This is a genomic window from Bacteroides sp. MSK.20.82 (assembly GCF_019052485.1).
Lineage (GTDB): Bacteria > Bacteroidota > Bacteroidia > Bacteroidales > Bacteroidaceae > Bacteroides > Bacteroides thetaiotaomicron.
In genome coordinates, this window is the sequence record NZ_JAHQUN010000002.1 from 173015 (window position 1) to 229643 (window position 56629).

Annotated in this window: 62 protein-coding genes (2 of these 62 cut by a window edge); 17 read left to right on the forward strand and 45 right to left on the reverse strand. The window is 46.8% G+C overall.

All coding sequences use genetic code 11. The features are described from left to right. The 4 genes in view from KTR07_RS02750 to KTR07_RS02765 are tightly spaced (at most 12 nt apart) and all read left to right on the forward strand, a layout consistent with a single transcriptional unit that may run on beyond the window. Positions 1-2575 carry the 3' portion of a TonB-dependent receptor gene (locus KTR07_RS02750; protein ID WP_117981145.1) on the forward strand. 746 nt of this gene lie to the left of the window's left edge, so only the last 2575 of its 3321 coding nucleotides appear in the window; its start codon lies off the left edge, out of view; the stop codon is at positions 2573-2575. Between the two features lie 7 nt (positions 2576-2582). Next, entirely contained in the window at positions 2583-4211 is a 1629-nt protein-coding gene (locus tag KTR07_RS02755) for a SusD/RagB family nutrient-binding outer membrane lipoprotein (protein WP_113748718.1), read from the forward strand. Between the two features lie 12 nt (positions 4212-4223). Continuing rightward, positions 4224-5381: a glycoside hydrolase family 18 gene (locus tag KTR07_RS02760; protein WP_181590421.1), complete on the forward strand. Its 1158-nt coding sequence runs from the start codon at positions 4224-4226 to the stop codon at positions 5379-5381. Then, on the forward strand, positions 5378-6553 hold the full coding sequence (locus KTR07_RS02765; RefSeq protein WP_011109247.1) for a DUF1735 and LamG domain-containing protein: 1176 nt from the start codon (positions 5378-5380) through the stop codon (positions 6551-6553). Before KTR07_RS02760 ends, KTR07_RS02765 begins: the two co-directional genes overlap by 4 nt. Positions 6554-6688: 135 nt before the next feature. On the opposite strand, the gene KTR07_RS02770 is transcribed toward KTR07_RS02765, so the two are convergent. After that, entirely contained in the window at positions 6689-8080 is a 1392-nt protein-coding gene (locus tag KTR07_RS02770; protein WP_011109248.1) for a DUF4419 domain-containing protein, read from the reverse strand. 212 nt (positions 8081-8292) lie between these two features. Here KTR07_RS02770 and dinB point away from each other — a divergent pair, with 212 nt between their 5' ends. The 3 genes from dinB (at position 8293) to KTR07_RS02785 (ending at position 12465) form a co-directional block, all read left to right on the forward strand. Beyond that, positions 8293-9384 carry a DNA polymerase IV gene (dinB, locus tag KTR07_RS02775; RefSeq protein ID WP_008760075.1) on the forward strand — a complete coding sequence of 364 codons (1092 nt, stop codon included), beginning with the start codon at positions 8293-8295 and terminating at the stop codon, positions 9382-9384. 386 nt (positions 9385-9770) lie between these two features. Next, positions 9771-11705 carry a heparinase II/III family protein gene (locus KTR07_RS02780; protein WP_113748716.1) on the forward strand — a complete coding sequence of 645 codons (1935 nt, stop codon included), beginning with the start codon at positions 9771-9773 and terminating at the stop codon, positions 11703-11705. A 58-nt stretch (positions 11706-11763) separates the two neighbouring features. After that, positions 11764-12465 (forward strand): DUF4627 domain-containing protein, encoded by a 702-nt coding sequence (locus tag KTR07_RS02785; RefSeq protein ID WP_008764566.1) that lies wholly within the window; start codon positions 11764-11766, stop codon positions 12463-12465. Positions 12466-12530: 65 nt separating this feature from the next. Here the strand turns inward: KTR07_RS02785 and KTR07_RS02790 are convergent, their stop codons facing one another. Then, entirely contained in the window at positions 12531-12668 is a 138-nt protein-coding gene (locus tag KTR07_RS02790) for a hypothetical protein (RefSeq protein ID WP_008764567.1), read from the reverse strand. A gap of 326 nt (positions 12669-12994) precedes the next feature. Here KTR07_RS02790 and KTR07_RS02795 point away from each other — a divergent pair, with 326 nt between their 5' ends. The 4 genes from KTR07_RS02795 to KTR07_RS02810 all read left to right on the forward strand — a co-directional run bounded on the left by KTR07_RS02795 (position 12995) and on the right by KTR07_RS02810 (position 18240). Then, positions 12995-15712: a transglutaminase domain-containing protein gene (locus tag KTR07_RS02795; RefSeq protein WP_008764568.1), complete on the forward strand. Its 2718-nt coding sequence runs from the start codon at positions 12995-12997 to the stop codon at positions 15710-15712. A gap of 83 nt (positions 15713-15795) precedes the next feature. Continuing rightward, positions 15796-16233, forward strand: coding sequence for a hypothetical protein (locus tag KTR07_RS02800; protein ID WP_008764569.1), 438 nt, complete (start codon positions 15796-15798; stop codon positions 16231-16233). A gap of 346 nt (positions 16234-16579) precedes the next feature. Continuing rightward, a complete protein-coding gene (locus tag KTR07_RS02805) occupies positions 16580-17011 on the forward strand; it encodes a hypothetical protein (protein ID WP_062695555.1) in 432 nt (143 codons plus the stop codon). A gap of 14 nt (positions 17012-17025) precedes the next feature. Next, a complete protein-coding gene (locus tag KTR07_RS02810; RefSeq protein WP_008760081.1) occupies positions 17026-18240 on the forward strand; it encodes a sodium ion-translocating decarboxylase subunit beta in 1215 nt (404 codons plus the stop codon). Positions 18241-18286: 46 nt separating this feature from the next. Here the strand turns inward: KTR07_RS02810 and KTR07_RS02815 are convergent, their stop codons facing one another. The 4 genes from KTR07_RS02815 to KTR07_RS02830 all read right to left on the reverse strand — a co-directional run bounded on the left by KTR07_RS02815 (position 18287) and on the right by KTR07_RS02830 (position 21408). After that, positions 18287-19036, reverse strand: coding sequence for a copper homeostasis protein CutC (locus KTR07_RS02815; RefSeq protein WP_008764571.1), 750 nt, complete (start codon positions 19034-19036; stop codon positions 18287-18289). Positions 19037-19158: 122 nt separating this feature from the next. Continuing rightward, positions 19159-20694 (reverse strand): ribonuclease Y, encoded by a 1536-nt coding sequence (rny, locus tag KTR07_RS02820; protein ID WP_008760083.1) that lies wholly within the window; start codon positions 20692-20694, stop codon positions 19159-19161. A gap of 116 nt (positions 20695-20810) precedes the next feature. Further along, a complete protein-coding gene (locus KTR07_RS02825; RefSeq protein WP_008760084.1) occupies positions 20811-21101 on the reverse strand; it encodes a cell division protein ZapA in 291 nt (96 codons plus the stop codon). Between the two features lie 13 nt (positions 21102-21114). Further along, a complete protein-coding gene (locus KTR07_RS02830; RefSeq protein WP_011109256.1) occupies positions 21115-21408 on the reverse strand; it encodes a hypothetical protein in 294 nt (97 codons plus the stop codon). A gap of 1034 nt (positions 21409-22442) precedes the next feature. On the opposite strand from KTR07_RS02830, the gene KTR07_RS02835 reads away from it, so the two are divergent. Next, positions 22443-23678 carry a site-specific integrase gene (locus KTR07_RS02835; RefSeq protein WP_117981146.1) on the forward strand — a complete coding sequence of 412 codons (1236 nt, stop codon included), beginning with the start codon at positions 22443-22445 and terminating at the stop codon, positions 23676-23678. An 18-nt stretch (positions 23679-23696) separates the two neighbouring features. Then, complete coding sequence (locus KTR07_RS02840) at positions 23697-24059, forward strand: hypothetical protein (protein ID WP_217315034.1); 363 nt, start codon at positions 23697-23699, stop codon at positions 24057-24059. A 63-nt stretch (positions 24060-24122) separates the two neighbouring features. Here KTR07_RS02840 and KTR07_RS02845 read toward each other — a convergent pair whose 3' ends face one another. Beyond that, positions 24123-24422, reverse strand: coding sequence for a helix-turn-helix domain-containing protein (locus tag KTR07_RS02845; protein ID WP_028898378.1), 300 nt, complete (start codon positions 24420-24422; stop codon positions 24123-24125). Positions 24423-24460: 38 nt separating this feature from the next. After that, positions 24461-24739: a helix-turn-helix domain-containing protein gene (locus KTR07_RS02850; RefSeq protein WP_004364380.1), complete on the reverse strand. Its 279-nt coding sequence runs from the start codon at positions 24737-24739 to the stop codon at positions 24461-24463. Positions 24740-24962: 223 nt separating this feature from the next. Between KTR07_RS02850 and KTR07_RS02855 the strand changes: the two genes are divergently transcribed. The 4 genes from KTR07_RS02855 (at position 24963) to KTR07_RS02870 (ending at position 27903) form a co-directional block, all read left to right on the forward strand. Then, positions 24963-25301 (forward strand): helix-turn-helix domain-containing protein, encoded by a 339-nt coding sequence (locus tag KTR07_RS02855; protein WP_028898380.1) that lies wholly within the window; start codon positions 24963-24965, stop codon positions 25299-25301. A 3-nt stretch (positions 25302-25304) separates the two neighbouring features. Further along, positions 25305-25616 carry a helix-turn-helix domain-containing protein gene (locus tag KTR07_RS02860; RefSeq protein WP_028898381.1) on the forward strand — a complete coding sequence of 104 codons (312 nt, stop codon included), beginning with the start codon at positions 25305-25307 and terminating at the stop codon, positions 25614-25616. Positions 25617-25783: 167 nt separating this feature from the next. Further along, complete coding sequence (locus tag KTR07_RS02865) at positions 25784-25987, forward strand: helix-turn-helix transcriptional regulator (RefSeq protein WP_028898382.1); 204 nt, start codon at positions 25784-25786, stop codon at positions 25985-25987. Between the two features lie 5 nt (positions 25988-25992). Next, entirely contained in the window at positions 25993-27903 is a 1911-nt protein-coding gene (locus KTR07_RS02870; protein ID WP_117981147.1) for an ATP-binding protein, read from the forward strand. 55 nt (positions 27904-27958) lie between these two features. On the opposite strand, the gene KTR07_RS02875 is transcribed toward KTR07_RS02870, so the two are convergent. From KTR07_RS02875 to KTR07_RS03050, 37 genes are all read right to left on the reverse strand, one after another. Beyond that, a complete protein-coding gene (locus KTR07_RS02875; protein ID WP_117981148.1) occupies positions 27959-33451 on the reverse strand; it encodes a helicase-related protein in 5493 nt (1830 codons plus the stop codon). Further along, positions 33438-33869: a DUF1896 family protein gene (locus KTR07_RS02880; protein ID WP_117981149.1), complete on the reverse strand. Its 432-nt coding sequence runs from the start codon at positions 33867-33869 to the stop codon at positions 33438-33440. Before KTR07_RS02880 ends, KTR07_RS02875 begins: the two co-directional genes overlap by 14 nt. 139 nt (positions 33870-34008) lie before the next feature. Further along, positions 34009-36138 (reverse strand): type IA DNA topoisomerase, encoded by a 2130-nt coding sequence (locus KTR07_RS02885; protein WP_117981150.1) that lies wholly within the window; start codon positions 36136-36138, stop codon positions 34009-34011. A 34-nt stretch (positions 36139-36172) separates the two neighbouring features. Then, entirely contained in the window at positions 36173-37567 is a 1395-nt protein-coding gene (locus KTR07_RS02890) for a DUF3945 domain-containing protein (RefSeq protein WP_117981151.1), read from the reverse strand. Positions 37568-38067: 500 nt separating this feature from the next. Beyond that, positions 38068-38271, reverse strand: a complete 204-nt coding sequence (locus KTR07_RS02895) for a hypothetical protein (protein ID WP_048698103.1) — start codon at positions 38269-38271, stop codon at positions 38068-38070. Between the two features lie 7 nt (positions 38272-38278). Further along, positions 38279-38677 carry a ribonuclease H gene (locus KTR07_RS02900; RefSeq protein WP_048698100.1) on the reverse strand — a complete coding sequence of 133 codons (399 nt, stop codon included), beginning with the start codon at positions 38675-38677 and terminating at the stop codon, positions 38279-38281. Further along, complete coding sequence (locus KTR07_RS02905) at positions 38674-39204, reverse strand: hypothetical protein (RefSeq protein WP_048698098.1); 531 nt, start codon at positions 39202-39204, stop codon at positions 38674-38676. The genes KTR07_RS02900 and KTR07_RS02905 overlap by 4 nt, the downstream gene beginning before the upstream one ends. A gap of 160 nt (positions 39205-39364) precedes the next feature. Continuing rightward, positions 39365-40021 carry a hypothetical protein gene (locus KTR07_RS02910; RefSeq protein WP_121972029.1) on the reverse strand — a complete coding sequence of 219 codons (657 nt, stop codon included), beginning with the start codon at positions 40019-40021 and terminating at the stop codon, positions 39365-39367. Then, the gene (locus KTR07_RS02915; protein WP_121972133.1) at positions 40018-40317 is read right to left on the reverse strand and encodes a hypothetical protein; all 300 of its coding nucleotides are present in this window, start codon (positions 40315-40317) and stop codon (positions 40018-40020) included. Before KTR07_RS02915 ends, KTR07_RS02910 begins: the two co-directional genes overlap by 4 nt. A gap of 153 nt (positions 40318-40470) precedes the next feature. Next, the gene (locus tag KTR07_RS02920) at positions 40471-40881 is read right to left on the reverse strand and encodes a hypothetical protein (RefSeq protein ID WP_048696743.1); all 411 of its coding nucleotides are present in this window, start codon (positions 40879-40881) and stop codon (positions 40471-40473) included. A 42-nt stretch (positions 40882-40923) separates the two neighbouring features. Continuing rightward, positions 40924-41196: an LPD28 domain-containing protein gene (locus tag KTR07_RS02925; RefSeq protein ID WP_254306526.1), complete on the reverse strand. Its 273-nt coding sequence runs from the start codon at positions 41194-41196 to the stop codon at positions 40924-40926. 20 nt (positions 41197-41216) lie between these two features. Beyond that, positions 41217-41873 carry a hypothetical protein gene (locus KTR07_RS02930; protein ID WP_217315036.1) on the reverse strand — a complete coding sequence of 219 codons (657 nt, stop codon included), beginning with the start codon at positions 41871-41873 and terminating at the stop codon, positions 41217-41219. Further along, a complete protein-coding gene (locus KTR07_RS02935) occupies positions 41870-42211 on the reverse strand; it encodes a hypothetical protein (RefSeq protein WP_121972032.1) in 342 nt (113 codons plus the stop codon). The genes KTR07_RS02930 and KTR07_RS02935 overlap by 4 nt, the downstream gene beginning before the upstream one ends. 59 nt (positions 42212-42270) lie before the next feature. After that, complete coding sequence (locus KTR07_RS02940) at positions 42271-42627, reverse strand: hypothetical protein (RefSeq protein ID WP_146352278.1); 357 nt, start codon at positions 42625-42627, stop codon at positions 42271-42273. 19 nt (positions 42628-42646) lie between these two features. Continuing rightward, positions 42647-42949, reverse strand: a complete 303-nt coding sequence (locus KTR07_RS02945) for a hypothetical protein (protein ID WP_217315038.1) — start codon at positions 42947-42949, stop codon at positions 42647-42649. 147 nt (positions 42950-43096) lie between these two features. After that, on the reverse strand, positions 43097-43321 hold the full coding sequence (locus KTR07_RS02950) for a sulfate transporter (RefSeq protein ID WP_121972035.1): 225 nt from the start codon (positions 43319-43321) through the stop codon (positions 43097-43099). 21 nt (positions 43322-43342) lie between these two features. Further along, on the reverse strand, positions 43343-43696 hold the full coding sequence (locus KTR07_RS02955) for a hypothetical protein (protein ID WP_217315040.1): 354 nt from the start codon (positions 43694-43696) through the stop codon (positions 43343-43345). Next, positions 43697-44047, reverse strand: coding sequence for a thrombopoietin receptor (locus KTR07_RS02960; RefSeq protein WP_121972036.1), 351 nt, complete (start codon positions 44045-44047; stop codon positions 43697-43699). Then, entirely contained in the window at positions 44044-44715 is a 672-nt protein-coding gene (locus KTR07_RS02965) for a tyrosine protein kinase (protein WP_121972037.1), read from the reverse strand. The genes KTR07_RS02960 and KTR07_RS02965 overlap by 4 nt, the downstream gene beginning before the upstream one ends. Before the next feature lie 140 nt (positions 44716-44855). Beyond that, positions 44856-45728: a DpnD/PcfM family protein gene (locus KTR07_RS02970; protein WP_217315042.1), complete on the reverse strand. Its 873-nt coding sequence runs from the start codon at positions 45726-45728 to the stop codon at positions 44856-44858. Continuing rightward, on the reverse strand, positions 45725-47629 hold the full coding sequence (locus KTR07_RS02975; protein WP_217315044.1) for a hypothetical protein: 1905 nt from the start codon (positions 47627-47629) through the stop codon (positions 45725-45727). The genes KTR07_RS02970 and KTR07_RS02975 overlap by 4 nt, the downstream gene beginning before the upstream one ends. Then, entirely contained in the window at positions 47616-48206 is a 591-nt protein-coding gene (locus tag KTR07_RS02980) for a hypothetical protein (RefSeq protein WP_032534407.1), read from the reverse strand. Before KTR07_RS02980 ends, KTR07_RS02975 begins: the two co-directional genes overlap by 14 nt. Positions 48207-48336: 130 nt before the next feature. Next, entirely contained in the window at positions 48337-49005 is a 669-nt protein-coding gene (locus tag KTR07_RS02985; protein ID WP_217315046.1) for a hypothetical protein, read from the reverse strand. 88 nt (positions 49006-49093) lie between these two features. Further along, positions 49094-49684: a tyrosine-type recombinase/integrase gene (locus KTR07_RS02990; protein ID WP_217315048.1), complete on the reverse strand. Its 591-nt coding sequence runs from the start codon at positions 49682-49684 to the stop codon at positions 49094-49096. Between the two features lie 11 nt (positions 49685-49695). Continuing rightward, positions 49696-50595 (reverse strand): DUF932 domain-containing protein, encoded by a 900-nt coding sequence (locus KTR07_RS02995; protein ID WP_217315050.1) that lies wholly within the window; start codon positions 50593-50595, stop codon positions 49696-49698. Positions 50596-50663: 68 nt separating this feature from the next. Continuing rightward, the gene (locus KTR07_RS03000; protein ID WP_217315052.1) at positions 50664-51449 is read right to left on the reverse strand and encodes a hypothetical protein; all 786 of its coding nucleotides are present in this window, start codon (positions 51447-51449) and stop codon (positions 50664-50666) included. Then, positions 51428-52240: a hypothetical protein gene (locus KTR07_RS03005; protein WP_217315054.1), complete on the reverse strand. Its 813-nt coding sequence runs from the start codon at positions 52238-52240 to the stop codon at positions 51428-51430. Before KTR07_RS03005 ends, KTR07_RS03000 begins: the two co-directional genes overlap by 22 nt. A 21-nt stretch (positions 52241-52261) precedes the next feature. Then, positions 52262-52477, reverse strand: a complete 216-nt coding sequence (locus tag KTR07_RS03010; protein WP_196045882.1) for a hypothetical protein — start codon at positions 52475-52477, stop codon at positions 52262-52264. A 15-nt stretch (positions 52478-52492) separates the two neighbouring features. Then, on the reverse strand, positions 52493-52981 hold the full coding sequence (locus tag KTR07_RS03015) for a hypothetical protein (RefSeq protein WP_217315056.1): 489 nt from the start codon (positions 52979-52981) through the stop codon (positions 52493-52495). Between the two features lie 2 nt (positions 52982-52983). Continuing rightward, positions 52984-54003, reverse strand: a complete 1020-nt coding sequence (locus KTR07_RS03020) for a hypothetical protein (RefSeq protein ID WP_217315058.1) — start codon at positions 54001-54003, stop codon at positions 52984-52986. A gap of 58 nt (positions 54004-54061) precedes the next feature. Then, positions 54062-54271 carry a hypothetical protein gene (locus KTR07_RS03025; RefSeq protein ID WP_217315060.1) on the reverse strand — a complete coding sequence of 70 codons (210 nt, stop codon included), beginning with the start codon at positions 54269-54271 and terminating at the stop codon, positions 54062-54064. Next, positions 54268-54582 carry a hypothetical protein gene (locus KTR07_RS03030; protein WP_217315062.1) on the reverse strand — a complete coding sequence of 105 codons (315 nt, stop codon included), beginning with the start codon at positions 54580-54582 and terminating at the stop codon, positions 54268-54270. The genes KTR07_RS03025 and KTR07_RS03030 overlap by 4 nt, the downstream gene beginning before the upstream one ends. A gap of 8 nt (positions 54583-54590) precedes the next feature. Beyond that, a complete protein-coding gene (locus KTR07_RS03035) occupies positions 54591-54812 on the reverse strand; it encodes a hypothetical protein (RefSeq protein ID WP_057279717.1) in 222 nt (73 codons plus the stop codon). Positions 54813-54823: 11 nt separating this feature from the next. Continuing rightward, on the reverse strand, positions 54824-55087 hold the full coding sequence (locus tag KTR07_RS03040; protein WP_057279718.1) for a hypothetical protein: 264 nt from the start codon (positions 55085-55087) through the stop codon (positions 54824-54826). A gap of 8 nt (positions 55088-55095) precedes the next feature. After that, positions 55096-55803: a hypothetical protein gene (locus tag KTR07_RS03045; protein WP_234097324.1), complete on the reverse strand. Its 708-nt coding sequence runs from the start codon at positions 55801-55803 to the stop codon at positions 55096-55098. An 82-nt stretch (positions 55804-55885) separates the two neighbouring features. After that, positions 55886-56038 carry a hypothetical protein gene (locus KTR07_RS28345; RefSeq protein ID WP_254306527.1) on the reverse strand — a complete coding sequence of 51 codons (153 nt, stop codon included), beginning with the start codon at positions 56036-56038 and terminating at the stop codon, positions 55886-55888. After that, positions 56035-56629: the 3' portion of a DUF4313 domain-containing protein gene (locus KTR07_RS03050; RefSeq protein WP_217315063.1), read on the reverse strand. Its footprint extends 251 nt past the window's final position; the window shows 595 of its 846 coding nt (coding positions 252-846); the start codon falls outside the window, past its right edge — the gene reads right to left on this strand; it ends in the stop codon at positions 56035-56037. The genes KTR07_RS28345 and KTR07_RS03050 overlap by 4 nt, the downstream gene beginning before the upstream one ends.

The following is a 56629-nucleotide window of genomic DNA, read 5'->3' on the forward strand; positions in this document are numbered from 1 at the left end:
CAAGAGTGGTAGTGGTGTCGGTGGTGCGACGCGTGTCGTTATGCGTGGCGCTAAATCTATCGAAGGCGACAACAATGCACTGTATGTAGTAGACGGTATCCCTTTGTTTAATACTAATATGGGAAACACAGATAGTGGTATCATGGGTGAAGGCAAAGCCGGAACGGAAGGTATTGCTGATTTCAATCCGGAAGATATCGAGAGTATCTCTATTCTGAGCGGACCTTCGGCGGCTGCTTTGTATGGTAGTAGTGCGGCAAATGGTGTCGTTCTGATTACTACTAAGAAAGGGCAGGAAGGTAAATTACAGATATCATTTTCTTCTTCATCCGAATTCAGCAAAGCGTACATGATGCCCGAATTCCAGAACACGTATGGAAATAAAGAAGGTATGTTCGAAAGCTGGGGTGACAAACTGGCCCGTCCGAATTCGTATGATCCCAAGAGTGATTTCTTCAACACCGGAACCAACTTTATCAACTCGTTGACCTTGTCTACCGGTACAAAGCAGAATCAAACTTTTGCTTCGGTTTCATCCACCAATTCAAAAGGTATTGTTCCCAACAATTCTTATGACCGTCTGAACTTCACCATTCGCAATACAGCCACTTTTCTGGACGATAAATTGCAGTTGGATTTAGGAGCGTCCTATGTGAAACAGGAAGATAAAAACATGGTATCGCAGGGACAATACTGGAATCCGGTGATTTCTGCCTACCTTTTCCCCCGTGGAGAAGACTTCGACGATATCAAGACTTTCGAGCGTTATGACCAGAGCCGCAATATTCCGATACAGTATTGGCCGATTGCCGATGCAACCTATGGTTCGCAGAATCCGTACTGGACTGCTTATCGCAACATCGCAACGAACGAGAAGAGTCGTTATATGTTTAATGTCGGTCTGAGCTATAAGATCACCGACTGGATGAATCTTGCCGGACGTTATCGTATGGACGATACTCATGTTCAGTTTGAACGTAAGGTTTATGCTACTTCCGATCAGAAATTTGCCGAAGGAAAGAAAGGTCTGTATGATTACAGCAATTACAAAGACCGCCAGGAGTATGCCGACTTTATGTTGAACATCAACAAGCAGCTCAACGATTTTAATATTTCTGCCAACTTGGGTTATAGCTACTCTAACTACTGGTCGCTGGCAAGAGGCTACAAAGGAACCTTGCTCGGAGTAACAAACCTGTTTGCCGCCAGCAACATCGACCCTTCCAACGGTCGTATCTCGGAAGACGGAGGTGACAGCCGCGTACGTAACCACGCTATCTTTGCCAACGTCGAACTAGGGTGGAGAAGTATGCTTTATCTTACGTTGACAGGTCGTAATGACTGGAACTCCCGGTTGGTAAACACCAGCGAAGAATCCTTCTTCTATCCCTCGGTAGGTTTGTCCGGCATTATCTCTGAAATGGTGAAACTGCCCGAGTTCATTTCCTATTTAAAGGTACGCGGATCATATACGGAAGTCGGTTCTCCGGTATCCCAGTCGGGACTTACTCCGGGAACTGTGACTACTCCGATTGTCGGTGGTGCACTGGCTCCCACAGGCATCTATCCTTTTACTGACTTCAAGGCGGAACGTACCCGTTCTTATGAATTGGGATTGAGCGTACGTTTGTGGAATAAGCTGAGTGCCGAAGTTACTTACTATAAATCGAATACATACAATCAGACCTTTATTGGCGATTTACCGGAATTTTCGGGTTACAAACAAATCTATTTGCAGGCTGGTAATGTGCAAAATCACGGTTGGGAAGCATCGTTGGGATACAGAGACAGTTTCGGAGACTTTAGCTTCTCCTCCAATCTGACCTTCTCGCGCAATGTCAATGAAATCAAAGAAATGGTGGAAAACTATCGTACTGACATGAGCCCCGAGCCCATCAACGTACCCGAAGTAAGGAAAGACAACGGACGCGTTATATTAAAAGTAGGCGGCAGCATCAACGATATATATGCCAATACTTTCCTGAAGAAAGACAGTCAGGGGTATGTTGAAATCAAGCAAGACGGCTCGTACGGACTCGAACAAGGTGAACCGGTTTTCTTGGGCAAGACGTCACCGGACTTTAACCTGGGATGGAGCAACTCGCTGTCATACAAAGGATTCGGACTCAGCTTCCTGATTAACGGACGTTTCGGCGGTGTGGTAACTTCTTCTACTCAGGCTATTCTCGACCGCTTCGGAGTATCCAAAGCGTCTGCCGAAGCACGCGATGCAGGCGGTGTCTTACTGCCCGGACAAGGGAGAGTGGATGCACAATCGTATTATCAGCTGATAGGTACGGGTGACTATACCACTTCCGGATATTATGTATATAGTGCAACCAATATCCGTCTGCAAGAACTGACTTTGAGTTACAGGTTCCCCGACCTTTGGTTTAAGAATGTACTGAAAGATGTTACTTTGTCATTCATTGCCAATAACCCCTGGATGCTCTATAGCAAAGCTCCGCACGATCCGGAACTGACTCCGTCCGTAGGAACTTACGGTCAAGGTAATGACTATTTTATGCAGCCGAGTGTGAGAAGTTTCGGTTTCGGTATTAAATTTAAATTATAACTGACCCATGAAAAAGATAAATCAATATAAACTATTAGCAGGAATTTGCGCTTTGTCGCTCTTTACTGCTTGTGACTTCGAAGAGTTAAACACCAATCCGTTCGAGATGACCGACGAAATGGGTATAAGAGATGGTGTTGCTGTCGGAGGTGCTGTAACAGCGATGCAAAGAGCTGTAGTCACCGTAGGAACTCAGGCTGACGATACGGAGGCCATCAACCAGTATCAGGTTGCATATAATCTGTCAGCCGATTCGTGGAGCGGATTTTTCGGACAGAACAATAACTGGTATAGCGGCAGTAATAATACTACCTATTACTTGCAGGACAATTGGGTGGCGGCTACTTATACCAATTCATATACGACACTGCTGTCTTCCTGGAAAAAGATAAAACAAGAATCCGAAAAGACCGAAACACCGGAAATCTTTGCTTTGGCTCAGATTCTGAAGATATCTGCATGGCATAAAACGCTTGAATCTTTCGGTCCTATTCCTTACACCCATGCAGGAGAACCTGCACTGGTGATACCTTTCGACAGCGAGCAAGTTGCATTCAATGCCATGTTTACCGATCTGACAGCTGCTATCGACATTTTGACTGTGAGAGCGGAACAAGGGGCAACCATTGTTGCCGATTATGATGCCGTATATGCCGGTGATACGAGAAAATGGGTGAAATACGCCAATTCACTGATGTTGCGTCTGGCAATGCGTATCAGTTATGCGGACGAAACGACAGCACAGAAATATGCCCGCCAGGCTTTGAATCATACATTTGGAGTGATGACTTCGAAATCAGACGAAGCCCAGATGAGTACCGGAGCCGGAATGGTCTTTCGTAACAACATCGAGTGGCTGGCCAATCAGTATAATGAGTGTCGCATGGGCTCTTCCATGTTTTCTTATTTGTTGGGTTATCAGGACCCGCGTCTGAGTGCTTATTTTGAAGCTTCTCCCAGTGCGTATGCGGTAGCGGCTTTTGACGGGAAAAACTATCAGGCGGTGCCTCCCGGCAATGCCAATCAGCAAAATACGATTTATACCGATTTCTCCAAGCCCAATATTACCTCGAACACTCCGACTTACTGGATGCGTGCTTCCGAAGTTTATTTCCTGAGAGCTGAGGCTGCGTTGAGATGGGGAAGCGAATTTGGTGATGCGGAAGCACTGTACGAACAAGGAGTTGCCACGTCCTTTGATGAAAATGGTATCAGTTCGTCTGTAGACGACTATCTGGCTTCCGGATTGACTCCGATTGCCCATAATATGAGAGCCTCCTATTACAGTTACAATGCTGCGGCTCCTACTACTGCGACACCTGCCTTCAGCGGTGGAACGGAAGAGAAACTGGAGAAGATCATGATTCAGAAGTGGATTGCATTGTATCCGAACGGTCACGAAGCATGGACTGAGTGGAGAAGAACCGGTTATCCGAAACTGAATCAGGTGCAGACCAACCGCGGACAGGGCGTTACTCGTGAAGGTGGTATTCGTCGTATGGTGTATCCTGTAAGTTTCTATCAGTCGGCAGAGGATAGAGCTAATTATGAAGAAGCATTGAAGCTCTTGGGCGGTCTTGATAAAGACAAAGCAACAACTCAGTTGTGGTGGGATTGTAAAAATCAAATCTATTAAACTATGATTCATATGAAAATGTTAAGACGAATATTATATATACTTCCTGTTATAGGGATAATGATTGCGTCGTGTGTCGATATAGAGAGCAAGGATTTTGAACATATCGGCGGTTACAACACGATGGACAATGAAGAAAGTGCACAGTATTATGCCGATCTTCGTGCATGGAAGGCAACCAGTCAGGGTTACGGACGTCCTATTTTCTTCGGATGGTTCAGCAACTGGTCTCCCGAAGGGCCTATTCGTAAAGGATATCTGGCTTCTTTGCCAGACAGCATCGACATGGTATCGATGTGGAGTGGTCCATTCGGCTTGAATGAAGCGAAACTGGCTGATAAGGAGATTTTCCAAAAGAAGAAAGGCGGTAAGATCACGGTTTGTTACATTTTGCATAATATTGGAACTGGTATTACGCCTGCTTCCGTTTCAGAAAAAGTACAGGCGGAAAACCCGAATGCTTCCAGTGAGGAAATCACGGAACTGGTCAATAAGGCAACAGAAGCTTATTGGGGATTTACCAGTGGAGAGAAAGGTGCTGAAGACCATATCGCAGCCATTCAACGCTATGCCAAAGCATTGGTAGACACGATTGTTGCGACTGATTATGATGGTCTGGACATTGACTGGGAACCCGATAATGGTGGTGACGGCGGAAGATATGTAGGCAGTCTGAAAGACCGCAGAGGTGGTCCGCGTGGTGAGTTTCTGCATTATCTGGTAGAAGAGATAGGAAAATACTTTGGTCCGATGGCAACCGAGCGTCCGAATGGTAAGTACTACTATTTTATGATTGACGGTGAAATATGGAACTCTAACAAAGAATCTGCTCCTTATTTTGACTATTTCATCACTCAGGCATATGGTGACTCCAATCTCGATCGAAGAGTGAGTACCTTGCAAAGCTGGTGTGGAGAATATTACGACTATCGTAAGCACATCTTTACAGAGAACTTTGAGTCATCCTGGACTACCGGTGGTGTACTTTTGACTCAGGCTGCTTATAACCATGCCAATGGTCCGAAAGGTGGCGTCGGTGCTTTCCGACTTGATAATGACTATGATAATGCCCGTGATTACAATTTTGTGCGTCATGCTATACAGATCAATCTGCAGGCTTATCAGGAATATATGGACAATCAATCTAATGAAAATACAGAACAGCAATGAAACGTATCAAAATCTTATATGCAGGTGCACTAGTTGCATTGTCTTTCTCTAGTGTGGGTTGCAACGACAGCGAAAGCGATCTGTTGGAACCGAAACTTTACTTTGAAAGTAATGTGATAAGAGTGGAAGTTGAAGCGGATACCTACGAGTGCGAATTGGTGTCGCGGCTTTCAACGATGGTGAAGAGTAATGTAAATGTGAACTATCAGGTAGGAGGGCAGGACCTTGTGGATGACTACAATCATAAACACGGGACGACCGGACAGCTTCTGGCGACTGATAACTATGAAATGACAGGAACTTCTTCGACCATTAAAGCAGGCGAACTGTATGCTGATCCCTGCGGATTGTCGGTAAAGAACATTACCAAGGGGGAAGACGGGGTAACGTATATTCTGCCTGTAATAGTGAACAGTACGGACATTGAAAAGATAAGCAGTTCGAGCGTTACTTATATTGTAGTAAGGAAACCAATTATTATTGATAAGGTATACCGTATCAATCCGGGCTGGCTTGATGTACGTCTGCCGACTGCTTATAAAACAATGGGTTCTGTCACCTACGAAGCATTGGTTTATGCCGAACGTTGGAAGAATCTGGGCACCATTATGGGCAATGAAGGTACTTTGATTATGCGTACCGGTGACTTGAATCATCCTGATAACGAGCTTCAAATGGCCGGAAGTGTTGCACTTCAGATGCCCGATGTATCTATATTCCTGTTGAATCAGTGGTATCATGTAGCGTTCACTTACGATGCTTCTGCGGGAATGGCTACTCTTTATCTCAATGGAGAGAAAATAGCAGAAAAGACGGTAGGCTCACTGACATTCGACTTGAACGAACGTTTCTGCATCGGTTATGCTTATGACTATGACCGGAATCGTAAATGGAACGGATTTATGAGTGAGGTTCGTTTATGGTCGGTAGCCCGTACTGCGAATCAGATTCGTGAAAATATGATGTTTGTCGATTCAGGTTCAGATGGTCTGGTCGGTTATTGGAAACTGAATGGAGAAGATATCGAACAACGGGACGGAGTGTGGTATGTGCTCGACCAGTCACCGAATCATAATGACGCAACTTCCAATAATGGTTTGCGTGGTGAAACCGGTGGTAGTCAGTCTTTTGTAGAGCCGACGGTAGTAGATATGAGGGTTCGGCTTGAATAAATATAGGTTTGTTTTCTAGGTAGATTAAATAGCGGGGGCTGAATTCTCAATGCAGAATTCAGCCCCTATTTTTTATTTATATGAAATCCTGATTATTTCTTTTATGTTTCTGTGAATTACTCGGTAATATTTTTGTTATATTCTACTTCCGTTTATCTTAATGTCGGTATTGGGAAATAAAGTTTTGATACGTTGCATCTCTTCTTTAGTAATTCTGCCGGATAGCTTCAACCTTTCGATTTTCACTTTTGACAGTTCGTCCGGTATATCAATTTCATTAATAAAGGTAAGCTCCAACTGTTTTATTTCTTCAAGTTTCAGCAGGACGGAAGGGAACTCTTTCACTCTAAGGTTGATACCCCTGCCTTTGGCATCGGCTTTCAATCTGTTTATGAGTCCGGTGTTGTCTGTGTTTTTCTTTTTGACCATCCAGCCAATTTGTGGTCTCAGTGCAAAATTCTCATTGTTTTGTTTGAGTCCGATGAAACCGGACCACAACTCCAGTGGTGTTTCAATTACGGTGTCATTGTATGCTTCAATATACTTTAAATCAACTTTTACTATCTCGCTCGGAAGCTTTTTACGACCCACAATCTGTTTTAGATTATTTCTTTTCCCCTCATTGTCGTAAGGAAAGAATTTAATGATCCATCCATCAAAAGTCTCGGGAGCTCCGCATGACTTTGGCGAATGACATTTAAACATATTGCGCCAAAACTCTTGGTTTATTGTTCCTTTTGATGCCTTCACAAACTCCTCCAAAAGAGGTTCAAGTTGTGAAATCCACCATTCGAGTTTATATTCTTTTAGTCCTCTGGCTTTATTTAAAACTTTTTCCCAGTCTTGTGGTGTCCCTTCAAGCGTGATTTCCGGAATACCGCAAACAATCATTATGGTGATAAACTCGAAGTATGATTTTACCGTTTCCATTATTGTTATTTCAGAAACAGTCTTTTCCAAAGAGGTCGTTGTAGAGAAATTACAAGTGAGTGTTTCAACCAAATGGCCTCCTACCTCTTTTCTTATCTGTTCCGTAAACTGCGGGAAAATTTCTTCCCATAAAAGACTCGGGTCTTTCAGTTTCTTATGGGATTGTACAATTAAAGATTCCTTTCCGGAGAAATTTACAAAATATTTTCTCAAAGACTCATGGTTGGCATTCACATGTTGGGCAAAACCTTGATTAATCAGTAGCCAAATCATATCCGGAGATAAAACGAACGGCCTATGATCTGCATAAGCCTGATACATACCGCAGAAAAAAGAATTATACCCGAAGTATAATAAACTGTCAGGAGATTCACTCTTGGCTATTACATTAAATGGAGGTTTCCAGATGTCTTTTTCTGTAATTCGAATGGTTGATTCATTGTCAAATAGCATCAGATATCTGTAGATTTCATCAGGGGAAGTCACGGGATATAATTTTTCGGGCTTGGAGAGTTGTTCAACTTCAAAAGTAATTCCATTTTGAGCAACTATGGAAGTGCTGCATAGAATGAATAAATAGAATAGTAGTTTTTTCATAATACTAAATTTACTTTATGGTTTGTATTTCAAATATTTTCCTGTTGATAGATTATAGATAACAATATACAAATATAGTATTATTAGAAATGGAATCGCTATGATATCGAATCTTTTTTATGTCCTGTGCTTCTAAAAAAATAGGCGCGTATTATTTTAGAGGCTGTTTATTCGGAAAATTATAGTAAGTTTGCTATGGAATTTGAATACAAGTGTTTCAGCGTAAGATAATACATATCGATATGGACGCCTTCTACGCTTCTGTAGAACAGCGTGATCATCCGGAACTTCGTGGCAAACCCTTGGCGGTGGGACATGCCGAGGAGCGGGGAGTTGTGGCAGCAGCCAGTTATGAAGCCCGTCGTTACGGGGTCCGTTCCGCCATGTCTTCTCAGAAGGCGAAACGTTTATGTCCCCAGCTTATTTTTGTATCCGGAAGAATGGATGTTTATAAGTCCGTCTCCCGTCAGATACACGAAATCTTTCATGAGTATACCGATATAATTGAGCCTCTGTCTTTGGATGAGGCCTTTTTGGATGTTACGGAGAATAAGAAAGGAATCTCTCTGGCAGTTGATATTGCAAAGGAGATAAAACTTCGTATCCGGGAACAGTTGAACTTGGTTGCATCTGCCGGAGTCTCCTATAATAAATTTCTTGCAAAGATTGCATCGGACTATCGGAAACCGGATGGACTATGTACCATACATCCTGACCAGGCGCTGGACTTCATCGCCGGACTTCCGATTGAATCTTTTTGGGGAGTAGGACCTGTGACAGCAAAGAAGATGCATTTGCTTGGTATTCACAATGGTCTTCAATTACGTAAATGCTCGCTCGAAATGCTGACGGCCCACTTTGGAAAGGTGGGGGCGCTCTATTATGAATGTTCGCGGGGGATTGACGAGCGTCCGGTTGAGGCAGTTCGTATTCGGAAGTCTATCGGTTGTGAACGAACGCTGGAAAGAGATATATCGGTTCACTCTTCCGTTATCATCGAATTGTATCATGTAGCGGTAGAATTAATAGAACGTCTTCAACGTAAAGAGTTTAAAGGAAATACATTAACTCTGAAGATTAAGTTTCATGATTTTAGTCAGATTACCCGAAGTATTACGCAGTCGCAGGAGTTGTACACATTAGACCGCATCCTTCCACTCGCTAAAGAGTTATTGAAAAGTGTGGAGTACGAACAGCATCCTATCCGCTTGATCGGGCTTTCTGTTTCCAATCCGAAAGAGGAGGCGGATGAACAACATGGAGTTTGGGAGCAGCTCAGTTTTGAGTTTAGCGATTGGGAATAAAGTTCAGGTTTTACCATCGGTGGAAATTTTATAGAAGCTCAAATGAAGTTTCTGTTTATAATAAACGACCGCTCCTTTGGGGCAAACCGAGCAGTTGTTTGAGTCAAATTAAGCGGTCGTTTGATATGAAATGACCGCTTGATTGTATCCAATCAACAGGATGTTTTTCAAACGGAGCGTCTGTTTACTCTGAATGAAGGCTCTGTTTGCCCTAAATAGAAGGTCTGTTTGCTTTGAACAGAGCGTCTGTTTCACGAGAGGGCTGAGAGCTTCTGAATGTACTTTTTTTGAAGTCTGTACTTTTTTGTCATGAGGTTCGTATGATTTGCTCACCTTACTTTTTGAGAGATGCGTTATCTTTGCCATGCTTAAATGAATAAAATACCATGAATCGAATGAAGCATTTAATTTGTGTTTTTCTGTTAGCTGCCTTTGGAAGTTTCTCTTTCAAAGCCAATGCCTATACGGAACGCGACCTGCTGCAAAAAGCGGCAGATGAAACTACGTTGAAAAATGTGCTGGTAATGAAACAGGCATGGGTACCTTATCCGGCCTATACTGATCGTGCTGCTTGGGACTCATTGATGGGGCCCAACAAGCAGCGCCTTATCGCGGCAGGCGAGAAGCTCCTCGATTACAAATGGCAACTGATCCCTGCTACCGCCTATCTTGAATATGAGCGGACCGGTAATCGTAAAATCATGGAAGTTCCCTATGACGCCAACCGTCAGGCATTGAATACGCTGATGCTGGCAGAACTGGCGGAAGGCAAAGGACGCTTCATCGATCAGCTGCTCAACGGAGCTTATATGAGTTGCGAAATGAATTCATGGGTACTGTCTGCTCACCTGCCCCGGCAAAGCAGCAAACGTTCTCTTCCTGATTTCCGCGAACAGATCATTGATCTTGGTTCCGGCGGATATGGTGCATTGATGGCTTGGGTGCACTATTTCTTCCGTAAGCCTTTCGACAAAATCAATCCGGTGGTTTCTCTGCAAATGCGCAAAGCTATTAAGGAACGTATCCTCGACCCTTATATGAACGATGACGATATGTGGTGGATGGCGTTCAACTGGCAACCGGGTGAGATTATCAATAACTGGAATCCTTGGTGCAACTCCAATGCTTTGCAGTGTTTCCTTTTGATGGAGAACAATAAAGACCGTTTGGCAAAAGCTGTATACCGTTCGATGAAATCGGTAGATAAGTTTATCAACTTTGTGAAGTCTGACGGCGCTTGCGAAGAAGGGACTTCTTATTGGGGACACGCGGCAGGTAAACTTTATGATTATTTGCAAATACTTTCTGATGGTACAGGTGGTAAAATATCCCTGTTGAATGAACCGATGATCCGGCGTATGGGAGAGTATATGTCCCGTTCTTATGTCGGTAATGGTTGGGTGGTGAACTTTGCCGATGCTTCCGCGCAAGGTGGTGGCGATCCTCTACTGATCTATCGTTTTGGTAAAGCGGTAAACAGCAATGAAATGATGCATTTTGCCGCTTATCTGCTGAATGGTAGAAAACCGTATGCGACCATGGGAAACGATGCATTCCGCTCGCTCCAGTCTCTGCTTTGCTGCAATGATCTTGCCAAAGAGACTCCAAAGCATGATATGCCGGACGTGACTTGGTATCCCGAGACGGAGTTCTGTTACATGAAGAATAAGAATGGAATGTTCGTGGCTGCCAAAGGCGGATTCAACAACGAAAGTCATAATCATAATGATGTGGGAACGTTTTCCTTATATGTGAATACAATTCCCGTAATCCTTGATGCAGGGGTAGGTACATATACCAAGCAGACATTTGGTAAAGACCGTTACACCATTTGGACAATGCAGAGTAATTATCATAATTTGCCGATGATTAATGGTATACCGCAGAAATACGGACAGGAATACAAAGCGACAAATACCATTTGCAATGAAAAGAAACGCATGTTCTCTACTGATATTGCTGCCGCCTATCCGTCGGAAGCAAAAGTGAAAAGCTGGATTCGGTCGTATACACTGGATGACCGGAAACTGACGATTACCGACAGCTACACGCTGGATGAGGCCGTAGCTCCCAATCAGGTGAATTTCATGACTTGGGGCAATGTCACTTTCCCGTCCTTGGGCAAAATTCAGATTGAAGTAAAGGGGCAGAAAGTGGAACTGGACTATCCGACTCAGTTCAAAGCCGAACTGGAAACAATCCAATTGGACGATCCGCGCCTCTCTAATGTATGGGGTAAGGAGATTTATCGCATCACACTAAAATCAAACGAAAAGAAAGAATCTGGAAATTATAAGTTTGTTATTCAACAAATAAAATAGGATTCAGCAAGCAGAGTGAAAATAAGAAATAACGTATAAACAATAAAATCGCAGTAAGATGAAAAAAGTATTATTAGTTAGTCTTTTGGCTATCGCAGGAGTAAGCGTGAGTGCGCAGAATCTGATCAAAAATGAAAAGTTTGCTACGGAAGTAACGAACAAGGTAACCAACCCTAACAAGGCTACGGCAGGTGAGTGGTTCATTATGAATAATGAGGCGGACGGAGTGACAACAATCGCTTGGGAGCAGACCGGAGATGCCAAGTATCCGAACGCGATGAAAATAGATAATTCGGGTGCTGAGAAGAATACATCCTGGTATAAAGCATTTCTTGGTCAACGTATTACAGACGGCTTGGAGAAAGGTATCTACGTGTTGACTTTTTATGCAAAAGCAAAGGAGGCAGGAACTCCGGTCAGCGTATATATCAAGCAGACGAACGAGGAAAAAAATGATAACGGTAAACTGAACACTACTTTCTTTATGCGCAGGGATTACGATGCTGATGCCCAGCCGAATGCTTCCGGTGCACAGTACAACTTCAAAATCAAGGATGCCGGCAAATGGACGAAGGTGGTTGTTTACTATGACATGGGACAGGTAGTGAATGCTATCAGCAGTAAGAAGTCAAATCCTGCTCTGGAAGTGTCCGATACGGATGATGACGCTGCTATCCTGAAAGACTGTTACGTGGCTATTCTTGGACAGAATAAGGGTGGTGTAGTAGAAATCAGTGATGTGACTTTGAAGAAGAAATAAAAAGAAAGAGCGGAGAACCAGTGTGGTTGCTCCGCTCTTTTCATGATATATATTAGTGTGTTTAATTACATGGCTGGCTGCTTCGTCAGCAGTTTTTGAAGTTTACCATTCAAGGTTTGGCACATAGCACCGTTTCCCATTGCTTGATAACGTTTAATACGGTACTGTAACATCATGATTTTTTCATTTGCATTCTTTTTCATAATTTGTTTCCTCTTTTTTTGCCCTCCACGTTTTGAAGAGCGGTTTTACATCTTGTTTTCTTTATTAACACTGCAAAGATACAAAATGTTTTTGAATTATATGCTGTAAAACATAAAAATCTTCTTTTTCTTCTGATTTTTCTTTTTATAAGAGGTTCGGACACGGAGATGTTACAAACCTGTTACAATTTTCCCGTTCTCTTTCCTTGATGACAATATTATTCTTATCTGTCACATTTTTATATACTTATCTAGGCATTCAGAAAATATTCTTGTATTTTTGTGAATCAGCAATCTTATTATCTAAAAATAAACCAAACACTCTTATGAAGACATTCATTCATCTTTTATCCGTTCTTATCCTGTCTGTTGTGCTGTATGCCTGCAACAACGCTCATTTTCTGAAAGAAGAGAATTATCGGAATCAAGTGACCGAAGACTTTGAACAGAAAAAGCAGGCACTTCCTCATGGAGACCTGTTTACTGTTTTTTCGAATCCTGACTTGTCTGTATATGAGCAGGAAGCTCTGATGTTTCTCTATGCTTATATGCCGATAGGGGATGTGACGGATTATTCAGGAGATTATTATTTGGAGAATGTTCGCTTGTCCGGGCAGACGCGTACTGAGATGCCTTGGGGAGATCAGATTCCGGATGAATTGTTCCGGCATTTTGTGTTGCCTGTCCGGGTGAATAATGAGAATTTGGATGACTCACGTCGGGTGTTTTATGGAGAATTGAAGGATAGGGTGAAGCATCTGTCCATGAAGGACGCTATTCTGGAAGTAAATCATTGGTGCCATGAAAAGGTAGTCTATCGTCCAAGTGATGCACGTACCAGTTCGCCGTTGGCATCGGTGAAGACAGCGTATGGGCGTTGCGGAGAAGAATCCACATTTACTGTGGCTGCGTTGCGTTCGGTGGGGATTCCGGCACGGCAGGTATATACTCCCCGTTGGGCGCATACGGATGATAATCATGCCTGGGTAGAAGCGTGGGCGGATGGACAGTGGTATTTCTTCGGAGCTTGCGAGCCCGAACCGGTTTTGAATCTCGGATGGTTCAATGCTCCTGCCAGTCGCGGGATGCTAATGCATACAAAGGTGTTCGGTCGCTATACCGGTCCGGAAGAGATTATGCTTGAAACGCCGAATTACACGGAGATCAATGTGATAGACAATTATGCGCCTACTGCCAAAGCTACAGTGACGGTGACGGATACGGAAGGACATCCGGTATCAGGTGCAAAAGTGGAATTTAAGATATACAATTATGCTGAGTTCTATACGGTAGCCACGAAATATACCGATGCCGAAGGTAAAGCCTTCCTCACTGCCGGCAAGGGAGATATGTTGGTATGGGCATCCAGGGATGGAAAATTCGGATATGCTAAACTGTCGTTTGGAAAAGAAGATGCTTTGAAGTTATCTTTAGATAAGAAAGAAGGTGAAAGCTATACACTTCCGATGGATATTGTTCCTCCGGTAGAAGGGGCTAACCTTCCCGAAGTAACTCCTGAACAACGGGCGGAAAATGACCACCGGATGGCACAGGAAGATTCGATCCGCAATGCATATGTGGCAACGATGATGACAGATGAACAGGCAAAAGAATGGGTGAACGGACTATACGGGAATATATTGCAACCTGAAACTATGAAAGATAAGTTGGCAGCTTTTCTGGTTGCTTCGCGTGGAAACCATCAGACATTGAAGGATTTTCTTTCAGCTATCAGAAAGGAGAAAAAACATATTTCATGGGAGGAAATGCGGGGTATGTGGTTATTAGAGAATATCTCGGCAAAAGATCTTCGTGACGTGACACTCGATGTACTGAACGATCATCTGAAAAACACATCAGATGGAGAAAAAACGGACGCTGATCTGGTGAAAAGGGCGTTGCTCAATCCTCGCATAGCGAATGAGATGTTGACTCCTTATAAAAAGGTACTTTATGATGCAATTTCTGAAGCAGTCTTGAAATCGGCACCTGTTGATGCTGCTCATGATGCCAAAGCATTAATAGAATGGTGCAGAAAAGAGATTAAGATCGATAACGAACTGAATTCTCAGCGGATTCCTATTTCTCCGATGGGAGTATGGAAGTCGCGTGTAGCTGATGAGAAGTCCCGTGATATATTCTTCGTAGCAGCTGCCCGGAGCATAGGGATACCAGCCTGGATTGATGAAGTGACCGGGAAGGTTCAATATTTAAGCGATGGGCTTTCTCCGCAGGATGTCAACTTTGAGACTTCGCGGTCCACACAATCTCGTACCGGCATGTTGAAAGCCAGCTATACTCCGATACGTTCTTTATCCGATCCTAAATACTATTCTCATTTCACTATCTCCAAGTTTAAGAACGGCACGTTCCAACTGCTCAATTATGACGAAGGCGATGTAGATATGGGTGGTGGTGCTACGTGGTCAAATCTCCTGAAAAACGGAGTAAAGCTGGACGAAGGTTATTATATGATGGTGACCGGAACCCGCCTGGCTAGTGGTGCGGTACTCTCCAATACCACATTCTTTACTATCGAACCGGATAAGACGACTACTGTTGACCTTGTGATGCGTGAAAGTAAAGATCAGGTGCAAGTGATCGGTAATTTCAATTCCGAAGCTACCTATCGTCCGGTAGGAGGTACTGACCTGCAAAGTATCCTGCAAACCTGCGGACGCGGCTATTTTGTGGTTGCTGTTCTCGGAGTGGGGCAGGAGCCTACCAATCATGCTTTAAGAGATATTGCGGCTTTGCGCAGCGAGTTTGAACAGTGGGGACGTAAAATGGTCTTTCTTTTCCCTTCGGAAGAGCAATATAAAAAGTTCAACACCCATGAATTTAAAGATCTTCCCTCTACCATTGTTTATGGCATTGATGTGGATAACAGCATTCAAAAACAGATTGTTGATGCGATGAAGTTGAATCAATCAACCCTGCCTGTCTTTATCATTGCCGATACCTTCAACCGTGTGGTCTTTGTTTCTCAAGGATATACGATCGGTCTGGGAGAGCAATTGATGAAAGTAGTACATGGATTATAAAGAGGAGCCAGAGTGCAATAATCGTTAATTCTTACCATTAATACATTGTTATTGGAAAAGAATGATTACGTTTGCAGCAAATTATGGCAAAGTACATTTTTTGCATATTAGCATTCGCATTTCTGGCTTTGGGATTTACTCATATTTCCAATAAAGAATTGCAGGGATTTCAGAAAGAAACTGAGGTCCCGGCAATTGATATGCAATACAATGCGGGAGCAAATTGCAGTGTCTCTTCTGCCGGTTTCGATAAATCATGTAAAGATACTCATTCATTGCTGACTGACGGAACTTACGGCAGTAAGGTCAGTGACTGCATTTTTGATAACTTATCTTTTCCTAGAAGCATTGTTCCTTTCAAGAATCTGAGATTTAATACAAATACTGCAATAATACAGATATTGAGCTCACTGAATACGTTGCTTCCGGAGGAACGTCTGAGCCATACCTGTTTTGATGTCAATTACACTAAATATTCGTGTAAATACTACGTCTATACATTAGCCCATATTCTTATTTAGGCTGTATTATTTTCCATTGGCAGGGTGAGGTATATCTTTTCTCTCTGCCCCTCCTTTTATTTATTGTTCCTATAAGCGTGTGATATATTTCCCGGATACCTAATCAAGTATCGGGATCAGGATATTGTGTTTTCGTTGTGAAACGGGAGTTACGTCGTATAGAAGCAAAGATGTATACCGAAGTGATTCAAGCAAATAACATCTGCCGATTGTTTCTATATGGGTGATGAGGAGTGCCCAATGGGATTTAACTTTCATGTGTGTCTAAATTTTAATAATGATTTACCATTGGGCGCCTCTTCTTTTTTTTGAATATTATATTATAAAACCTATATTTTTTATTGCTATGATTGATTTATTAATATCTACTTTCGCTATGATGGGGCTCACCTTTCTCATCGGTTTTTTTGTTGCGGCAGTCATCAAACTGATTGCTTATGCGGCAGATTCTTTTTATTTTTATAGTTCTCACCGTCTGGAGCTGCTGCGGTTACATCGCTGGCGACAACACCGGCAGAAAGTAGAAAGGCTTGTCAGACAGATACCTCTTCCGGACGAAGGGACTTTAGGAGATTATCGCGAAGATTTCAGCCGTGGAATCAATCGGAATGTTTCTGGCTATTCCGGTTATTATCATGGAGTAAGTCCGGGTGCGTCGGAAGAGAACCTGATGGATTATTATTATCCGCGGGATACACGTGAGTTCTTTCTCAAAGAAGAAGAACTGGCGCATGTCAACAAGAAAAATACAAAGAAATCTACTACCAACAAACAATAAAATGACGTTTATTTATGGAAAATATTGATTTTGCCACCCTCTTTCAGGGTATCGGCACAATGATGGAAAGCGGCTGGTTACTGGCTTCTGCCAGAGTCTTTCTGGTACTTCTCGGTTTGTTACTTATCTATTTGGGTTGGAAGGGAGTGCTCGAACCTATGGTTATGATTCCGATGGGATTGGGCATGGTAGCCATCAACTGCGGAACATTGATGATGCCGGACGGTACATTAGGTAACCTCTTCCTCGATCCGATGCTTTCGGATACGGATGACCTGATGAATACGATGCAGATAGACTTTCTGCAACCTGTCTACACGCTGACTTTCAGTAACGGGCTTATAGCCTGCTTTGTCTTTATGGGCATCGGAACTTTGCTGGATGTGGGCTTTCTGCTCCAGAAACCGTTTGCGAGTATATTCCTTGCTTTATGTGCCGAACTCGGTACGTTCCTTACCGTGCCCATCGCTTCCGCGCTCGGACTGACTTTAAAGGAAAGCGCATCTGTTGCTATGGTAGGTGGTGCAGACGGTCCGATGGTGCTTTTCACTTCGCTGGCTCTGGCAAAACATTTGTTTGTTCCTATTACAGTAGTCGCTTACCTGTATTTGGGGCTGACGTACGGAGGGTATCCATATTTGGTCAAGCTATTAGTGCCCAAACGTTTCCGTGCCATTAAGATGGTGACTAAGAAGGCGCCGAAGAACTACGATGCCAAAGTGAAACTGGCTTTCTCTGCTGTTCTTTGCGCAGTACTTTGTTTCTTGTTTCCGGTTGCCTCTCCATTGTTTTTCTCCCTGTTCCTGGGCGTTGCCGTTCGTGAATCCGGTATGAAGCATATTTATGACTTTGTCAGTGGTCCGTTGCTCTATGGCTCGACCTTTATGTTGGGAGTGTTGCTGGGCGTACTTTGCGATGCACATCTGTTGCTCGATCCGAAGATTCTGAAATTGCTGGTATTAGGTATCGTTGCACTTTTACTTTCCGGTATCGGAGGGATTATCGGAGGATACATCATGTACATTGTCAAACGGGGAAATTACAATCCGGTGATCGGTATCGCAGCCGTTAGTTGCGTACCTACCACCGCAAAGGTTGCCCAAAAGATAGTAAGCAAAGATAATCCCGATTCATTCGTATTGGGAGATGCCTTGGGAGCCAATATCTCAGGAGTAATCACCTCGGCTATTATTACCGGTATTTATATTACGATTATCCCTTATTTATAAACAGGTATGCTATTGCAGGACTATAAATCGCTGTTTATCGCAGTTTTCAGCTTTTTATAGCCTGAATAGTATTTATCACTCTTTGGGCGGTGGTTACATTTCGTTCGTATTCGTCGATATGTACAGTGCCGCCCATCGATACTGATTCGTTTTTATACTTCATATCGCTCTTGATGCTTTCCCGTGCGGAGAAATGAAACTCCTGTATTCCGGTTTCCGAAGCAATACGGACGATATTCTTTTCGTTCACGCCACATCCGGCAAGCAGGATAATTCTTCCGGAAGCCTGTGTCTGCAATGTTTTTAGCAGGGGGATTCCTAGTTCGGCGGTAGCTTGCTGACCGGAAGTGAGGATACGGTTACACCCCAGTTCGATAATCTGCTCCAAAGCCTTTTCAGGATCACGACATACATCAAAGGCACGGTGAAAAGTCACTGATAACCCTTGTGAGGCTTTCATTAACTCTTGCATTACAGGAAGGTCGATTTCCCCATTTGCCGTCAGACAACCGAATACCACTCCGTCAGCTCCCAACTGCCGTGCCATTTCTATATCTTTCAGCATCGTTCTCACTTCGATGGGAGAATAAAGAAAATCCCCACCCCGCGGGCGGATAATGACATGCAGACGAGTCGTTGTCAGCATGTCGCGTGCTGTCGATATCTCTCCGTAAGAAGGAGTTGTCCCGCCTTCCGGAATACCTGCACATAACTCTACCCGGTCGGCTCCGCCTGCCTGTGCTGCCAGACAGCTTTCTACGGAATTGGCACAGACTTCAAACTGGTACTTTTTCATAAGCTGATGCTTTTAGACTGCATGCTGCTACGTGATGCTGCAAACATGAGAAGTGAATGATGATAAATTGAAAAAGGGCGAATTGCTTCGCCCTTGTATTGAATCTTCTTTTGAATATTTACTTATTTAGCGAAGCTAACCGCACGTGTTTCACGGATAACGGTAATCTTCACCTGTCCCGGATAAGTCATCTCGTCCTGAATCTTCTTGGCGATTTCACCGGACAAGCTTTCTGTCTGCTTGTCATCGATCTTATCCGCACCTACGATCACGCGGAGTTCGCGTCCTGCCTGAATAGCGTATGTCTTGGTCACACCCGGATAAGCCATAGCCAATTGTTCAAGATCGTTCAGACGTTTGATGTAAGCCTCTACGATTTCGCGGCGTGCGCCCGGACGTGCACCGGAGATAGCATCACAAACCTGTACGATAGGAGCCAGCAGACTGGTCATTTCCGTTTCGTCGTGGTGAGCACCGATAGCATTGCAGATATCCGGTTTTTCTTTGTATTTCTCGGCAAGTTTCATACCCAGCAATGCGTGCGGCAATTCCGGTTCTTCATCGGGCACTTTACCGATATCATGCAGCAAACCTGCACGTTTTGCCTTCTTCGGGTTCAGTCCCAGTTCCGATGCCATCACAGCACAGAGATTGGCTGTTTCACGGGCGTGTTGCAACAAGTTCTGACCATAAGAAGAGCGATATTTCATCTTACCGATGATACGGATCAGTTCCGGATGCAGACCGTGGATACCAAGGTCGATTGTTGTCCGTTTACCGGTTTCGATAATTTCTTCCTCTACCTGTTTGCGTACTTTGGACACCACTTCCTCGATACGTGCCGGATGGATACGTCCGTCTGTCACCAGTTGGTGAAGAGCCAGACGGGCAATTTCACGGCGAACCGGGTCAAAAGCGGAAAGAACGATTGCTTCCGGAGTGTCGTCTACAACGATTTCAACGCCGGTAGCGGCTTCCAGTGCACGGATATTGCGTCCTTCACGTCCGATGATACGTCCTTTGATTTCGTCCGATTCGATATGGAATACCGTTACGGAGTTTTCGATGGCAGTTTCGGTAGCTACCCGTTGGATAGACTGGATAACGATCCGTTTAGCTTCTTTGCTGGCAGTCAGTTTGGCATCATCCATGATGTCGTTGATAAACGACTGTGCCTGCGTTTTAGCTTCTTCTTTCAGTGATTCGACCAGACGTTCTTTTGCTTCGTCGGCAGACAGACCGGAGATTGCTTCCAGTTTTTCTATTTCCTGATGTTGCAGTTTGTCCAGTTCTTCCTTCTTTTTGTCAACGATAACAAGTTGCGCCTCCAGGTTTTCCTTTACGGCTTCGGCTTCCAGCTTTTTGCGTTGGATTTCTTCCTGACGCTGGCTGAGCACCATTTCACGTTGTTTCAGTTTATTTTCCGCCTGCTGAATCTTTTGATTACGCAGTGCCACTTCCTTCTCCAAATCAGCTTTCTTGTTCAGGAATTTTTCCTTTACTTCCAGCAATTTGTTTTTCTTAATTACTTCAGCTTCTGTCTCCGCATCTTTCAGGACACTGTCGTACTTGGACTTCAACACGTACCGGAACAGTACGTATGAAAGGATTCCTCCTACGACGAAGCAAGCAATTGCTGTTGCTATTATTGCTATCATTCTTACATTAATTTAGTTATATAAATAAAAACGCACCGCCAAATATCAGAGCATACATTTGCTCGGATATTGTGCAGTGCGTGGTGTTTTCTTTATCAGTGAATGGCTCGGTGGCATTATTCTTTCTTAAAATAATCCTCCAGCAATTCCGTTAGTTCTTTTACCTTTTCCGTATACGGAGTGGTATCGTTACGTTGCATTAATTGCAGTTTCTCCAACGAGAACTGATAGGCTACCATGGCAATAATCTTTTCCGGTTCAAGGTTTTTATAGTATTCCCGGTACGCATTAAGCCTGATGTTTACCTGCTTGGCTGCTTCCCGTACCATTTCTTCTTCCTCTCGGTTAATGGTTAACGGGTAGTTTGAATCTGCTATTTGCAGGTTTATCTTTATCTTATCGTTCATACATCTTTCTTCTTTACTCGTTCAATAAAGCGATGCATTTATCGACTTCACGCACTAATTTTGACAATCGCAGCTTCGTCTCTTTTACGTCGCTGCCGTTAAGGCTGATTGCCGTAGCTGTTTTTAGGTTTGTATAGTTGACTTCCAATTCATCATACTGAGCTTGCACCTTCTCGTTCTTCAACTTTTCGTTTTCAAGAAGTTTTCTCAACCCGGCATTTTCACGCTTTAATTCATCGTGCAAATACATTAAATGCCGTAGCTGCGTTTCAAAGGTACTCAATAACTTTTTTTCTTCTTCTGTCATCACTACACCAAAATTGTACACAAAAATACGATTAACTCTGATATTACAAAAACTTTTCGGGAGAAAATGTGCTTTTTAGCCTTAAAATAGCGGAATACGTGGGCAAAGGGGATGAATTATGGAAGAGTATGCGTATAAATCTTTTCTTTATGAACAGCTTGTCGGAGGTGAAAAATGCAAAAATGCAGAAAATGCACTCCACAATTTTTCCACACACAGGCGCGCGTATATAATATAGTTTACGCGTATTTAGTTATGTTCGTGTGTGTATGTGTATGCGCGTGCGCTTACGTGTGTGCGTGTGTTAGGGAGGCCCCCGAAAAAGTGCATTTTTGCATCGGTTAATAACATAGCGCTTTGGGGAGGCTAAAGCTTAGCTTTACGACTCCTAAAGCTAAGCTTTAGCTCACACAAAGCGCCGCTTTGTATTTTCAGCCGGATTGTTTCATTAATCGCATGACTTCATATTCTCTTTTTTCGGCAGATTCTAGCCGGTAAATCTTTCCATCCACACCGGAGGCACCTTCTAAATAAACTCTTCTTTTTAGTGGTTCCGTTCATCTGATTCGTTCATAAAATAATGTGATTTCTATTATTATTGAGTTCTCTGTCGGTGGATAATCAAGAGATGAAATGAATCATTCTGTTGAAGGATTATATCCTTTTTTGCTGAAAATCTATCCTAAACGGTCAAAAAATGAGCGGACATAGCAAATGATTTGTGGGTCAGTCAGTTCTGAATGTTCGACCATTCTGGGAAAAACCGCCAAAAGACGAACTTTTGCCAACTTTGGACAGAGCAGCGTTACTAAAACATTACCCTATATCTAACTGGGAAGGAATGGCAAAAACGGTAACGAATGGGCTAACCCCCAACTGAAATCTTCTGCAAAGATAGCTCGATTAAGGGACAATAGGAAGAAAAAAGGCAAAAAAATGAATGCTTGGAATCTTTCCCGTCAAAGTACAATGAATTGCGTATCAGCGGATAACCTGACAATAAATAGTTTTGTAACTTATAAAGAGTCAGAGTTATGCGAAGTACGTTTAAGGTTCTGTTCTACCTCAAAAAGAACGCCCCTAAGAAAGACGGTTCCGTTCCCGTGATGTGTCGCATCACCATCGACGGAACCATTGCACAGTTCAGCTGCAAATGCGACATCCTCCCCAATCTATGGGATGTCAAGAGTAACCGGGCGTCGGGAAAGAGTGCCGTGGCATTGGAGACCAACCGCTTCTTGGATAAAATCCGGGTGGGTATCAATGCCAAATACAAGGAGATTGCCGAAAGGGACAACTATGTCACAGCGGAGAAAGTAAAAAACGCTTTTTTGGGTCTGGAGATGCGGCACGAGACACTGCTGACGGTCTATGCCCAACACAATGAAGATTTTGCCAAGCAGGTCGATGCAGGCTTACGAAGCCAATCCACTTACGACAAGTATTGCACGGTCTATAAGCACTTGGAAGAATTCATCAGGACACGCTACCGTCTGAGCGATATTGCCTTGCGAGAGCTTACTCCCGCATTCATCACGGACTTTGAGATTTTCCTTCGCACGGAAAAACAGTGTTGCAACAATACCGTATGGATTTACATGATGCCTTTGCGCCGAATGATTACCATTGCCCAAAATCACGGCTGGATAGTTCGAGACCCGTTCGTGGACTACAGTATCTCCGCCGAGAGTACGGAAAGGGATTATTTGACCAAGGACGAGATACGTCAAATGATGGATTTGAAGTTTCGCCGCAAGTCAATGGAGTTGGTGCGTGACCTGTATGTATTCTGCTGCTTTACCGGCTTGTCGTTTACCGATATGAAGAACCTGACCAAAGACAATGTGCAGACTTCATTTGACGGTAAGTTGTGGATTATGACCAAGCGACAGAAGACAGGCGTGGAATCCAACATTATGCTGATGGACATTCCCATGAGGATTATCGAAAAGTACGACGGTATGGCAAAGGAAAATTATCTCCTGCCCGTTCCGCAGTACATTACCGCTCGCAAGAACCTCAAAACAATCATCGGGCTTTGCGGAATAGAGAAGAACATAACGTGGCACACCAGTCGCCATACCATGGCAACGGAAATTTGTCTGACCAATGGAGTTCCCATTGAAACGCTTTCCAAGATGCTCGGGCATACCAATATCCGCACGACACAGATTTATGCTAAAATCACCCACGAGAAAGAGAGTCAGGACATGAATACCCTTTCCGACAAGTTAAGTAAGATAGAGCAATTCAGCGATATCACCATATAATGAAAAGGAGGACGCACGATGAAAAGAGAAATCATAACCATTAGCGGGAATGGAGACATACACATCCCGACTGCTCCCGTTTGGATGTCAGTTTGCGAGATTGCCGACCTGCTCGGGGTTTTCTCCGGCAAGGTGAACGCACAAATCAAAACGATATTCAAAGAAGGTCTCCTGATGGAGGCGGAAGCGATGAGAACAATCCGCTCTGAACAAGGATTTATTGATTTGTACAGTATGGAAATGATAACGATGCTGTCGTTTCGTATAGCCACGCCAGAGGCAAAGGCTTTGCGAAGATGGATAATAGGAAAACTTTCGGAGAAGAAAGTTTCATCTCCACCTATGATAATCTGCTATACCGTTGGCGGACGGCTTTGTTAAGAGGAGTGCGAATAAAAGGAGACAGGCTGTGAGATAAGATTTCTCGCAGCCTGTCTCCTTTCATCATTCTTCAAATCGTGGATGGTAGTTTTCCTGTAGCAATTTCTCTACCTCCTCTTCTTTATAGAGGACTTTCCCTCCTAATTTGACAAACGGGATACGCCCCATATCGCGATAGTCTTGCAGGGTGCGTCGATTGACATGCAGCCGTCGGGAAAGTTCCTCGTCCGTCAAATACCGCTGCCCTTGGAGCATCGGTCTGTTTCTTTTCCTCAGAGCGTCTATCCCTTTTATCATACGGTCGGAGGCATTGAGGAAGTGCATAATTTCTTCGTCATTCTTGGTCTTAACATTATTACTCATAGTTCTACTTTGGATTTAATGGTGATTAAGATACTGTGTCACGGAGAGACCGACTTGTCTATCAGTTTCTGCACGTCCTCCGGTTTATAGTACATCTTGTAGCCTATCTTTGTATAGGGTAAAGTCCGGTTACTCCGATAGGTTTGCAGTGTACGCAAGCTGACGTTCAGAATTTGGCAGACGTCTTGGTTGTCCAACCATTTGCCCATTCTCTTCTCGTCCGATTCCCGACAGAGGGCATCGACCTTGGCAGTCAGGATGCGGAAACGCTCCATCATCGCCTCATACGTTTTCTTCTCGATTGCTATTACTTCCATGTTTCAATTTTTAAGTTTGGATATTACGATATGCAAATTTAATGACAGCGTATGTGAGAAAGAGACACTTTCATATAACTGCGTGCTTGTGGCTTTGATATGACAGCCAGTGTCTTCGGACTTGAATGCCCGGAAATAAAAATCTCTATTCAGTACATATTTAGCATACAATCCGAACGATTTTAATGTCCGAACTTTGCACCATAATCAAATAAAAAGAGCGATGGATGTCATTACGATTGAAAGTAAAGCCTACCATGATTTGATGGGCAAGATAGAGAAGATACTCCGATATGTGGAGAAGGAGGAACAGGCGAAGGAGGAGTATGAAAACCGCTTGATCACCAACAAGGATTTAGCCGAGATACTCGGCATCAGCCAGCGCACCCTTCAGAGGCTGCGAAGTTCGGAACGTATCGGCTACAAGATTATTCTTGGACGATGCTATTACGACTTGAAAGACATAGAGGAAGCGATACGCAAGAAAAGCCTGTGCTGCAATCCTCAAAACATAAAAGAACTTAGACGGAATTTCCTACTTAAAACCAAGAGAACGAAATAGCGTATGGAACTATTGGACAGAGACACTTTTCTTGAATGGATGGAACGGATTATGACCCGTTTCGACCATCTGAAGCAGACCATTCCCGACATTCCCCAACGTCCGATGCTCAACGGCGAGCCGCTTTTGGACAATCAGGAGGTCTGCATGATGCTGCAAGTCAGCAAGCGAACCTTGCAGCGTTACCGGGATTCGGGAACGCTCCCATTCCATATCATCTACCACAAGACGTGGTATCTTGAATCGGAGATAACCGCCTTTATGAAGCACCATTTCACCGAGAATATGAAAAGGAAACGCAAAAGAAAAACATAGAAACAATCTTTGCTTTTTGTTTTGTACGCGTAAAATCCCGTCCCGTCGTGATGACGAGGCGGGATTTGCACATAAAAAATGATTTTCCTATTCAGAAATTAGGTGTATAGAGAATTATTCACTATTTTTGTAGCAAATTACACGCACTCATTTCTTTTGTAAATATGATGAGACTAAATAGAATAAAAGAAGTTCTTGAGGAAAAGGGCATTTCCCAAAAGTGGTTGGCGAAGGAACTTAATAAAAGTTTTAGTACCATAAACGCTTATGCTTGTAATCGACAACAGCCTTCTCTTGAGATTTTATATCGGATATCAAGAATATTGCAAGTAAAGACATCAGCCCTTTTAGTTGATAATGACTATAAATAGATACTATGAATAAGAAATCCGAACCCATATATCGCTCTCTTTTTGAAGAAGACTACCTTGTTAGAACGTTGAACAGTTCTATAACCAGCCAAGCTGATATTGCTTTGACAGAACTTGTTGCAAATGCTTGGGATGCTGGTGCTACAAAAGTAAGCATCTTCATTCCTGATGAATATGGAGAAATCCTTGTCGTAGAAGATGATGGAAATGGCTTGACAGAAGAAGAATTTCAACAACGTTGGATGACACTGGGATATAACAAACTAGCACATCAAGGCAAACAGGTTCTATTTCCAGATAAAAAGAAAAGAAGTCCTCGCATGGCTTATGGTCGTAATGGTATTGGCAGGCATAGCCTTTTATGCTTTAATGACGAATATCATATTGTCACTTCAAAAAACGGTAAAGAACTTTCCCTTACAGTTTCAACTAAAATAAAAGATCAAGCGATCGCAGTTATTGAACAAAATATCTCATCCTCTTCAAAACATGGTACAAGGTTGGAAGTTCGTGTTGAAAGAAACCTTCCAAATGTGGATAAAATCAGAGAAATAATATCCTCTCGTTTCCTACACGATCCCGAGTTTGTAATCGAAGTAAACAAACAACAGCTTTCCTTAGATCAAATGGAAGGGTTGTTGGATACGACTGAACTAACGACTCCCGATGGATATAACATTACAGCGAACTTTGTAGATTCAAAAAAATCGTCTCGTAAAAGTATTTATCAGGGAATTGCTTTTTGGGAAAGCGGTCGTTTGATTGGTATTCCATCATGGATATTAGGATCTGTTTTCTATTTAGACGGTCGAACCGCCCTTGCTAAGAGATATACGATCGTAATACAAAGCAATGAATTGGCAGAATTGGTCAGGGAAGATTGGAGTGGCTTCAAAAATACAAATGAAACCGAGAATTTGTACCGAACAGTTGCAGAGTATGTGAAGACAATGTTTGAACAAACAGCAAAGGCGAATTTAGAAGAAACAAAGGCTATTGTGAAGAAGGAATTGGCGACTAAATTAAAAGAAGCTTCTCCATTGGCTCAGTATGAGGTAGATGAAATCATAGAGAACATTTCGATAAATTCTCCTACAGCAACTAAAGAGACAATATCTATTGCTGTTGAAGCTGTATTAAATTTAGAGTCATCGAAAAATGGACAGGAACTTTTAATGAAACTCTCTCAACTTACGGAAGAAGATATTACCGGTCTTAATACGATACTCAATAAGTGGTCTGTAAAGGATGCCCTCACCGTATTGAGTGAAATTGATAGACGCCTATCCATCATTGAAGCAATAAGAAAACTTTCTAAAGAAAAGGACACGGATGAATTACATGTTTTACATCCTCTTGTAACCGAATCACGATGGCTCTTCGGTCCCGAATACGATACTCCCGAATATACCTCTAACAGACAACTTCAGACTGTAATGAGAAGCCTGTTCAAAATGGATGTTCAGAATGAAGTCGGGGTAAAAACAAATAGAAGACCAGACCTTGTCGTTTTAGCTGATAGTACCTCTCTTTCAATGACAGGTGTGGAAGAGTTTGGTGATAATGAGCTAGCTACAATAACCAAAGTTCTGATAGTTGAACTAAAACGAGGAGGCTTTGAAATAACAAGTAAAGAAAGAAATCAAGCTACTGACTATGTAGACAGTTTGATTGCATTGGGAATTAATACTGCAAAAATAACAGCTTTTGTCGTAGGAGATAAAGTGGCAAAAGGGTTACAACGTCAGTATCGTGCAGGTTCTAAAGATGAAGGAAGCATCTTCTTGACAGATTTTGACCAACTTGTTGATACTGCAGAGAAACGAATGTTTGGACTTAGGAATAAATTAGCAGCAATGTATGATGATATTCCCGGAATGGCTTTATATCAACAATCCAAATTGAAGTTGTTCTGAAATGGTATAAATTCTAAAAGGACGAATTACAACAATTGTAGTTCGTCCTTTTGTTTTAGATTTTCGGTCTGACGATAAACACCTTTTCTGCCAGAGACGGCGGCAGTCCGTCCATAGAGGGCTGTGTAGCGGAGATACTCTGCCCGCTGCTTTCCAACGGTCTGTCGGTTTGAGCCGCAGAGGTGCTGACGGAGGGAGCGGTGACAGTCGGCTCAATCGGACGTAACCGTTCCATTTCTTCCGTCTTTCCTTCGCCGTCCTGCATCATCTCCGCAGCTTCTTGCTCACTCTCTCCCTGCTCAATCGGTTTTAGGGAAAGCTGTATTTTGCGATCAAGGGCGGCAAGTTCCGTTTTGAGGTCTTTGAGCTGCTCTTCCTTCTTCCAGGAGCCGTTCACCACCTCCTGCAATACAGGAATATCCTTGGCTATCTTTTCCGTGTCTGCCTTAAACTTCTCAATCAAGCCGGGTATCTTCTCCAAGGCATTCAGGAAATTCATACAGGCGAGTTGCGGGTCTGCCGCTATCCTGCCGTTGTTGTAGCTGTACTTCATTCCGCTTTCTCCCATCACGAAGAACTTGTTCTGCGAAAGGTCGAAAAGGTCCTTGGAGGAAGACTCCGTCTTGACCACGAGGTTAAATCCGTAGAGTGTTCCGATATTGAAATACTCTCCCCGTGTGCAGGCTTTCTCGTTGATTTCCGCGAGTTTGGCAGCAATGCGTTTCGGGTCGCTGCCTTCCACTCCTTTGAGTGTTATCGGGTTGAGTGTGTTTCCCTCTTTGTCTTTCTGTACACGGCTTTGATACAAGTCCCAGTCGCTTTGGAAACGGGCTATCAATTCCTTGTTTCCGTCCACCGTTCTCATAACTTCGTCCAATCGGCTTCGGGAGGATGACTTACTGCGAATGAACGCCTGCCGTTCGCTGTCCAAACCCGCAATCTTCTTTTCCAACTTTGCCTTTTCCAACAAATCGGTATTTCCGGAGAGGATGGCAACGTATTCGGAAAAATTCATTCCCGATTTCTCGTCCATACTTCCCTCATCAATGGTACGGCTACCCATACGGTTATTTTTAAGCTGTTCGATGAACAACTGCTTGTTATATAACAGGTTGAACTTGTAGCTGTCAAGCGATTTTTCCACCGCATAAATGATGACATCCACCTTGTTGTCCGCATGAAACTTGGCGACTTCGTTTCCTTTACGCACGGCTCTGCCGTCCCTCTGCTCCAAGTCGGAAGGACGCCAGGGACAGTCAAGATGATGAATGGCTACGGCACGTTTCTGGGCGTTCACACCTGTGCCGAGCATGGAGGTGGAACCGAACAACACGCGTATTGTTCCCTCGTTCATGCCTGCAATGAGCGTCTTTCGTGCCTTGTCAGTCTTGGCTTCCTGAATAAAGCGTATCTCCTGAGCAGGAATGCCGTGATCTTCCACCAACTTTCGTTTGATTTCGCTGTAGGGATTCCACTCGCCCGGCTTGTATGTGCCGAGATCGCTGAACACAAACTGCGTTCCTTTCTGCTCATTGAACTTCCGGTAGTACTCCGCAATCTTGGCGGCACAGTGGGAGGCTTTGTTGTCCACATGATCTCCGTACTTGTTAGGATCAATAAGCCTCAAATCTAAGCTCATCTTTCGAGCCATGTCCGTTGCGATAAGCATCTTGGCTTTCTCCTCTCTATCGGAGAGTTTCTCTCGTCCTAATAATTCTGCATTGCCCGTCTTGGCAAACTCCACCAACTTGGCTATGAACTCCTCCTGTTCGGGTGTGGGCGGGATATTGTGCATGATTTCGTTTTTCTCGGGTCGGTCAATGCCGATGTCCTTTGCCGTTCGATAATCGGTGATTTGAGCGTAGAACGCCGCCAACTCCGGTACTTTGATAAAATAGCGGAAACGCTCCTTCTGCACAATTTCATTGGTGACGGAGAACTCATAGTCCACCGACTTCTTGGCGAAGATGGCAGCCCATGCGTCAAAGGTCTTGATGTTCTGTGCTTCGAGGGCTTGGGGACGCAGGTACTTGAACAGCAGGTACAACTCCGTGAGTGAGTTACTGATGGTTGTTCCCGAAAGGAAAGTGGCTCCCAAGTCTTTTCCCGTCCGCTCCTGTATTGTGCGGATGGCAAAGAGCATATTCAAGGCTCTTTGGCTCCCCTCACTGTTGCCAAGCCCTGCCACACGGTCGTGGCGGGTGTTGAACATCAGATTCTTGAACGTATGCGACTCGTCCACGAACAGGTGGTCGATACCCATTGTCTTGAAATCCACTATATCGTCCTTTCGGTTCTCTATCTTGAACTTGATTTCATCCAGCTTCGCCTGCAAGTTCATCTGCCGCTTGACAAGCCCTTTCTCCATTGCACGGGAGATGCTGCGTCCCTGCTGACGCAGGACATCCAAGTTTTCCTCTACACTGTCCAACTCATCCTGAAGGATTTTCTGCTGTATCTCGTCCGACTGCGGTATCATGCCGAACTGGTCGTGCGTGAGGACAATGCAGTCCCAGTTGTTGTTCTTGATGTCGTGGAAAATCCGCTGCCGCTTATCGGGCGTGAAATCGTTCTTGCCCGGATAGAGCAGCTTGGCATTCGGGTAAGCCGTTTGGAAGGTCTGTGCTATCTCCTGCACGTTGGCTTTGAGAGCGAGTATCATCGGCTTGTTTGCCAAGCCGAGCCGCTTCATCTCATAGGCAGCCGTACACATAATCAAGGTCTTTCCTGCCCCTACCTGATGGTCACATATCCCCCCTCCGTTGAGTTTCAACATCCACACAGCATCTTTTTGGCTGCCGTACAAACTCTCGATGCCCAAGCCTTTCAGGTTGAGGTCGGGGAATGTCTGATGGGAACCATCATACTGAGGACGCACAAAACAGTTAAAGGTATTGTTGTAGAGTTTTTCCAATCGCTCCTTGAACTCATCGCTCTGCTCGTTCAGCCAATCGGTAAAGCCGTTTCGGATCTCGTCGATTTTGGCGTTTGCCATCTGTATGGCTTCCGTGTCCCGTACTTTGACTTCCTTGTCTCCGACCATGATTTTCTTGGTAATGTCGGGCGTCGTATTCAGCAGGGCATGCTTCATCAGGGCAATGCCGTCGTATCGACGATGCTGTCCCCGTACACAGAACCTGTCCCAGATATTGGCATTGTGCATCCGTGCCTCCACGGAATACTCGTCCGCACTTGAATTGTAGCGTATCGTCACCTCCGTGTCGAAAAGGTGCGAGGCATAATCGGAGTAGAGATTTACGGGAATCCATCGCTCCCCGAAGTTGAAATCCAAGTCCACGAAAGGAATCGGTTCGGGGATGGCATCCTTCAGTGCCTGCAAGGAGGCTTGCGCCCTTGCGTCCTCCGGATGCTCCAAGAGATATTGTCCGATACGCTCCGATGCGGCAACCACATTGCCCGATATGAACTTCTCGGCGATTTCATATTCTCCCTCCAAGGGATTGTAGGAAATCCTGCCGTGCAATTCGGAGAGCATCTCTTCCTCGGAGGTGTCGGGAAGCAAAGAGAGCATATACTCGGTGTCCACCGCTCCGAATTTATTGAGTGAAGCCGAGAGCGCCTCTTGGGCATTGCTCACCTCTGTCACCTCGTGCAGGCTGAAAGAAACGGGCTGACGGAAAATATCGGCTTTGAGCGTTTCTTTATCCACCTTCCGTTCCAAGAAAAGGATTTCCCTGCCACCGGCATCCATCAGGATCTGCTCGTGGTTCTTGCGGTCGTTCAGATACCCGTACTGCCGCACGAAACGGTCGTACAGTTCATTGAGGTTCTGTCGCAAGGATTCATTCGCCACCTTGCGTTCCGCTTCATAATCATAGAGCGCGTGGTAAGCATCCCGCAAGTCTATGTAGAGCAACATTTTCTGTCGCTCTTGGGACGGGAGGTCTATGGGCTGGAACATTCGGTTGTCCTCCATATCACGGACAAGCATTCCGACCTGAAAGTCCGAGGCAAGCAGAGAGCCCTCTTTGAGGTGTTCGTGCCATACTCCCTCATAGGGACGCTGCTGCATCCCTTTCTCCTTGTCCTGCTGCCACCACAGCTCGTTCGTGTCCCGTAACCTCATAGCAGTTTCTTGTGGCTTTATTTCGATAGTGGGAGAAGGAGTAGAAACCACAGCACGTTTCACAGTGGCGGTTTTTCGTTTGGGCTTTTCCTCCGGGATAACATTGCCGAAAAGGTCGAGCAGTTGTACCTGCGGGGTGACACTGCTTCGGGGATGCTCCACAGGCTGTTCCTCTCTCGGTTGCACCACCTCTTTGTGCGGTTGCTCCTCTGTCGAAGCGGCTAGCGTAAGCGTAGGCTCTTCCTGCTTGACTTCGGGAGGAACGGAAACGGCAACTTTGGGCTGCTCCTGAATGGAGATATGCTTTTGGTACAATGCCTCGTCCAAGCGTTTGGCTAAATCTGCCCGCAGGATTTTACCCATATCGGTGGCGATGCCTTCCGCTCCGCCCTCGTGATGGAACAGAATGGCAGGCTTGCCGTAAGGGTCGGTATCCTGCTTCCACTCGGTGTGCACGATTTGCGACATGCTTCGCAGATAGGTGTTGAACAGCACTCCGCTGGGGCGTTTCTCGCTCTTGATGAAACGCTGTTCCTCTTCGGTCAGACTTGTCTTTTCGCTCTGCTTTTGCAGGACGATAAGGTCACTGCCCACTTCCGTTCCCGCATTCTCTGAGAAGAGATTGTTGGGCAGACGAACTGCCGAAATAAGGCGGGTATGGCTCATCAGCCACTCCCGTACCGGCTCGTTTGTCGGGGCATTCATGACGCCTTGCGAGGTGATGAACGCCAGCACGCCACCCTCGCGGAGCATATCCACCCCCTTGACGAAAAAGTAATTGTGCAGGGACATGCGGGCGACCTTTCGGGCTGGTTCGTCCGTCTTGCTGAAAACAGGGTCGAAGACGGCCACATCTCCGAAAGGAATGTTGCTGCTGACCACATCGAAATAACCTCCGAGCTTGGATTCGATTTCCTCGAAGCCCCGGATGCGTATCTTGTCTTCGGGATGCAGGACGGAGAGCATCTGTCCCGTAAGGATGTCTTTCTCAAAACCGAAGGTCGTATGCCCTTCGGCTGCAATGCCGTCAAAAGAGCGGATGAACTCGCCCATTCCTGCCGAAGGGTCGAGGATGCGTTGGGGGACGATGCCAGCCTCCTGTAAGGAAGCGGCAATCTCCCGCACTATGGGCGCAGGAGTATAGAAAGCGGTCATCACGGAGTTTTTCAGGCTCTGCATATAGCTCTTGTATTGCGACTCGGAAGCGGTGTTGTCCCGAATGATGCGATGCAGCTCCATCACCAAGGGGAAAAGTTCCAACTCCGACTTGTTCCATCGGGCGATGTCCTCCATCGTGTTGGCAGGAGAGAGGATACACTTCAAAGCCCCGAAGCCCGCATAAGCCCGCAACACCTCCATTTCCTCCTCCGTTGCCGCGCGCTGTTCCCGATGCAGGGCAAAGACGGTCTTAATGGCTTCTATATTCGCCCTTAGGTGCTCCTTTTTGTTATAGTGTGCCATCTTCTTCGAGTTTTAGTTGGACAAAACCCGTAAGCTCCGTATAGAGGGAGTTGTATTCGGGCGTATAAGCGAACTCGTCCGAAATCGGATACTTGGCGAAGATTGCTTCCAAGAGCGGGCGCAGGCGGATGGCGGTCTCCCTGACCGCTTCGAGCGGCACTTCGGCGGAGAACTCGTTCCAAAGCACGGAAGAGATGGTATCGTGACGGGAGAAGTGCAGACCCGCATAGAGCGTCTTATTGGCAATGCCGATACATTCGGCTATGGGAAGTCCGGCATCGAAGGCTTCGGCATAGGCTTCGGAAGCGGCTGCCGCACGCTCTTTGACAAAAGGAATGTCACCGGCTTTTTCGGGATGGCTTTCCCGAAGAAAAGAGAGCAGGGAAAGCTCGTAGTATGAAAAATGAATGGCTGTCATTTTGAATGATTTTAGTGAGGTATATAATGCAAAGGCACTCGACGTCCCCGCCGAGTGCCACCACTAAAATCCGCAGTAAAAACAAGATGATTGTTTATGACCGCATCATTCAGTGGCAAAATTAGCAAATTACGGGGATTTACCTTCGGGATTTGCCCGTTTTCTTGCGTTCGGGAAAGACAAATACCGTCTTGAACTCTCCATCCAAGGAGAGTGAAGCCTCGAAGCTCTTGCCCGTTTTGGAGGTAAAGCCCTTGATGATGCCTGTCTCCCCGTTCACCGCCAATTGCGTCAGCTGCTCGTCCGTGAGGCTCTTGCCCGCCACGCTGCGGAAAAGCGTCAGCCCGCAATCGGGATCGGAACATTTGGCACATCGGGGATAGAAGACCAGTGAGCCTTTGTCGCATTTGGGGCAATGGATGTCGCTCTGTTTCTTGGGAAAGAGGATTTTGGAGGAGAGGAGTTCGTCGGTAATCTGTGTGGCATAACTTTCAATACCCTTGCGGAAGTCCTGCTCTTTCAACTCTCCCCGTTCGATTCTCGCCAAGTCCGCTTCCCACTGTCCGGTCATTTCGGCATTGCCGATTTTCATCTCCCGGACGATGGAATAGACGGCAAGTCCTTTCTCCGTGGGAACGAGCGACTTCTTTTGGCGCACCATGTACTCGCGTGCAAAGAGGGTTTCGATGATGGCGGCACGGGTAGCAGGCGTGCCGATGCCGCAATCCTTGAGCTGTGCACGCAGTTCCTCGTCCTCCAACTCCTTACCTGCCGTCTCCATAGCAGCCAACAGCGAACTTTCCGTGTGCAGCGGTTTGGGTTTGGTTGTACCCTGTGCCAACGAACTGGCACAGAGAGGAAGTTGCTTACCTTCCTCCCATTGAGGGATGATGATGCCTTCTCCGTTTTCCCGACTTTCCCGTTCTTCGGCTTCCGCCTGCTCCTTGTCTTTTTTCTTGCTGTTTTTGAGAACGGCACGCCAACCCTCTTCCTTGATGATTTCACCTTTGAGGATAAACTTCACATCCTCGCAGACGGCAGTAACCGTACTGACATCTTTCACGCAACGGGTGGAAAAAGCTTCGAGCATACGTCCGGCTATCATATCGTAGATGACCGCTTCCTCTCCAAACATGTCTATCGGCTTCTTGCCCGTGATGAGCAGGGCGTGGTGGTCGGTCACTTTCTTGCCGTCCACCGAATGTGCGTTCAGTTCGGTCAGTCGGCGGGCATGGACACCCCAAACGGGGTGGTCGTGCAAAAAGGCTATCAAAGCTGGAATTTCGGCAAAGACATCTTCGGGGATATGGCGGCTGCCCGTGCGTGGGTAGGTAATGTATGCCTTTTCGTAGAGTTTCTGAGCCAAGGAAAGGGTCTGTTCTGCCGTGTATCCGTATCGGCTGTTCGCTTCTTTCTGCAGGGTTGTCAAATCATACAGAAGCGGTGGCTCCTGTTTGGTTTCCTTGCGCACAACTGTCTCTACAGTGGCATAAGGAGCCTGTTTGAGTTTCTCGTACAGGGCGGTGGCTTCCGTCTTATCGAACCAGCGGTCGGCAGAGGAGAAGCGGAAGCTCTCATCACCTTCCCTTACGGCAAGGCTGAGTTGCCAGAATGGCTGTGGCTCGAACTTCTTATGCTCCAAGAAACGGGAGCAGACCATACAGAGGGTCGGGGTCTGTACCCTGCCCAAGGAGTAGGTGCCTCGCCCTGCCGCTATGGATATGGCTTGGGTGGCATTGATGCCCACCAGCCAGTCGGCTTCGCTGCGGGCACGGGCGGCATAATAGAGGTTGTCATACGCCGCTCCGCTTTGTAGATGGGCAAGCCCCTCTTTGATGGATTTGTCCGTCAAGGAACTAATCCACAGACGGTCGAACGGACGGGGAATGCCCAAGTATTCGTAGATAAAGCGGAAGATGAGTTCACCTTCCCTTCCGGCATCGGTGGCAACGATAATGCCCTCACATTCCCGGAAGAGTTTTTCGATGACTTTGAGTTGGGCGACTGCCGTAGCATCGGCTTTATAACCTTTACCCTCCTTAATCTGGCGGGGAATAAGGGTAAAGACGGGAGGAAGAATCGGCAGGTTCTCTTTGTGGAACCCCTTGATGCCGTAGGCTTCGGGCATGGCTGCCGTTATCAGGTGTCCCAATGCCCACGTGACGGCATAGCCGCCTCCTTCGATATAACCCTCTTTCTTGTTGGTTGCCCGAACGACACGGGCGATTTCACGAGCGACGCTCGGCTTTTCTGCTATGATGACTTTCATTTGTTCTTACTTTTTGGATGTTAGTGGTGGCGGATTAGATTTTCATTCCCTTGGAACGCTTCTTCTCTTCTTCTTTTTTTTCTTGCCCGGCGGCAGGCTCTGTCTGTCCCTGCTTGAGCGGCTCCCTCACATGCTTGGTAGCCTCGTTGGTCTTGCCTTCGGAATTGACGGCGACCTGTGTGCGGGAAGCATTGTCGGGAGTAACCTCCTTGGCTTGGGACTTGTCGGGATTCCATTTGAGGAAGTCGAACTTGTTCTTCTCGAAGTTCGGGCGTACATAGGCATTGAAAGGCTCTCCCTTCTTGTCGATAAGCCCGGTCATATAGACCGTCTGACCTGCTTTGAGCTTCGCTTGCTCTTCGGGAGAGATGTCGCGTCCCAGCATCTTCTTGGGGACACGCAATTCTTTCTGCTCCGTTTGTTCCTGTCCTTCGGTGGCTTGCCTTTGGCGTTGTTCCTGCTTGGGAGAGCCGAAACGAAATTCAATCGACCGCTTGTCGGCATTGAATTGGAGGTTGGCATTGAAATGCTTTCCCGTTTTGGAGGTCATGCCCTCCACATAGATGCTTCTGCCTTCCGACAACTCCTTTTTCTGCTCGTCGCTCAGCTTCACGCTCTTGATTTCATCGGGGATGCGTACCCTGTCGGCACTCAGGGCGATGATGTCGTTCGTCAGGCGGTCGATGCTCACGAAGCTGCGGGTCGGCTCATCTTTGCCGGGGAAGGTCAGCTCCACGGTACGACCGAGGTTGCCCGTTTCTCTGAGGGCTTTCTTGTCCTCATCGGTAAAGGTATGCCCGAAGAACTCGCGCTCCAATTGAGGTTCCTTGCGGATGGCGTGGACAACAGGGATAAATGTCCCGTCTCCGGAGACTTTCAGAGAAAGACGGGCATCGGTGTAAAGAGAGACTTCTCCGATTTTAATAGCGATGGGAACAAGCGGAGTCTTGCGGTATTGAAGCAGGTCATCAAGATGCTTGCCTTTTTCCAGACTCTCACGGTTTACGCCCATCTGCTCGAACTGCTCCCACTTCACCTTATCGGGGTCAATGCCTTGAAAAGACTGTTTTTGCTCTCCTGCATAGTCGGAAGGATTGACACGGGCGGAGTCCAGCATCTCCTTGTTGGAGGGGACATCCGGTGCTTTGAGCATCTCCGAGAGTACGCGTGCGCTGGCAACGGCACTCTCAAAGGGGACTTTGAAGAAGTTCAACGGTGTGGGATGCTTGAACTGACGCATGAAGTTGGAAAGGAAATTCTCCAGCGCATTGCTGTGCTTGTCGAACTTCAGGAAGCTCTGTTCATGCTCTGCGGTGGGCGGAACGGTTTTCAGTTCTCCTTTCTCATCTGCTCCGGCTACGGCTCGGAGGCTCTCGTCCTTCTGTTCCTTGACCAAAAGGACTTCCTGGTCTTTGTTTTTTTCGTCCATATTACAATGTATTTAATGACACCAACAGCGGTGCACGGACAAAAGTAAACCAAAGAAACAGTGTATGTTAGAGGTTTGAGATAACTGCGTACTTGTGGCGTCGATATGGATAGAAGTGGCAAAAAAAGAGGTACGACTCAAAGGCAAACTTTTTTTGTTTGATAATTGATTGATAACCAACGGTTAGTTTCGCTTAAAAAAGCTAATCTATACTTATAAGCATACATAGCGGGTTTCAATAACCAACTGATACTGAAGACAAAAGTATATAAAAAAGTCGGATTGTAAAGCATTGGAAAAGAGCTTTTTTTATCAATCAAGGAAATCAAAAAGTGTATAGAGCAAAGTGGCACATGTACGGTATAGATAATTCCGTACATGTTCCACTTTCTTAATTTCCTGATTTGCATTGATTTACATTAATAGTTATTATATACTATTATTTAACACTGCTAAACATTGATTTTGCTTGTGGAGTGTATTATTGTCCACTTAAAGAGTCAGGAATATCTCCTTGAAACGGGTTTGACGAGCAGATCGATGTACTCGTGTTCAAGAATATGTTCCATTGCCTTGTATATGGGCATCTTTTCGATACCGGCAATCTTCAGGGCTTCCATCTTGATAGTATTCTCGATAAGCAGTAGGTAGTCTTCCTCCTTCAACTCGACATATTTCTGTGACTGTGATTTTAATTTTGCCATATTGATTTTATTTGTTTTGGAAGTCGGCCGGAATCTCACCCCACAGGCGATTGTCCCAGTACAGCACTTCGATGTCCTTGATTCTTGCCTCCATCACTTTGAGGAATATCTCCGCTTTCTGCAATGCCGGGCATCTGCGTGAAGAGACCGTCTGTTTGTTACGATACCATATGATGGCCGTAATGCTGTCCGAGTAGATTGTTCGCGGAGTCCCCGGATGCTCTAAAATATACTTGACAGCTGTCACAATACCGAGAAACTCCCCGATATTGTTTGTCCAGTTGCCAATTGATTCCGAAAAGAGTTCCATTCCGGAAGAGAGATCAACAGCCCGGAAGCGTGTCAATCTCTCTTTTGCCTTATGGGTTCCATCGGTCGCTATGCCTACCTTTGGTTTTCCTTTCATTTGCTTCTTCCCGAATGTCCATTTTTCGTATAGATGAATCCGTCAGATTCCATGCGTCGTACCAAAGCCTGTGCTTGGTTCAGATAATCGTTGATTACACTCTCCTGATGCCTGATATCCTTGCGTCCTTTGAGAATTTCCAATACACCGTCTATTGTACGGCTCATAGCACTCTTTCCATCCTTGGGATCGAAGAAAATCTTTTTGTTGCCGAATGTCACAGTTACTTGATACAACGTTTTCGGGACAATTATTGTTTCCACATGCGCTTGAAACAAGACAGGGGTAGCAGCAACCACTACGTACCCTTTGGCGTTGTGCATAGGTTTCAACTCTACCGAATAGAGGATGTTTGGCTCAATAGTTCCTTTCAGATCTTCTGAAAGAACACATATTTGTTTGCCAAATCTTGAGTCTTCACGAACTCCCATCAATTTACGTGTTTTGGAGTGGCGCGAAACGAATCCGATCAGTTCGCCTGTCCGCTCCGATTTCGCAAACTTCAGTTGCGATTTTTCCGATGTCATATTACAGGTCTTTCATATTCAATCTATTACTTTCAATTAACAATATGTCTTTAATAACTCACTTTGTCATGCAAATATATATCAAATAAGTGTGTTGACAAAGTGTTTTAATCATTAGTTTTCAGGGAATTATGTACGAATATATAGAGAAAGGCTGCACTTAGTACAGTCTTTCTTCCTCTGTAAAATGGCTGAAACGCTCGTCTGTATCAGAAGTTTGCAGAAGATAACGGCATTTCCAATACCGGTAAATCCGTCCGCCGTTAGGTATATAGTAATTTATATCGTTGGCGTTCAGATATTGGTTACCCTGTTCTGTGCCGTGGTGCATCCATCTGGCACATCCCGGCAGATTAGGGTTGTCCCGGACATAAAAATCCATCTTCTCTTTCCCTGTCACGAAAATGTTATGTACGCGGATATCCTTGTCAATCGGAAACCTGTAAACATATAGGGCGAAGTCGCAAATATCCGTCTCCAAAAGATTGTTTCCAAAATGTATCGGAGCTTCCTTTTCCAGACTTTCAAAACCATTCCGTACGCTTGTCCGTGTGCATATTTCCGCAAACCGTTCATCCGTTACAGGTTCGGCTGTTGCATATACCACCCGGAAGCCATTGTTCGTACTGTCCCTGACCATGACATGGGCCACTATCTCGGAAGATTTGTTGATACTGTTGTCCATTGGATCAGTCTTATCGGGAATACACATCCGTAACAGCCCTACCACAATGACAAGAAATACCAATATCGCCCGTGGACCGATTGTGGTTGTCATGAAAACAAACTCATCAGCCTGCTTTCTTAACTGTTTCATAGAATTTTGAGGATGTGGCGGCCGGATGCCCCCCGAAATTCGGACACGCATACTTCATGTCCTGCATCCAACAACCGGTTTCGACATTCCTCCATGGCAGTATCTGATATCCTGACAGCAGGAATATTCGCCGCCGTCATCTTGAAAAGAGGCGCTTCCATGATCCGGGTAATCGTTTCGGCGTCTTCAAAATACGCTTCGTATGAATCACCTACATGGAAAAGGGTAACGGTTTCCATGCCATGCTTTTCTTTCATACCTCCGTAACACTGACGGATAATCTGTTCCTTTTTCATATAATATATGTATATGGTTTGGTGTCTGCCAAACATAAAAAGCGCCTGCAACCAATTCAGCTGTTGGTCTTTCGTCCGAAAGGTATATACAGACTTTTTTATTGGGCAAATATACAATAATTTGCGGATTCGCCCCATTTTTTGTAAGCGGAACTATTTTCTCATTTTCACCTCCCTTTTTTCAAACTCCTCGCTGATGGTTTTAACGAGTTGTTTCATGTTGTCTATCCTATGGCTTTTACCACAGGCCTTACCATGGAACAGAGGTGTAAAAAACAACCCAAAGTCCTCGTTTATAGAAAATCCTCCAATAAGTACAACGCCTGCCTTAATACGGTAATATTTCCCGTACATGGCGTACTCATCCGTGGTTTTGGTAAAGCCATACTTCGGTAACAGTTCCGGTAGCATATCAAGTATCGGGCGTATAACCTCTTTAAGAAAGCTCGGACTTTCTTCCGTTCTTTTCCTCCTGTTTCCTTTTCTGTCGGTATTGTTTCCTTCCGTATGGTAAAAAGCCTCAAAGCGTTCACGGTATTTTTCTGTCAGTTCTTTAATATCCATTTCCATCGTCTTAATTATACTCTGCAAGCCATTCGTCCAGTGTTATGGAATCTTCAAATCCGTACTCTTCAATCCGCACGTAACCGTTTTCTCCCATGACCAGCTTTTCTCTTGTAAGGATTGTTCGGCATGGTTTACCATTACCTCCGGTTCAATGGTCGCAAAACGCCCGCCATCATCCGACTCCCGGATATCATACGCATGCCCTTCCGGCACGGCATTGCGGTCAATCCTGAAATTGGTGAACAATGCCGGCATACCGTTGACAGTCATAGAGTCAAAGCTCTCGTCTTGAATATTTCTTTGGGTAATCATATTAAATTGTTTTGTGGTTATTACTTATGCTCGGGAAGTTCAATGGCCCGAACCCAATTATCCTGGTCATTGAACATCTCGTCATTGATTCTTGCCGTGAACTCCAGCGGTGTCATCTTTTCAACCTCTGTATGCGGGTTGTTCTCGTAATCGAAAATGATCTCCTTGTCAGGAGCGTCACGTCCGAAATCATCCATAGGGAAAGAGAACACCCACACCTCTTTGACCTCGTCTTTCCCGAGAAATCGTTTCAGGTTGTCCGTGTAAGCCGAACATCTGTCCCAGCCGGAGTCCACGAAAGCGGAGATCTCCGCCTCCGTTTTATCCGTGCTTTCTTTCAGGAAAGCGACGGCGTTCTGTTTCCAGAGTTTCTGCCCGACGCATAGCTCCAGATACCGTTCCCAAACGGTAACCAGCCAGTCGATATTGATTTCGTAAAGATGACGGCAGGGGAAACGCTCACGGCTGTCGGGATTATAGAGCATGCAGCTCCCGTCCGGCCTGATCTCTTCCAGCTTGTACGCGGTATATACCGGTATGCCGTGATGTTCATCGTCCTCGCCTTCCTCCTCGACATAGACCGTGTGGGGCAGCAAGCCCTCCGGCATTTTTGGAATCGCCCTGAGATTGGCGATAATCTCCTGTTCCAGTTCTTTCTGTTTTTCCTGTAATTTCATTTTCTGTCAGTATTTAATTGGATTTTGCCTTCTTTGAATAACTTCTGTTTGTAGCGCCGGTATTCACGGATAATTTCAGTGTGCTTTTTTCGGTCAGGCTTGTACAGCCCCTTCGCCTTGCGTTTATTCAGCAGCTCCCTGTTACGCTTCTCCCTTTCGGGATTCACGATGAACGTAATCAGGCGGCGGCTTACACCGTACTCGCGTGCCAGCCGGCGCTGACTGACATCTTCCGTCATGTAACGGTGGAAAATCTCTACCCGCTGTTCGGGTGTCAGTTTTTGCCTGCGGTCATACCGTGTCCCGCAAATGGTTATTCCCGTGCTTCTGTATGGCATGGCTGTGTCTGTTTATCGTTTGCATTCCATGAATAAAAGTCGTAATAGCCTGATTTTTTTTACAGTTCATATCTATTTGATTTTGATTTAATTCTTGACCAAACAGCATTTCCGTTGTATATCAACTCATTTACGCTGAATTGCCCATTAGTGTACAGAGGAGTACTTCCAAACGCATCTATATTTCCGTCCATTTTCTTATTACCACAGATGTATATTTGAATTTTACCGGACTTCTTCGCCTCTTTAAGTAAAGCGGAAACACTTTCATCATTAACGCAGTGCCTACATTTTTCGTTTATCCATACAGATATGGAAGTTACTTCTTTTTCATAAGCACATCCCATTCCATCGGAGGCATGTGCTACTAAAACATCTTTATTCATTACTAAATTATTTATATCTTTTTCTTTCATGTCATTTGAGAGTTTCTTGTCACAAACAAGTTATCGTTGGTTCTGAGTCAATGTCAATTTCAATCGAAGCGTACTTTATAGGGAAGTAATATTCAACACCCTTACCATTAGCCATATAATAGTGGAGATTTCCCTCTTTTATCCAACACTCACGTACCGGAGAGTTATTAATACTTACTATCCTGTTGAGATTGGTTTTTACCTTTTCTTTCTTGTCCTGAACGGCCAACTTAGTTTCTTCATTTTCGCCTTCGATTGCATCTTGAATTTGTGTGTCAAGGCCAATCGGCGGTAATGTGATTTTTGTAGTTTGTATTTTCATTCTTAATTCTTTTGTTGTGTATTAATCGATAGATGCAACCATTCGGACAAATAGGATTGGGAATAATCTGTTTCTCCATGATTAAATTCATTCCTGTTTTTAATACTTCTGATTCCATACTTTATCTCCTTTTTGTTCGTATTTAAACTAAAACATTGATATATCGGCAGGCCATTTTTCCACGTCCGTATCTATAAGCATATGCGTGTATTTATCCGACGGGTATTTCTTTTGTGCCTTAAAAGTCGCTTCGATATAATTTTCCGCTTCTACAATAAAGTGTGGCATCTCATCTATATAATCTCTATAAGTATCTCCGTCCTTGTCGGTTATCCACTTATATTTAAAAATCTCAAAGGTATAATATGCCATTCATTTCTATTATTAGTGAACTTATACTGTTGAGAAAATTCCCAACAGGTCTTCGGCGGTCAGGGGACGGAGGGAAACGGCGTTGAACTCCTGGACGTCGTCCTCGTGTATATCCCGCACCCCTACGGTCGGATTCTCGCTACTCGGCCGTAAGCATATGACTTCAAACAGCATTTCTTTGCGGTAATCCGCCGGTCCGTCTCCAAAACTTCGGCGTATCGAACCGACCACCTCGTCCGTCAGGCTTACGAAATCCCCGGTGCGGAATGATGGTGCCGGACTTGTGACGGGAGCCAGCATCTGCCAGTCCCTATGTCCTTCCAGGTCTTCCATAACTATTGTTTTGTATTTCCTGTCCATGATATGCCGTTCCATTTAATCGTTACTGTCATACCAGCCCTCGATCTCATCGAAATAGCCGTTCGAGTCCCATTCTTCCAGCAAGGTGGTCGGGTACGTCCATTCAAGGCTGTAAAACAGATCCTGGCACACCTCTGCATTACCCTTGCAGAGGGCGAGCAGTGAGTTATGCGTGAAACAGCCGTCACTGCTCTCCGGCACACGCCACCCCTCATGGTCTTCTGCCGCGTATTCGGGTATATAGCACACTTCATCGGGGCGGTTGAGAAAGGCATCCTCGTTCTTGTAGATGTTTCCTTCCCCTCCGTATTCCAGTTCATAGAACACACCTTCCGGCGTTTCTATCCTGTTGCCAATCTCTATCATAGCGTTACCGTTTCGTGGGTATATATAATCACCATCCGGGAGGAGAGCACCTTGTCGCGTACCGTGGGGTTGGCGATTGCCCAATCGGAATGGAAGTGCATGTCCGGAATGGATGCGGTGTCCACAATATCGCCCCCGTTTTCCAGATGGAGATAATCCGGCTGATACAGGTCGCAAAGGAATTTGCCGTCCGTATCGCTGATAGCGTATATCTTGCCGTCGAGTGCGGTCGTCATCTCCTCCTCGCTGCGGTAGACCAACAGGTATTTACAGCCGGTCTTCATCTCTTCCGCAATCCGCTTATGCAGTTCTTCAGGAGATAATTCACGCAGTCTTGACACGACCGCCCCGATACTTTCCACGGCATCGTAGCTGTCTAAGGCATCATGGCAGGTCGTTTCAAACTCCTCTTTCGGACGACCCGCAAAATTGATGGTACGGACTTCCTGCCCGTGCCCGCCGAGCAGGTAAAAGGGCGTACCGTTCCATTGTTCCTTTCTGACAGAGAGCGGCCGGGAGCATTCCCGTGTCTGCCGGTTCACAACGGCATACAGTCCCAGACTTTCCCCGCATTCCATACGCAGGATATGCCGGGCGAACTCCGTAAATGTCATGATTTTGATTCCTTCCCCGTTCGCCGTGAAGAAATCCTGTCTTGTCTGTTTCATAAATCCGTTTTTTTAAGAGTAGGTAATCGTTTTGTATAAGGGGTGGAATACTCACCTCGTTTTGAAAAAAAAAACCGCCGCGGCCGTAGCCGCGACGGCCCGTCATCATTATGGCATGTGATGAACAGGTTCTATTTTCGTTATTCGTCCTCGTAGTACGGTACGCCGTGCCTTACCACTGCTTTTTCCATTTCTTCCCACCAGATTTCACTATGGCGGTCATTGTCAAAATCTATGGGCTTTCTTGTGCCGAGCCGCAGCCGGTCCCGTGTCTCCATTTCCGTTTCGTACACAATCTGTTCCATCTCTTCGTCCGTAACATGGTAGGTATCGAACGGCTCCGGCAGAGATTCCAACTCCCTGCGTGACAGCTCGGATTGCCCGCAGGTGAAAACCTTGTCATAGAAAGCGTCATCTTTCGGCGGCAGTTCGGGTTCCTGTTCCGGTAGCACATCCAGATAATCCGACTCGTACAGGTAGTTTTCGTCGCGCCCCTGCGTCTGCCGGTTGTTCTTGAACTCTTCCAGATCACTTTCCGTCAGGCGGAATTCCTTCTTCTTACGCCGCAGGTACTCCATCATGTTTTCGAGGGAGGAGAACGGGGCTATGAGCTCCATGGAAGAACGGTTGTGCCAGCCATCGCTCCGGTACAGCAGGTAGACCTGCGGGCGGTTCCGGGCCGCCTCCTTACGGTATTCGCCGAACTTATACAGGGCGTTGTCGAAACTTCCGAATGCCAGCCGGACTTTGTCTTCGACGGATATGGACTCCCGGCATTCCTCGAAACGGCGTTGCACGTATCCGATGAAATCCACGTCTTCCAGAGTCTCCATGACCGTGATGTCATCAGTCGAGAGCGCGATGTCAGCTCCTGCGAAATTGTCGGCTGACAGCACGTGTTTCTCTTCATTGTATTCGTCTTCCGCCCTGCAGACGGCCAGACCGGGCGTTTCCGCCTCGATCTCCACGACCTTACGGAGCGTCTCTTCGATAGCTATCCGGTATTTTTTCATTGTATGATGTTTATTTGTTTCAGTTCACGTTTGTAGTTTCTCAATGACGGCTTGTGCCCTTTCTTCCTTACGATCTGGCGCATCTGTGCAAAGGTGTATGCCTTCTCCATGTCCAGACCGTAGTCCGTGGCGAATGCCGTCATTCCGATATAGCAGAAGCCGAACTTCCGGTGCAGCATGTCGGCCGTATAAGGAGTCATGTCTTCCGCCAGGGTTACGGGGACAGCCATTCCCCGGATCTTGAACTTCAAGCCCTCGATAAGGGTCCCGCAGTTGTCGCTGTGGTAGGTCAGGTTCCCGCGGCGGGCGCAGTAACCGATGGTCTCGCCCATGAAGGTGTTGCGGAAGATTTCCGTACGGTTCAGGTCCTTCAACTTCTCGACGCCGTAATAGCAGACCGCCTGTACGGCTTTCAACGCTTTGTCCACACGGGGTTTGACAAAGCGGGGGTCGTTTTCCGACACGATCTTTTCCAGCCACGTGCGGTGGAAGGTTCCGACAGGCACGTCGAACACCTTCTCCGGCGTGCAGTATTTTGAATCCGACCGCGTCATCATCAGATGTGCCGAGGACGGCTCGTATTGTTCTTTCAGGTAAAAGGCCAGACAGGTATTGCCGACTTTGCAGTAAGTATAGTCGTCACGGCTGTTTTTCAGCGACAGCATCGTGGTTCCCCCGCCGTAGAACTTCTCGGGCAATCCGGTCTGTCGGCAGAACTCCGTGAGGAAATGTCCGGGGATGGCATGTGCATAACTGCGCTCCCGGTAGCACTCCTTCGCCATTTGCGGGGTGATGAACCGTTTGGCAAAGTCACAGATATGGTAATGGCCGTAATCATACGCCGCTTGCGTGTTCGCGGAGGTCTGGAACTTTTTGGGCATCTGGCGGAACCAGCGGAAATACGTCCCGTGCTCCATGCAGTAGTCGACAAATCCCCGCGTCCATACATTTTCAGGAAATTCGGGGCAGTTGCCGTTTCTTCGGATGAATGCCTTGCACACTTCCACCGTGAGCAGGGATTGTTCAGTTTCCCCGTCGATATAGCAGTTCGTCTCCCGTTTGCTGTTATCGATGGCAATGACCAGTCTTTCCGGTGTCTTGAACCGCTTCGGAAGCTCCCCGAACATGTAAGGGTGTTTCTCCATCAGCCGGTCCGCCAGCATGTCGTCCAGATATACCGATAACGGCTTGAAAAACTGGGGGGCTGTGATGAAGTTTTTCCCTTCGGTCGAACAGACAGCCGCATGGAGAATCTCATAGGAATAGAACCGGGCGGGAACAAGCGAGAGGTCATGTTCCGCCATCTTGCGGTAGTATGCCGCAGTCTTGAAACGGGACGGCACGACGGCATCGGTAACCGTGCTCAATATTTTCACCCCGTCGAGCATCCCGTAATAGAACTCTTGAGTCTTTACCTCAACGGGGACATATCCGAGGATAAGCCCCGTTTTCATGACGGCGTCTGTCCTGCTGTCCGTGTAATACGGGTCGTAAATATAGCTGCGCAAGGCCAGGTATGCCAGTTGCACATCCCAAAGGCGTTCAGGTATGAAGGCGAGAATGTCGAAATCCCCGCGTCCGTTTCGGATGACCGCTTCTGCCATTTCTCGGGTAACCATTGCTTCGGGAACGGCCGTGATATTCTTCGGTTTTTTGCGCGTGGCGTAGTCACAGACAGCTCCCGAACGGTACGCCTCCGGAATATTGCGCAGCTCGAAGCTGTGCCAGCTCTCCGTGCTGCCCGCGATGATTCGTTCTATACGTCCGGGTGTGAGGAAACGTCCCGGAATATGGCTCAGCACCTCTATTTCCTTGCTTTCGACGGCTGCTTCCACGATCTCTTCCGTGAACAGGTGTTCCGGCAGCCATTCTATGGCCGATATGATGTTATTGTGCCGCATACAATTTCTTTTTAAGGTTGGACGAACGGACGATTCTCACAAGGCGGCACCCCCGGTAGACATAGAGTATCCTGGATTCCCGTTCGGCGAGTTCCTCAAGTCCCTGCCAGTGCTGCGGTGTATTTATCTTTTCGAGTCGGACATGGTTGTTCACATACACCGTGATCGGTTTCATGCTGTCATGGGAGGGCGTATCTTCGACGAAGAGCGGCAGTTCACAGTGTTCTCCCTTGTCCATGACATGCCATCTGCCGTTATCGAACAGGAGGCACGTGTCCTCCATGCGGCCGAAAATGTCTGCGTTGTCCGCGATGCGTGATGCGGATTGCCGCGGTGTTTCCCGTCCGTCACGGATCTTTGAAAAACAGTGGACGGTATCGCCGGTTCCTGTCCATTTTCCATAGGGTGACGGTCCCAGTTTTTGTATGTCGCCCAGCGACAGCAGGGCATCTACCCGTCTGTCATTGGGATAGAACACCCGGAGTTTCCTCACAAGGTCTTTTGAAAGCGTCTCATGGAGCGCCTTGATGTGCCGGACACTGCCGTCCGGCAACAGTTTTCCGATTTGTATGCTCATAATAGTGTTATCTCTTGTTGTTGAAGTATAGCCGGGTCGTCCTTCTTTCGATTGACAGTCCGGCTTGAAAATTATGATTTACAGAAGTCTTCGGACTGGTATCCGGCCATGTCCGGTCCGGAACCGCGTGTCATTCCGTCCTGTCGTCTTCCCGTCTTTTCATTTTCAGTTCCCTGCCGGTTGCCGTGCGGCAGAGCGGCAGTTTTCCGGAAGCGGTTTGTTTACATCCCTCGACGAGCCGTCCTTCGGACACCATTTTTCCGTACGTTTCCCTGATATATCGGTATGCCGGGGAGGTGTTCGAATAAACGGACTTCACACGGAGTGTCTTGACACGCAGCTTTTCGACGAGTATTTCCAGCACCTGCTCCCGGCTCTTGTATAGGTTGCGGCGCTTGGTGCGGAAGGCGTCGAAAAAGACACCCCCGATAGTCATGTCATGAGTCTCGTGGTAATACGCGAGTTCTTCCTCCTCCGTCAGGTCGAGAATCTCGCCGTAAGTGTCGGTGCGCAGGTACTGGAAAGTCGTTCCTTGCGTTAAAATCTTCTCGATGTGTTCGATTAAATCTTTCCTTACGGGACCGGATAGTTCTTGCGGGTGGCAGTAGAGCCGTGTCTTGTCCAGCACGACATCCGGACAACCACCGTACTTGCACTCCTCGATTGTGAAACCGTTTTGCGAGAACAGTCTCCTGATTTCGGCGAAGAATGCCCCTGTCTTTTCCTTTGACATTCCGCGTCCCCATTCGTAACCGGATTCGATACGGAAATAGGTGTCTATATATATCGGTTTATCCATTGTTTGCCATTTTGATTTTGATGTGTTACCATATAAAGTGTAGCCCGGCAACCTCTTGTCCGGTTTCCGGGCATCGTTGAAAATATTCTCATAGACGTATGGAATCGAACACTTTGTCGATGTCCTCCTGCGCCAGCCCGATGTAGCGCCGGGTGGTTTCCAGGTTGGAATGGCGGAATATCAGGTTGAGCAGGATCAGGCCCTCGGCCGAGCGTCCCATCAGCTCGTAGACATAGCGCCCGAAAGTCTTGCGGAAGGTATGTGTGGAGAATGCCCTGATCGGCAGCCTGTACCTTACCCTGAATACCTTGAGCAGCCTGTTGATGTATTCCAGCGAGTAAGGTTTCCCGGTACGCGGGCTGAGAAAGATGTACTGTTCGGGGGCGGGTTGTCCGAGCATCTCGTACAGGAAACGGTTCTTCTCCTGCACGTCCCTGTTGAACTTGATCAGGCGGTTTTTCTTTGTTTTCTGCTCGATGCGGGTCATGGTGCTTTTTCCTAAGATGTCTTTCCAGCGCAGGCTCCTCACGTCGGAGGCCCTGCATGCCGTGCAGAACGACAGCCAGCAGTAGGTCTCCCACAGGTACTCGCCGTCCTTCTCAAGCCCGCGGACCAGCCTGTTATATTCCGCTATGGGCAGGTAGTCGGCTGTCGTCAGTTGTCCCTTGATTCTTGTCACGTGGCAGCCTTTTAAGATTCCGGCAACCCTTCCGAGAGCATCAGCTCGGCCAGCGCCCCGTTCTGGGGAATCATGGCCGGGATGTCCGTACGTCCGGGCTTGTAGATTTCGGTTGCCACGTTATAGATATCCCACGCCGTGAGCGTCTTCTTCTCTTCGGCGAGTTTGAGCAGGTCCTCGGTGAAGATGGAAATCTGGGACTGGTTCAGGGGATAGGTCTCCACCTTGGACGAAAGACGCTTGTCGGAACTGTCATGCGATACGCGCAATGCTGTCAGCAATCCGATGTAGGCGTACATCTCCACCGGGGTAATCACTTTCGCTTTCAGGCGGCGGATGCGTTCCCTGTCCTCGTTCATCTGTACCTCGAAGTTCGAGAGCCACTCGTCTACACGACCGAAAAGCTCTTCGGTGGAGACTTTGTCTTTCCCGTAGTTAGACACGCTGCGTTCGGGGGAGAGGATGCACTGGTTGTGGCACACCCTGACGCACGGGCCGATGGCCGCCTGGATGCCGTCCTGATGGAAGGCGATGACAAGCGTCGTGGTCAGCTCGTCCGTTTCCCATTCCTTGATGCGGATGGTCGTATAAACGCGGCGCAGGATATGCGCCTCGACGGCCATCGCCCCGTACTTTTGTTCCACCTGGGGCAGGACGACCACGCCGGGCTGTGCCTTGTTCTTGTTCTGGGCGGCGAAGATTTCCTCCACCTCGTAATTCAGGTTGTGTTTCTGGCAGATGCCCGCCATGCGCTCTATCACCTCGTAATGGTAGATTCCCTTGAGCGGGTTGCCATAGATGTCATTTTCCTTGTGTGTGCGCCGGAGCGTGTCGAGCGTCATCACCTCGACGTTGTTGTTCTGGAAATCGAACTGCACGGGGGCAGCCGTTGTTGCTAATGCTGTTGCCATAATGATTGGTGTTAAAAAGTTATACAATAAGAAAGGCGATAAACCGTTGTCCATCGCCTTTCCGGAATTCATTTTGTAGTTTCAGGCAGGTAACGCCTGCATATCAGGTCCGTGATACTCGGGTAATACACGTTGCCATAAGTTCCGTATGGTCCGAAACGGGCAAGGAAGCGGAAGTAAAAATCTACCGGACGCCGGTAGCTCGTCTGTATTTTGGTTTTCAGCAGGCGGTAGGCGTACTCGTCAGAATTCTCCACCTTGACCTTGCGTCCGTTGAAATAATAGTTTCCCTCCTTATCTGAAGAAAACGATACCTCTTCCTTTGCCGGACGCTCGCCGGCAACGACCCTGAAGAAGTCCTCCAGGGAGTGGCAATCCTGGTATTCTACCGGAATCGTGTCGCCCTCTCGCAGTTTCACGTCCAGCTTGTCAAGCAGTGTCTTGATGGCGGGCGTGTAGATATTTTCGGATTGGAAGCATCTTGTATCCCGCCAGTATTTCTCGAAAAGAGAGCCGGTTTCAAGGAGCAGGAACAGGGTTTCACGCGCTGTCTGCGGTTTATCGGCCAGATACGGAATATACTCGGTCACCAGTATGGAAAGTGAAAGATACTCCTCCGGTTGCAGTTCGCTCTTCTGGTGCAGGTTACAGTGCCTCTCGAGCAGGGAGTCGATGTCGGCTTCCCGCAAGCTTTCGTCCGTCCATGCCAGGCAACCTTCTTTCTTGCAGGCGGGACATTTATCCGCTCCATACGGCAGGAGCATCACCTTGCCGCAATCGGAACAGGTGACCAGGTCGCCTCGTTCCGTATAAACATCTACCGTTTCCATTCTCAATCCTCCGCGTAAGGCCATTCAAGGCGGCAGTCATTGCATACGGCCACGCCCTCGTCACTCAGAATGTCAATATCTGTGCCCCCACATTCGGGGCATACCGGTGCCTTTTTCTTGTCCATTCGTCGCTCTGCCGCTTCTTCCGTCAGAAGCAGCGGCACCCAGTATGCCGATGTGCCGAAATCCCGCATCCCGTTTTCATCCTGTATGGGTTCACAACCTTTCGTTCCCATGTATTTCTGGGAGTCCGGCCAGCACACGGCACGGTAACACTTGTCCCGCTCGGGCGATTTGCCGGTATGGCGTATATAGTCTTCCTCGGGCACGTAAAGCGCTCCGTTGTCCCCGCTTTCCCATGCCGGGTAACCGGTTCCTTGCTCCTCGAAAGGAGCACTTTCCTCGGGAAATTCCACGAGCACATACAACTTGTCATCCCATGCCAGGGAACACTCGCCGCAGTGGAACCGACTTTCGTGAATATCATAACGGATATTTTCCGAATTGCATTTCGGACAGATAATGTCTTTTGTTTTTACTTTCGGGAAACTCAGAATTTCTCCGGCAATGACTTCCATACTGGGGCAGAACAGCTGTTCGTGGTAATCGTCCGCCATCTTTTCCGCCAGATTCTGCATGTCGTCGTCGCTGATCTTTTCCACATCGAAACCTTGTCCTTCCAGGTCATCGCGGTGGACGGACGTGATGGGGAAATACCCGGCGTTCAGCTCCCGGATAAATTGTCTTTCCTCTTCTGTCGGTTCGGGTAAGTTGTTGAAATATTCCCTGAGCCGTTGATAAAGTTCTCTTACCATAATTATATTCCTGTTTTTAATCTAATATCCACCGGTCGAGGACCAGTAGTTCCGGTCCATGATTTTTTCAAGTTCGAGGTCGGAACGTTCTTTCCAGAGGTCGAAGTCATCAAGCAGCTCCGTTCCGTCCTCCAGAGAAAGCACCGTATCCTCATTGTCAGACAGATAGTCTTGTATGTCATATCCGGACGGATAACGGTTTTCCCGGATGATTTCTTCTGCAGTTTCCTTGTCCATTCGGTTGCCATTTTTTCAGTTCGCCGGTATTGTAACCGGATTCATTTGTTTTGTCTTTTCCCTGTAAAACCTGTCGATGGCAAGGAAGTAGTCCTCCGCATCCCAATCAGTGCCCGCATGTCCAGTCTCGAATTCTTCCGCCCACCGGACGATCTCGGCATTGTAGGCAAGGTCCACGACAGCCTCCTGCAACTTGTTGTAGCCGTTACACTCCCTGCCATTGGAACGCAGCCATAAGTCCACGTCGACGGCATCCTCTTCCGTCGTCTCGTTATGCAGGCACAGGCACTGCCCGTTGCCGTTATGGCATACGAGGACCGGCCGTTTGGTGTCGGGGCATATCCGTACCAGCAGCTCATTGGCGGCAAGTGTTTCCGTATCACGCCCATTGAGCATTGCAGGAAGCGCCTGGCTGACCAGGCTCAGGATTTCCTGTTCCTCCTTTGTCCCGGACGGCTTGGAAGCCAACAGGTTCTGTATGCTTTTAAGAAGATTGTAAATCATAGTCAGCAGTCGTTATGTTCTTTCCAGATTTTACGTTTCTCGTCATAGCCCTTGTTTTCCCACCATTCATTGCAGGTTTCGGCAAACCCCTGATGGTTGTCTCCGGCCGGACGCTTGCCCTGACGGTAACCCGTGATCTGTTCCATTTGATTTTCGTCCAACGAGTCCCACCATTCCTGCATGCGCTCCTTGAATTCCCTGAGCGTAATGAAGGACTGATGGTCCTCGCATTCACACCAGTTATCATAGCGGTCTATACCCGTGGTACCGATGAATGTACGGGCATTCGGATCCACCCATGCCTGGGTCTGTATATTGTCTGAACCGCACTCCTCGCATACGACAATCCCGTCGTCATTGACATCAGCGGAGATGAACCCGTGTTCTTCCAGCCAGTGGGCAATCTCAAGCAGCCCCTCGGTCTGTACCTGTCCGATGGGCTCATCGAAATCCTCGCCGGCTTCGCCGTTGAGCGTGCAGAGCAGTTTGCCGTTCCCGTCGATGAAAAGTTCATAAACGGTCGCACTTTCATAACCGCCGTATCCGTAAAAAGCGGAATTGTGGACCACCACTATCGGGGAGGTTTCATACTCCGCTGATTCCGCCTCCCGGTAATGTACGCCACAGTTACGGTAAAACGTGCCGATAATATTGTTCTCTTTTTCCACGGCACGGCGAATTTTCCCCAAAAGTGACTCTCTGATGGAGATGACACTGAGTTGCACATAATCCTTACGGATACGCCTGTACACTTCCTGCTCGAAGTTGTCTTGGACGGAATCGAAAGGGGATACGCCGGCGTTTTCTTGGATATATTTGTCCTCGTAGAAGTTATAGTGCCGGCAGACAATATTCCTGACGCGGCGAAATTCCTCCCCGGCAAATTCGTGGATGCCATCCTCGCTTAGCGAAGTCGGGAAATAACAACCGGGCATGTGCGCTGTCATTTCGCGGTAAAGCGCGTCATCATCTTCCGGAAAAATTCTGTCTGTTTCCGGTACTGTGGGATTCTCTTGTTTCATGTTGCTTGTTTTTATCTGTAGTTGAACAATTTCCGGTCTGCCGCCCGTTGCGTGGCGGTCACCATATTCTTATGTCATAGTCCTTGAAACAGCCCTCCAGCTCTTTGAGTCCTTCCAGGCTGTGCAGCCCTTCTTGGGAGCTTATCTCTATGTCCACGGACATGCCATAATCCTCTTTTACTTTCACTTCCGAATCGGGGAATACCTCCCTGACCGCTTCCGCTATGCGGGTGTTTTCTGTTCCGTTCTTAACGATGTTGAGTATCATATGTCTTTCTTTTTCTTATGCAGTACAGTATCGCTTTGATTCTGCGGATGTTGCTTTTGACTTGTTGTTTCATAAATTCCCAGGCTCTCGTTTTTCCGTTTCCGGTACCTTTCCTTGATACTGTCAATATTGTCGATGAAAGACCGGTAGTCCTCCATTTTACCGCAGTACATGCTGAACGGGCGTTCTCCGTAAAAGACCGCTCCCGTGCAAAGCGTGAATCCCAATGGTGTCAGCAGGGATTCAATCTTCTTATATTCCTCGTTGGATTTTCTTATCCGCTCCAACAGTTCGGGCCTTATTTTATTCATTGTAGTATTTATTTGTCTGATTCTGTCTTGTTTTTACTGCGCCGGTAAACCGGGCATCGTGTCCGGTATTTGCATTCGCCCCGGGCCGCGTCGGTATGTGCCCGGTGCCATTCATCCCAGCTTTTCACTCCATTGTCCGTAAGGAATGTGATCAGTTGCATGCAGCAGAAACCGCTTTCCTCACGGTTCCGGTCGTGAAGGTTGGCCAGTCCGTTGTCCTTGAATCTCATTTGGAGGATTATTACAAGGAAATCATTTCCACGATGGCACGGATCGTGTCATCCTCGAAATATCCCAGCGGGATTACCGCACACGGAGTACAGTCTTTTGAAAGCATGATATCTGGAATATACACGTTCTTTTCTGCATCAAAGATGACGGGCTTGCCCGCATCATCGGTCAGGTCCCATTTACCTCCGTTGTGTTTCAGCTGCCCCATGATATAGCCGAGCATCTCGGATGCTTCGGCATTTTCTTCTGGTTTAATAGTTTTACTTGTTTCCATATCAATATTTATTGTTTTTTCGCTTTTAGCATTTGTTTTCTCATGGCAAGCAGTATTGCCTCGATGCCTCGGACACTCACCTCGTTCTCTTTCAGTTTGTAATAGTAGGTGTTCGCCCCGTTGTAGTCTTCCCGTGCCTTGCGCAACCTGCATTCCTTGGCATCACGGACTTGTTCATAGGACAGGTCGTAACCGATGAACTCGTCCATGAAGTAGGATATGGCAGAGTGGTCCTCCCTGTAGCGGGTCTCCACCACGGTGCTGCTGATGTCCCCGCACCGTTTGCCGAACGTCCGGAGCACGTCGCTAATATGCCGGTCATGGTACTCGTAACCGAAGAAATGGGTGTGTCCGTAATATATCCGCTGTACTTTCCTCGCGTAATATTCGTACCACCGGGCATCACATTCGGTATGTTTCCGGGTGACCCGGCAGATGGCGTACTTCTCACCGATCCATGTAAAATGTGCCAAAGTCTCGCTTGCCACCGTTTCATGCCGGCAATATTGCCAGTTGGCCTCTTCAGTCCCGTTGAGCGGGCGGAACGATTGCTTGAGAATCCATTCCCTGAAACCGTTCCGTGTCACGCCCGGATAGTTGCCGGCAATCTTCCTCCACTCTTCGGTGCAGGTGTCTTCCAATGTCGCGAAACTTTTCGGGTAACGTCTGCGGTCATTGCCGTCCCGCGTGATTTCCCGCCAGCTTTGGTCGCACACTGTTATGGCGATGTGGTTATTGATCGCGTAATCGCGTTCGCAATAGCCGGACGGGGCGTCACATAGCCAGTACCAGCAATTCTCACCGTAGGTATCGCGGCAGACGTAAGCGCCCTGGTTCGCCTTTGGGTGTCTGCAGTTGCCAGACTTCCATGCACTCCCCGTGTCTGATATGGCTCAGGCGTACCCTGATGCCTTTATTTTCCTGCGTCACTTCCATGGTAGTCGGTATCATTCTCCCACAAGGCTTTTCTCGTAATCGGGAAAAGTGTCCGGCGCGAGCAGCGCGAGCCGTTCCCTGTCGAACAGGTAGGCGTGCATCGTGACGAATCCGCTATGGATATCGGGTATGACATGGGAGCGGCAGGCGATGCCGTTCCGGGTGAGGAACTCGCCCATTCCCTCGTTCTCGCTGTACTCCTTGACGAAGGCATAATACGGGGGAAGGGGGCGCATGTTTACCGTCACGTCGGTGAAGGGTCCCCATGATGTCCCGTTGTCATTCTCCGGTGAGAGAAGTCCCACGTAAAGGTTTCCGGGAGAATCGTAGGAAAATACTTCCAGCCGTACCGGAATGCCGTCAGGGTATGTCCTGTTTACATACCGCAGTTGCCCGGCGGGAGGGGTTTTCCATCCGGGAAGACCGAAACGGCAGCTGCCTTCCATGATTTGCTCGCCGTCAACCCTGACCGTGCGCCCGTCATTATGTGCGAGTACGAACGTGGGACAGTCGCCGATGCGGCAGTTCTTCTCCTTCAGTGTCAGGGGATTGTCCATGTTCTTCCCGTGAAGACAGGTACAGTGGATGGTGCTCCCGGGTTCCAAC

What these genes read in the sequence shown, in the direction of transcription:
- KTR07_RS02790 (WP_008764567.1), bottom strand. Translation starts at nt 12,668, where the DNA reads ATGAAAAAGAATGCAAATGAAAAAATCATGATGTTACAGTACCGTATT.
- KTR07_RS02835 (WP_117981146.1), top strand. Translation starts at nt 22,443, where the DNA reads ATGCGAAGTACGTTTAAGGTTCTGTTCTACCTCAAAAAGAACGCCCCT.
- KTR07_RS02880 (WP_117981149.1), bottom strand. Translation starts at nt 33,869, where the DNA reads ATGACAGCCATTCATTTTTCATACTACGAGCTTTCCCTGCTCTCTTTT.
- KTR07_RS03015 (WP_217315056.1), bottom strand. Translation starts at nt 52,981, where the DNA reads ATGATTTACAATCTTCTTAAAAGCATACAGAACCTGTTGGCTTCCAAG.
- KTR07_RS02765 (WP_011109247.1), top strand. Translation starts at nt 5,378, where the DNA reads ATGAAACGTATCAAAATCTTATATGCAGGTGCACTAGTTGCATTGTCT.
- KTR07_RS02900 (WP_048698100.1), bottom strand. Translation starts at nt 38,677, where the DNA reads ATGAAAGGAAAACCAAAGGTAGGCATAGCGACCGATGGAACCCATAAG.
- KTR07_RS02800 (WP_008764569.1), top strand. Translation starts at nt 15,796, where the DNA reads ATGGCAAAGTACATTTTTTGCATATTAGCATTCGCATTTCTGGCTTTG.
- KTR07_RS02955 (WP_217315040.1), bottom strand. Translation starts at nt 43,696, where the DNA reads ATGGAACGGCATATCATGGACAGGAAATACAAAACAATAGTTATGGAA.
- KTR07_RS02890 (WP_117981151.1), bottom strand. Translation starts at nt 37,567, where the DNA reads ATGGACGAAAAAAACAAAGACCAGGAAGTCCTTTTGGTCAAGGAACAG.
- KTR07_RS02755 (WP_113748718.1), top strand. Translation starts at nt 2,583, where the DNA reads ATGAAAAAGATAAATCAATATAAACTATTAGCAGGAATTTGCGCTTTG.
- KTR07_RS03020 (WP_217315058.1), bottom strand. Translation starts at nt 54,003, where the DNA reads ATGAAACAAGAGAATCCCACAGTACCGGAAACAGACAGAATTTTTCCG.
- KTR07_RS02975 (WP_217315044.1), bottom strand. Translation starts at nt 47,629, where the DNA reads ATGCGGCACAATAACATCATATCGGCCATAGAATGGCTGCCGGAACAC.
- KTR07_RS02825 (WP_008760084.1), bottom strand. Translation starts at nt 21,101, where the DNA reads ATGAACGATAAGATAAAGATAAACCTGCAAATAGCAGATTCAAACTAC.
- KTR07_RS02905 (WP_048698098.1), bottom strand. Translation starts at nt 39,204, where the DNA reads ATGACATCGGAAAAATCGCAACTGAAGTTTGCGAAATCGGAGCGGACA.
- KTR07_RS02945 (WP_217315038.1), bottom strand. Translation starts at nt 42,949, where the DNA reads ATGAAAATACAAACTACAAAAATCACATTACCGCCGATTGGCCTTGAC.
- KTR07_RS02915 (WP_121972133.1), bottom strand. Translation starts at nt 40,317, where the DNA reads ATGAAAAAGGAACAGATTATCCGTCAGTGTTACGGAGGTATGAAAGAA.
- KTR07_RS02865 (WP_028898382.1), top strand. Translation starts at nt 25,784, where the DNA reads ATGAGACTAAATAGAATAAAAGAAGTTCTTGAGGAAAAGGGCATTTCC.
- KTR07_RS03000 (WP_217315052.1), bottom strand. Translation starts at nt 51,449, where the DNA reads ATGGCCTTACGCGGAGGATTGAGAATGGAAACGGTAGATGTTTATACG.
- KTR07_RS02845 (WP_028898378.1), bottom strand. Translation starts at nt 24,422, where the DNA reads ATGAGTAATAATGTTAAGACCAAGAATGACGAAGAAATTATGCACTTC.
- KTR07_RS02860 (WP_028898381.1), top strand. Translation starts at nt 25,305, where the DNA reads ATGGAACTATTGGACAGAGACACTTTTCTTGAATGGATGGAACGGATT.
- KTR07_RS03035 (WP_057279717.1), bottom strand. Translation starts at nt 54,812, where the DNA reads ATGAGATTCAAGGACAACGGACTGGCCAACCTTCACGACCGGAACCGT.
- KTR07_RS03030 (WP_217315062.1), bottom strand. Translation starts at nt 54,582, where the DNA reads ATGAATAAAATAAGGCCCGAACTGTTGGAGCGGATAAGAAAATCCAAC.
- KTR07_RS03040 (WP_057279718.1), bottom strand. Translation starts at nt 55,087, where the DNA reads ATGGAAACAAGTAAAACTATTAAACCAGAAGAAAATGCCGAAGCATCC.
- KTR07_RS02940 (WP_146352278.1), bottom strand. Translation starts at nt 42,627, where the DNA reads ATGAAAGAAAAAGATATAAATAATTTAGTAATGAATAAAGATGTTTTA.
- KTR07_RS28345 (WP_254306527.1), bottom strand. Translation starts at nt 56,038, where the DNA reads ATGATACCGACTACCATGGAAGTGACGCAGGAAAATAAAGGCATCAGG.
- KTR07_RS02840 (WP_217315034.1), top strand. Translation starts at nt 23,697, where the DNA reads ATGAAAAGAGAAATCATAACCATTAGCGGGAATGGAGACATACACATC.
- KTR07_RS02870 (WP_117981147.1), top strand. Translation starts at nt 25,993, where the DNA reads ATGAATAAGAAATCCGAACCCATATATCGCTCTCTTTTTGAAGAAGAC.
- KTR07_RS02805 (WP_062695555.1), top strand. Translation starts at nt 16,580, where the DNA reads ATGATTGATTTATTAATATCTACTTTCGCTATGATGGGGCTCACCTTT.
- KTR07_RS02785 (WP_008764566.1), top strand. Translation starts at nt 11,764, where the DNA reads ATGAAAAAAGTATTATTAGTTAGTCTTTTGGCTATCGCAGGAGTAAGC.
- KTR07_RS02780 (WP_113748716.1), top strand. Translation starts at nt 9,771, where the DNA reads ATGAATCGAATGAAGCATTTAATTTGTGTTTTTCTGTTAGCTGCCTTT.
- KTR07_RS02935 (WP_121972032.1), bottom strand. Translation starts at nt 42,211, where the DNA reads ATGCCATACAGAAGCACGGGAATAACCATTTGCGGGACACGGTATGAC.
- KTR07_RS02760 (WP_181590421.1), top strand. Translation starts at nt 4,224, where the DNA reads ATGAAAATGTTAAGACGAATATTATATATACTTCCTGTTATAGGGATA.
- KTR07_RS03010 (WP_196045882.1), bottom strand. Translation starts at nt 52,477, where the DNA reads ATGGACAAGGAAACTGCAGAAGAAATCATCCGGGAAAACCGTTATCCG.
- rny (WP_008760083.1), bottom strand. Translation starts at nt 20,694, where the DNA reads ATGATAGCAATAATAGCAACAGCAATTGCTTGCTTCGTCGTAGGAGGA.
- KTR07_RS02795 (WP_008764568.1), top strand. Translation starts at nt 12,995, where the DNA reads ATGAAGACATTCATTCATCTTTTATCCGTTCTTATCCTGTCTGTTGTG.
- KTR07_RS02850 (WP_004364380.1), bottom strand. Translation starts at nt 24,739, where the DNA reads ATGGAAGTAATAGCAATCGAGAAGAAAACGTATGAGGCGATGATGGAG.
- KTR07_RS02970 (WP_217315042.1), bottom strand. Translation starts at nt 45,728, where the DNA reads ATGAAAAAATACCGGATAGCTATCGAAGAGACGCTCCGTAAGGTCGTG.
- KTR07_RS03025 (WP_217315060.1), bottom strand. Translation starts at nt 54,271, where the DNA reads ATGATACTCAACATCGTTAAGAACGGAACAGAAAACACCCGCATAGCG.
- KTR07_RS02980 (WP_032534407.1), bottom strand. Translation starts at nt 48,206, where the DNA reads ATGAGCATACAAATCGGAAAACTGTTGCCGGACGGCAGTGTCCGGCAC.
- KTR07_RS02965 (WP_121972037.1), bottom strand. Translation starts at nt 44,715, where the DNA reads ATGAAACAGACAAGACAGGATTTCTTCACGGCGAACGGGGAAGGAATC.
- KTR07_RS02960 (WP_121972036.1), bottom strand. Translation starts at nt 44,047, where the DNA reads ATGATAGAGATTGGCAACAGGATAGAAACGCCGGAAGGTGTGTTCTAT.
- KTR07_RS02770 (WP_011109248.1), bottom strand. Translation starts at nt 8,080, where the DNA reads ATGAAAAAACTACTATTCTATTTATTCATTCTATGCAGCACTTCCATA.
- KTR07_RS02910 (WP_121972029.1), bottom strand. Translation starts at nt 40,021, where the DNA reads ATGAAACAGTTAAGAAAGCAGGCTGATGAGTTTGTTTTCATGACAACC.
- KTR07_RS02895 (WP_048698103.1), bottom strand. Translation starts at nt 38,271, where the DNA reads ATGGCAAAATTAAAATCACAGTCACAGAAATATGTCGAGTTGAAGGAG.
- KTR07_RS02930 (WP_217315036.1), bottom strand. Translation starts at nt 41,873, where the DNA reads ATGAAATTACAGGAAAAACAGAAAGAACTGGAACAGGAGATTATCGCC.
- KTR07_RS03005 (WP_217315054.1), bottom strand. Translation starts at nt 52,240, where the DNA reads ATGGTAAGAGAACTTTATCAACGGCTCAGGGAATATTTCAACAACTTA.
- KTR07_RS02920 (WP_048696743.1), bottom strand. Translation starts at nt 40,881, where the DNA reads ATGGATATTAAAGAACTGACAGAAAAATACCGTGAACGCTTTGAGGCT.
- KTR07_RS02995 (WP_217315050.1), bottom strand. Translation starts at nt 50,595, where the DNA reads ATGGCAACAGCATTAGCAACAACGGCTGCCCCCGTGCAGTTCGATTTC.
- KTR07_RS02855 (WP_028898380.1), top strand. Translation starts at nt 24,963, where the DNA reads ATGGATGTCATTACGATTGAAAGTAAAGCCTACCATGATTTGATGGGC.
- KTR07_RS02985 (WP_217315046.1), bottom strand. Translation starts at nt 49,005, where the DNA reads ATGGATAAACCGATATATATAGACACCTATTTCCGTATCGAATCCGGT.
- KTR07_RS02830 (WP_011109256.1), bottom strand. Translation starts at nt 21,408, where the DNA reads ATGACAGAAGAAGAAAAAAAGTTATTGAGTACCTTTGAAACGCAGCTA.
- KTR07_RS02925 (WP_254306526.1), bottom strand. Translation starts at nt 41,196, where the DNA reads ATGATTACCCAAAGAAATATTCAAGACGAGAGCTTTGACTCTATGACT.
- KTR07_RS02815 (WP_008764571.1), bottom strand. Translation starts at nt 19,036, where the DNA reads ATGAAAAAGTACCAGTTTGAAGTCTGTGCCAATTCCGTAGAAAGCTGT.
- KTR07_RS02810 (WP_008760081.1), top strand. Translation starts at nt 17,026, where the DNA reads ATGGAAAATATTGATTTTGCCACCCTCTTTCAGGGTATCGGCACAATG.
- KTR07_RS02950 (WP_121972035.1), bottom strand. Translation starts at nt 43,321, where the DNA reads ATGGCATATTATACCTTTGAGATTTTTAAATATAAGTGGATAACCGAC.
- KTR07_RS02875 (WP_117981148.1), bottom strand. Translation starts at nt 33,451, where the DNA reads ATGGCACACTATAACAAAAAGGAGCACCTAAGGGCGAATATAGAAGCC.
- KTR07_RS02885 (WP_117981150.1), bottom strand. Translation starts at nt 36,138, where the DNA reads ATGAAAGTCATCATAGCAGAAAAGCCGAGCGTCGCTCGTGAAATCGCC.